Here is a 56,683-nt window from a genome sequence, read left to right as displayed (position 1 = left end):
GCCGAGGAACTTGCGTCGGCCGGTCTGTCGGCTCCGGACTTGGTCATCGGGTGGTGGGCCGTGCCGACGATCCTCGAGCACGGAACCGCCGAGCAGATCGACCGATTCGCGCGGCCGACGTTGCGCGGCGACATCACGTGGTGCCAGCTGTTCAGCGAACCTGAGGCGGGATCGGACCTCGCGTCGCTGCGCACGACCGCCACGCAGGTCGACGGCGGCTGGCGGTTGCGCGGGCACAAGATCTGGACCTCGCTCGCGCGCGACGCGGACTGGGCGATCTGCCTGGCCCGCACCGATCGCGATGCACCCAAGCACAAGGGGATCGGCTATTTCCTCGTCGACATGCGCACGCCCGGTATTCGCATCGAACCGTTGCGGGAGATCACCGGCGACGCCGTCTTCAACGAGGTGTTCCTCGACGACGTCGTCGTTCCCGACGACTGCCTCGTCGGGCGGCCGGGTGACGGGTGGCGGTTCGCTCGGACGACGCTCGCCAACGAGCGGGTCGCGATGAGCAGCGGATCTGCCCTCGGTTCGGCGCTGGAGGACGCGATCACCGCGACGAACGACGCCGACGACGCGGTGCTGGGCGACCGGCTGGGCGGCCTCATCGCGGAGGGCCAGGTCGGCTCGGTCCTCGAACTTCGCACCGCGTTACGACGCCTCGGCGGTCAGGATCCGGGTCCGGAATCGAGCGTCGCCAAACTCGTCGGCGTCGTGCACCGGCAGGACCTGGCCGAGTTCGCCCTGGAGGCCGCCGGACGTGCGGGCGCGGTCGAAGGACCGCTCGCGAAGGAGATGTTGCTGACGCGCTGCCTGTCGATCGCGGGTGGTACGACCCAGATTCTGAAGACCGTCGCGGCCGAGCGGATTCTCGGTCTGCCGCGGTAGTGCGGCTTCGCGGCCCGTGCGCGGATAGTCGGTCCAGAGATCAACTATCCGCGCCCGGGTGGCGCAGCCACACCGATCGGTGTTAAAAATAGAACACGTTCTACTCGTTTCCTTCGACGGTAGGCAGGTACTCGAACGTGGATTTCGCGAGAGAAGAGACCCAGACGACCGTGGCCGAGATGGTCACTGCGCTGCTCGCGCGCGGCGAGCCGAATCTTCACGACGCGATGGCGGACGCGGGTCTGTTCTCGATGCTGCTCCCGGAATCGCTGGGCGGTGACGGTCTCGGGGTGCTCGACGCGGCGGCCGTGCTCACCGAACTCGCCGCGGCGGCGGCAGTCGGCCCGGAGCTCGCGACGATCGGATTCGGCATCGTTCCGCTTGTCACGCTGGCCGATCCGAGTCTCGTCGAACGCATCGTGACGCCGGGCTGCATCCTGACAGCCGCACTGATGGAACCGGGCAGTGCTTTCCCGACGCGGCCCTCGACGAAAGCCGAACAGGACGGCGACGGCCTCCGCATCACCGGCAAGAAGATCGCCGTTCCGTACGCTGAGCACGCGAGCCGCATTCTGGTGCCGACGTCGTCGGGTGTCGTATTGGTCGACCCGGCCGCGGACGGTGTCCACGTGACGCGCACTCCCGCGTCCGGCGACGATCCCGAGTACGCTGTCGAATTCGACAGGACTGCAGGTGAATTCGTCACGAACGATCTTGCGGGGCTGCACCGGTGCGCACTCGCGGCGATCGGCGCCGTGGCCGACGGTCTCGCGGCAGGCGCAGTGGACCTCACCGCGCGCCACCTCGCGCATCGTCGTCAGTTCGGCAAACCGTTGGCGACGTTCCAAGCGGTCGCAGGCGAGATCGCCGATGTCTACGTCACCGCCCGAACGCTGCACGTCGCGGCCGCGTCGGTCGCATGGCAGGCGTCGACGAACAGCCCCGGCGACGACAGCGACGTGCTCGCGTACTGGATCGCGAACGAACTACCGACGGCCATGCAGATGTGCCATCACCTGCACGGCGGGGTAGGCGTCGACGCCACGTACCCGATGCACCGATACTTCTCGGCTGCACAGGATCTCGCTCGCTTCGTCGGCGGAGCTTCGTATCGACTCGACCTCGTGGGGGCGGCATGTTCGTCGAACTGACCGAAGAGCAGACCGAACTGCAGGCCGAGTTGCGGCACTACTTCGCCGATCTCGTCAGCGAAGCCGACGCCGAGACCATGATGACCGAACGGCATGGTCCGACCTACCGCCGCATCGTCAAGCAACTTGGTTCCGACGGCTGGCTCGGAGTCGGATGGCCGAAGGAGTTCGGTGGCCGCGGTTTCGGTGAGGTCGAACAGTCGATCTTCGTGAACGAGGCTGCGCGAGCAGACGTTCCGTTACCCGCGGTCACGCTGCAGACCGTCGGGCCCACTCTGCAGAAGTACGGAACCGACGCCCAGAAGGACAAGTTCCTGACGGCGATTCTCGCGGGCGACGTGCACTTCGCGATCGGGTACACCGAACCGGACGCGGGCACCGACCTCGCATCGCTGCGCACGACGGCGGTGCGCAACGGTGACGAGTACATCGTGAACGGCCAGAAGATCTTCACCACGGGTGGCCACGACGCCGACTACATCTGGCTCGCGGTGCGCACCGGGCCTGCGGATTCGCGCCACCGCGGAATCTCGATGCTGATCGTCGACACGACCGACCCCGGCTATTCGTGGACACCCATCATCACGTGTGACGGCGCCCATCACGTCAACGCCACGTACTACTCGAATGTTCGTGTGCCGGTGAACATGAGGGTGGGCGAGGAGAACGAGGGCTGGCGACTGATCACGACGCAGCTGAACCACGAACGGGTCATGCTCGGACCGGCCGGTCGCATCGCAGGTCTGTACGAACGGGTGCGCGAGTGGGCGCACGCGCACGATCTGCTGGGCGAACCCGACGTGCGACGAGCGCTGGGCGACATCCACGCCACGTCTCGCATCAACGAACTGCTGAACTGGCAGGTCGCGTCCAGCGGCGGCGACGCCGTCGACATCGCCGACGCGTCGGCCACGAAGGTGTTCGCCACGGAACGTGTCCAGCGAGTGGGCAGGCTCGCGACGGAGATGGTCGGACGGTACGGCGATCCGACGGACGCCGACACCGCGCACCTCATGACGTGGTTGGACAAACAGGTCAAGCGCAACCTCGTCATCACGTTCGGCGGCGGCGTCAACGAAGTGATGCGCGAGCTGATCGCGACCGCGGGCCTCGGATTGCCCCGGGTGATCCGATGAGCGAGGAGATTCTGGAGGCCGCGAAAAAGATTGCTGCCGAGGGTGAGTCGTCACCACGTCACGGACGCGACCCGATCAATCAGCCGATGATCAACAACTGGGTCGAGGCGATCGGCGACACCAACCCCATCTACGTCGACGCCGGCGCTGCACGTGCCGCCGGTCACGACGGCGTCGTCGCTCCGCCCGCGATGGCGCAGGTGTGGACGATGGGCGGGCTGCACCGACCGCGATCGGGCGACGACCCGCTCGGCCGGATCATGGACATTCTCGACGACGCGGGCTTCACGTCGATCGTCGCGACGAACTGCGAGCAGACCTACCATCGCTATCTCCGCTTGGGAGAAGAGGTTTCACTGCGGTCTCGACTCGACACCGTCGTCGGACCGAAGAAGACCGGCCTCGGGCTCGGGTGGTTCGTGACGGTACTGAACACGTGGTACGTCGGGGAAGAACCTGTCGCGGACATGGTGTTTCGGGTCCTCAAGTTCGCGCCGGCGGCCTCCGACGCCTCGGCGGTCCCCTCCGATCGGATTCGACCGGTCGCCTCGCAGGAGACCGAATTCTTCTGGGAGGGAACGAAGATCGGCGAATTGAGAATGCAACGGGTGCAGGACGGCTCGCTCCGGCACCCGCCGATTCCGGCGATCTGGCAGGACAAGAGCAAGCCCGTCGACTACGTCGTTGCGAGCGGTAAGGGGACGGTGTTCAGCTACGTCGTTCATCATGCGCCCGCGGTGCCGGGCCGGACACTGCCGTTCGTCGTCGCGCTCGTCGAACTCGAGGAAGGGGTGCGAATGCTCGGAGAGTTGCGGGGAGTCGAACCGTCCGATGTCGCAATCGGTTCTGCGGTACAGGTCGAATTCGTTCGGATCGACGACGATCTCACGCTACCGGTCTGGCGGGCAGTCGGATGATCGCGTCGGTCGGTGACGTGCTGCCGGAACTGCAGATCACGGCGGATCCCACGTTCGTCGTGTCGACTGCGTTGGCCACGAGGGACTTTCAGGACGTTCACCACGACCGCGACAAAGCCGTCGCGCGCGGATCGAAGGACATCTTCGTCAACATCCTCACCGATACGGGACTCGTTCAGCGGTTCGTCACCGAGTGGGCCGGTCCGTCGGTCGTGCTGCGTTCGATCGCTCTGAAACTCGGTGTGCCCTGGTATGCGTACGACACGCTGACGTTGTCGGGGAGTGTCACGAAGGTCGAGGACGGCGAGGTCACCGTCGACGTCGTCGGGAAGGACTCCCTCGGGGACCACATCGTCGCGACGGTGAGGCTGGCATGAACGCGTTGTCCGGCAGAGCCGCGATCGTCGGGGTCGGTGCGACCGACTTCTCCAAGAACTCCGGGCGCAGCGAACTTCGACTGGCTGCAGAGGCCGTGACCGCGGCGTTGGACGACGCGGGATTGAGTCCCGACGACGTCGACGGCCTGACGACGTTCACGATGGACACCAACACGGAGACGGCCGTCGCGAGGGCCGTCGGCATCCCGAATCTGACGTTCTTCAGCCGCATTCACTACGGCGGCGGTGCCGCGTGCGCAACGATCCAGCAGGCCGCGATGGCTGTTGCGACGGGTGTCGCGGACGTCGTCGTCGCGTATCGCGCGTTCAACGAACGGTCGGGCGCTCGCTTCGGCCAGGTTGCAGCGCATCTCGCGCAGGTCCCGACATCGTCGGGCGTCGATGCCGGGTGGTCGTATCCGCACGGGCTCGGCACGCCCGCGTCGATGGTGGCGATGATCGCGCGTCGCTACATGCACGTCTACGGCGCGACGAGCGGGGATTTCGGACGCGTTGCGGTTGCCGACCGCGCACACGCAGCGAACAACCCTGCTGCTTTCTTCCACGGAAAGCCGATCACGTTGGACGACCATCAGAACTCGCGATGGATCGCCGAACCGTTGCACCTGCTGGACTGCTGCCAGGAATCCGACGGCGGTGTCGCCCTCGTCGTGACGTCGGTCGAACGCGCGCGGGACCTGCCACATCCGGCAGCGGTCGTCACCGCCGCGGCGCAGGGGAGCGGCGCGGATCAGTACATCATGACCAGTTACTACCGGGATGCGATGACAGGTCTACCCGAGATGGGGCTCGTCGGAGATCAATTGTGGGCGCAGTCCGGGCTCGGGCCGTCGGACATGCAGACCGCGGTTCTCTACGACCACTTCACGCCCTACGTGCTGATGCAGTTGGAGGAGTTGGGGTTCTGCGGACGCGGCGAAGCGAAGGACTTCGTCGCCGACGGGGCCATCGAACTCGGCGGGCGACTGCCGCTCAACACGCACGGCGGGCAGCTGGGCGAGGCCTACATCCACGGAATGAACGGAATCGCGGAGGCAGTACGCCAGATTCGCGGCACGTCGGTCAATCAGGTATCGGACGTCGACCACGTGCTCGTGACCGCGGGAACCGGCGTACCTACGTCGGGTCTTGTTCTGTCCCAGCATCGTTAGCCAGCATCGCGGTCGACGATTCGGTCACGATCTCGAACATCGCTGCCTCGGCCGCCGCGGCGTCGCCCGCCTGAATCGACGACGCGACGAGGCCGTGCAAGCGAACGGCCTCCGGATCGGCTCGATGCGGCATCAGATCGTGACGGGTCCGGCCGGCGAGCACTTCGACGATGATGTCGGACATCGACCGCAGCATCGGATTTCCCGACGCGGCCAGCAACGTGCGGTGGAAGTCGGAATCGTGCGCCAGGTACGCGTCGGAATCCGCGGCTCGCGATGTGGCCGACATTCCGATGACCGCGGCCGTCAGCTGTCCGCACTGTTCGGGGGTCGCTCGCTCGGCGGCCAGTCGCGCCGCCAGCGGCTCGATGCCCGATCGCACCTCGCTGAGAATCGACAACTGCTCGGCTCGATTGGGCCCGGCGAGCTGCCAGCGGATCACGAGCGGATCGAGCGAGTTCCACTGGTCGGAGCTCTGGACCGTGATTCCGACGCGTCGGCGCACGGTCAACAGGCCGAGGGATTGCAGTACCCGGACCACCTCACGCACGACGGTGCGTGACACCTCGAAACGTGCGGCGACGTCGTCGGCCGAAATTCTCGTGCCCGCGGGCACGGTGCCGCCCACGATGTCCAGTCCTAGCTTCTCCAGGACGGAATCGTGCAACTGCAGAAACTCCGACCCCGTTTCGGTTGCCACCGGACGATCGTGCCACGGACCACGCATCCGCCGCATTCATAGTATGAATCAAGCTAGCTCTTGCCAATCGACATATGATTAGGCATAGTGAGCCGCATCACCGTGCAGGCACGGGCTACACCACCTCTCGATACGGAAGCGAACATGTTCACAGCACCTGCCCAGGCTGCGGGCGATCCCGCCGCGTCAGCCGTTCGTCTCGGGGGCGTCGCGCTCGCCGCCCTGCCGACACTTCACCTGCCCGTCTCTACGACCGCGAACATCGTCGCCGCCGGCCTCGGCGCACTCGTGGCACACGAACGACGGCGAGTTCTGGTTGGCCCGAAAATTTCTGGGTACAACCGTCGAGCAGAACCCGAAGACATGGAGCGTGGTGGAATGCGTGAACTCGGTGGCAGGCCTGGCGGCGTGCCGGCGTCGAGCGTGGTGATCTGACGTGAGCTCCGCATACCCCGTTCTGGTTCTGATGGGCGTCTCCGGCTCGGGAAAGTCCACTGTCGCAGGCATTCTCGCGGGCGCTCTGAAGTGGGATCTCGAAGAAGGCGACGATCTGCATCCGGCGTCGAACGTCGAGAAGATGGCGTCGGGCGTTCCACTGACAGACGAGGATCGATGGCCGTGGCTCGAGAAGATCGCCGACTGGATCAGGGCGCACACCGCCGCGGGTGAACCGGGAATCGTCACGTGTTCGGCTCTGAAACGCAGTTACCGAGATGTGTTGAGAAATGGCTCGAACGGGAATGTGGTGTTCGTGCACCTTGCCGGATCGCGGGACCGAATCAGCGGGCGACTCAATGCGCGCATGGACCATTTCATGCCGAGTTCGCTTCTCGACACGCAATTGTCGACGTTGGAGCCGATCGAACCCGACGAGCAGGCAATCGTCATCGACGTGGGTCCGCCTCCGGCCGATGTCGCGGCCGCGATCATCGCCGAAGTGGAAAGTCGGTTCGGCGACAAGGCCGGTGCTGAATGAAGCAGCGGCGCTGGTTTTTACGTATTACAAATGAATGATTGTCTTGCGAAAAGTATGTCGAATCGGAGATAGTGAACTGGTTCACGGCACTGGCCGTGTAGCAGGCTGATCACGAATTCGAGTCGGCGCTCGAGTGATGAGGAGACATCCATGGTGAGAGGTGCACCCTCTCGGCCGGTCGAACTTCCGGTTCCGTGTGCCGACGTGTGGGATTGGCAACTTCACGGGTTGTGCCGCGGCTACGATTCCTCGGTCTTCTTCCATCCGGAAGGCGAACGCGGCCGAGCGCGCGCGCTGCGTGAGAAAAAGGCCAAGGCTGTCTGCGGACGCTGTCCCGTTCTCGCACAATGCAGGTCGCACGCGTTGTCGGCCAACGAACCCTACGGCGTGTGGGGCGGCATGTCTGCTCACGATCGCGCCGACTACTACCGCACGGAATCGACGCCGGCCTGAGTCTCGACCCGTATGTCGGGTCATTCCGCGGGCTCCACTCCTGACCTTGTCGGTGGGGTCCTGCAAGATGTCGACCCATGAACAAGGTCCTACGCGCAACGCTCGTCAGTGCGGTCGTCATCACCACGGTCATCGGCATCGCGTCGTTCGTCCTGAGTTTCGCTGCGCTGTGGGATCTGGCCACCATGGCGGGTGTGCCGCGTAGTCTGTCCTGGCTGTGGCCCGTCATCGTCGACGGCACCATCCTGCAGGCGACCATCTCGGTCATCACGCTGGCGCAGTTCGAGGAGCAACGCAGTGGTCGACGCTTCTTCTGGTGGGTCCTGGTCATCGCGGCGCTGGTGAGTATCGGCGCAAATGCGCTGCATGCGTTCATCTCTCACGCGGGCGTCCTGCATCCCGCGCTGTCCGCAGCCATCGCGACCGTTGCGCCCGTGAGTCTGCTGGCGGCGACGCACGGGCTCGGAATACTGGTGCGAATTCCGTCGCGAACACCGGAAACAGACGTCGAACAGTCGGCGGAACCGTTGTCGTGGAACGAATTCGAGCAGTTTCCCGTGAAACCTGCTGTCTCGCAACACCCGGACGCCGATCGAGTCACGGCACCGATCGCGCGTCCCGAACCCGTCACACGTACCGAACCCCCCGCGCGTACCGAACCCGCCGCGCGCACCGAACCCATCACGGGCACCCATGCGGCTCCTGCCGAGCTCACCGCCGAGCCGCTGGAAGACGTCGACCGCTGGATTCTCGACGAGCAGCGGGTCGACGACCTGTACCCGGTCGAGGCCCCGTGACGGCGGTGACTGCCCGGTGCGACGCTGCGCCGATCCGACTCAGTGCGACTCGCCGCGGTACTTCTCGTGATGTATGGCGTCGTCGAGCGGGCGACCGCGTCGCCACCCGAACCGCTCGAGATCGGGGACGCGCTGAAGCTCGGTGACCGGTCCGACGCACAACCACGCGATCGGCCTCACGGGATCGGGGATGTCGAGCAGCTCGGTCAGGAACGCCTCGTCGTAGAACGACACCCAGCCGACGCCGATGGACTCGGCAACGGCTGCGAGCCACAGATTCTCGATGGCGAGCACCGCCGAGAACAATCCGGTGTCGTCGACGGTAGCGCGCCCGAGTACGTGTCGACCACCGCGCGACGGATCGTAAGTGACGACGATGCCGGTGCCACTCGTCTCGATGCCTTCGATTCGGATCGGGTCGAACGTCGCGCGTCGATCCGGAGGGAGCGAGTCGGCGAATGCGCACCTCTGTTCCTGCACGTGTGTCGCGAACGTCGACAACGTGTCGGATGAGCGGACGACGACGAAGTCCCATGGTTGCGTGTTGCCGACACTGGGAGCCTGGTGCGCCGCCGACAGAATGCGCCGGAGGACGCCGTCGTCGATGCGGTCTCCGCTGAATTCGGCTCTCACGTCGCGGCGCGAGGCGATGGCCGAGTACAGAGACATCGGGGACGGGGAAGACAAGTCGGTCATGGTCGTGTCGCCAGTTCCTTCAGTTCACCGTGCAATGCGGCCACGCGTGCCGGGATCTCGTTGCCGGGAACCGGATGTCCGAGGTGATATCCCTGTGCGGTGGTGCACTGCATCGAGCGTAGTTCGAGCAGCGTCTCACGGTTCTCGACGCCCTCCGCCGTCACGGTGAGCCCGAGGGTGCGGGCGAGGTCGATCGTCGACTGCACGATGACGCGATGCGCGAGAGTCGAATCGATGTCTCGGACGAAGGTCTTGTCGATCTTCAACTGCTGTACCGGCAGGCGCTGAAGATAGGCGAGCGAGCTGTATCCGGTGCCGTAGTCGTCGATCGCGAGGGTGACGCCCAGTTCCCGAAGACCGTGCATCGCCTCGATCGCGACGGGCGGATCTGCCATTGCAACGGTCTCGGTGATCTCGATCGTCAGGTTTTCGCCGCGACTGTCGGTGACGGACAAAGCCCGACGGACCTGGTCGATCAGCTCGGTGTCGAGCAGATTGCGGGTGGACAGGTTGATCGACACGGTGACGTCGAGACCGCTCCGACTCCACTGCTGCCGCTGCGAAAGCGCCTCGGTGAGAACGAATTCGGCGAGCGGCCGAATCAGACCGGTGCGTTCGGCCATCGGGAGGAACCGGTGAGGTTCCATGACGCCGCGGTCGGGGTCGTTCCACCGGAGGAGCGCCTCGACGCCCGTCGTGGCCATGGTCTGCAGGTCGACCTGCGGTTGGTAGTACAGCTCGAGGTGTCCTGCGTCGAGCGCAGCGGTCAGGTCGCTGAGCAAGAGCAGCTGCGTGCTGTTGTCTCGATCCATCGAGGTGTCGTACCGGGCGATGCGCGGTTGGACCGTCTTGGCCGAATGCACTGCGAGACGTGCGCGCTGAATCAACCCGTCGGAGCCTGCGTCGCCGCTGCTGGGGTCGTCGTGTGCGAACGCGACGCCGACGCTCGCTTCGACGAGCAGCGTGGTGTGGCGGACGGCGACGGACTCCCTCAGCGATCGGATCATCGACTCCGCGATCGCCATGGCTTCACGTTCGTCGGCGCGCAGGGCCAGGGCGAATTCGTCGGCGCCGACGCGTCCGATCGCTCCACGGCTCCCGACGGCGCTCACGAGGCGGTCGGCGACGACGCACAGGACCTCGTCGCTGATCTCGGGTCCGAACGTGTCGTTGATTTCCTGGAACCGATCGATGTCGAGAAGCAGCAGCGCGAGACGCTTCGTCGTGTGCCGTGGAGTGTCCATCCACACCTGCAGGCCACGGCGGTTGAGCAGCCCGGTCAGTGTGTCGGTCTCCGCGACGGACCGAAGCGACTGTGTCTGTTGGTGCAGCAACCGCAGCAGGTCGATCACTCGAACGAACACGAGGCACACCAGCAGGGAGGCGCACAGCACGATGCCCCAACCCCATTCGACGATGGGTGTGCCGCGGTACAGCAGAAGCGCCATGGCGACCGGCGGCACGAGTGCGGCCAACGTCAATACGGCGACGGCGGGCGCGTTGAAGGACGCGGCGAGACGCGTCGACGAACCCGCGGTTCGCGCATACGGTACGAGCGTGCGCATCGACGGATGTAGCGCGGCGGCGCCGGCGAGAACGTAGAAGGCCAGATATCCGGCTTCGGCCCACGCGCTTGCGTTGCGCGAACTCGCCACCGACGCGACACTCGACGCGATGTCGGCGAGCATGGTCGCGAGGAGCGCCGCGGTCAGCAACCGGAACGACGCGCTGCGCCACTGGATGCCGCCGATGAAATGCACGAGCAGGCCGAGTAGGAACACGCTCATCGCCGGGTAGACGACCCCGACGATTCCGGCGGCTGTGGATACGTCGACGGCGTCGTAATCGACGACGAACACCCACATCAGGAGCCCGAAAGCGATCATGACGATGCTGCTGTTCGCGACGTGGCTCAGTTCGCCGCGTCTCCATCCCGTGTGAACCAGGCAGAACAGTCCGGCCGCGAGAAACGCGTACCCGACGAGATACACGGGATCCGCCGCCGACGGCACAGGTACCGTTCCCGTCGTCTCGGAGGTCCAGTAGTAGGTGGCGTCACCGAGTGCCCACAGTCCGATCCCAGCTGCGATCGACGACCATGCTCGAACCGATGTCGGCCGATTGACCCTGATGCCGATGATCGTCGCGATCACCGAGGACACTGCGACCACGAGGTAGATCGACGCGGACACGCTGCCTGCAGGGAGAACGAAGTATCCGACGCACGCACTCGTTCCCAGCGCCGGGTACCACCACCATCTCACCCGGTGCATCCTTCCCTATCGGGAGTCACGACGGGGAGATACCGGCATCGATGGCGCGCGGTAGTCGTCTACCGGCTGTGGCGGTCCATCGATGTGGGTGGGTGGCAGTTCTAGGGGACGACGAGCATCAGCGTGCAGTCCTGTGCCTGCGCGGAGTCGGCGATCTGCCGAGCGCCCGCGCTGTCACCGGACGACAGGGCACGGTTGGCGTCGTCGGCGAACGACTGGCAGCGGTCGGACGGACCGGTGGTGATGTAGACGGCGTTGCCGTCCTGCGTCGACGTCGAATGGACTTCTGTCGCGCCTGCGATGCCCGACCCGACAGCGAGCGAACTCGCGACGATCGCGACCGCGGCGATGGTGGAGCGCATGGGAAACAGTCCTTCGTGAGGTGGTTCGGTGGTGCACGTCCGACGTTTCACCTTCTGCGGCCGAGTCGGAAGAGACCTAAGGGTGGGGAAGTGCCCACCCTGCCACACGCACTACGGCAGCAACTGGTCGATGAAGGTGTTGCTGTAGATCCGGTGCGGATCGAGCGAGTCGAAGGTGGCGCGGGCGGTGTCCCAGTTCTCCGACGCCGGGACGCCCTCGCGGTAGGTGTTCGGCAGGGTGGTGCCGATGACGGTTCGATCCTGGTACGGCAGTTCCGCACCGAATGCCCATCCCTTGGACCACTCGGGGCGGAAGGTGGCCCACCCGGTGTAGTACGAGCGCATCCACTGTTCCATCTCCCGGTAGAACGCGAACATACCCGGCGTGCCAGGAACGCCCAGGACGTTGAGCCACACCGCGGTGTCCCACTCGGGATGATCCGGACGCGGACGCATCGCGGAGATGGTCGGCGGGCCCGCGGAGTCGACGACGACGTCGGCCGGGTCGTCCATACCGCAGCACCGGATCTCGACGGGTCCGTTGATCGGGTACTGCCCGATGGACTGGTAGTACGTGACGCGTTCGTGGAACCACTCGGCGAAGTCGTGTACCACCTGTGCGACGCGTCCGCGACTCGTGATGACGGCGCCGCCACCCTCGGTGAGCAGCAGTGTGCTCGGTTTGATGTAGAACTGGAGGTCTTTCGCCCAGCCCCACAGGTCCGACGACCCCGTTGCGGCCAAGCCCGCCACCGTCGTTCCGTAGTAGACCTGACCGAAAGCCGGCGCTATGAAGGTGTTTCCGGCAGTCAACTGCCCGATGAGATCGGATGCAGCCTCCGGCAGGTTGTCGGAGAACGGATAGTTGTACGGGCCGTTCACTTCTCGCGACTCCGGCGGCTTCGTCGGGCTGACGGACCACACCTTGAGCCACGGGTTCTCGGTGAACGGGTACCAGATCGCTTCGACGCGTCCGGTTCGATTCAGATAGCTTTCGAAGGTACGTCCCGAAGCCGCTGGCGCAGAGAACATCCCACGCCACGGAATGTCGGTGTAGCTCTGGCATCGCAGACGGGTGTTGGCTCCGGCCTGCATCGTCACCGAGGTCAGGAAAGCGCGCCCGAGATGGGTGAGCAGGGGTGTGATCTCGGGATCCGACCGGTCGAACGTCCGCAGCGCGTACGCGGTTCCGTCCCACACGACCGCCGTCAGCGAGGTGACGAGATTGCTCAGCGACCCGTACGTCGTTCCGGGAGTGGGTGTTTCACCGTCGGCCGGGACGGCGGCACCGTGCGCGTCGACGGCCAGCGCTCCCGCGACGGTCAACACGCCAGGCGCAGGGACGCTGACCCACCCCAGTCCGTTGTCCTCGAGCTGCTGAAGCATCGCCTCGATCGTGGCGCCCGCCCCTGCGGTGACCGTCGAGGCCGACGGGTCGACGGCGACGCCGTTCAGATGAACCGTCGTGTCCACGAGGACGATGCGGTCGAGGTTCTCTCCGTTCACGATCGTCAACGGGGTCCAGCCGTGCATCGCGCCTCGCGGCCGAATCCGATACCCATGGGCATGCGCCCAGTTGGCAAGTGTGACAACGTCGTCCGGCGTCGTCGGTGAGCACGTCCACACGGCATCGCGCACGATTTCCTTGGACCAGTTCTGGTACCGCTGTTGGTACAGAGGAATGCCGGGAGGAAAGTTCGGTGGCGCAGGGAGAGTCGCGTCGGAGCTACCGAACGGGGCGGCGTCGACGGGTACCGCGCGCATCACGGACGTGAGGGCGACGGCGCCTGCGCCTGCGGCGATGAATTGGCGACGGGTGAGCTCGGGCATGGTGTGGCGTCCGATCGGTAGGTGTCAGCGGGTGGTCGTCACGACATCGGTCAGGGCGGGTGCGTCGCCGCGGTCACGGACGGTCACATGGGCCAGGTAGCGACCGTCGTCGTCCCAGATTCGGCACGTCAGCGTCTCGCCGGGGTAGACGACGCCGGCGAACTTGGCCCCGAAATGCTCGACGGCTCCGGCGTCGCCACCGAGTACGCCGTCGGTGACGGCCTTGCAGACCATGCCGTAGGTGCACAGGCCGTGCAGTATCGGCGCGGGAAACCCTGCGGCCAGCGCGAACTCGGGGTCGGAGTGCAGCGGATTGCGGTCTCCGCACATGCGGTACATCAATGCCTGCTGGGGAAGGGTCGGCACGTCGAGCACGACATCCGCTTCGCGATTCGGCACGGCGACCGACGGCGACGGTCCTCGCTCGCCGCCGAAGCCGCCTTCTCCTCGGGCGAAGATCGACGACCGTGCACGCCACAGGGCGATTCCGTCGAGAGTGGTCGTGGTCGTTTCCTGCACGATCACCGCGGCCTTGCCCTTGTCCCATACCTCGGTGATCCGGGTGATCGAACACGCCTCTCCTGCAGGCGGTATCGCGCCGAGCGCGGTGATCTCCTGTGTTCCGTGCACCACCTTCGCCAAGTCGATGTCGATGCCAGGAAACTGCACGCGCGGCGCATCCGTCGCATGGAAGGTCGCCGCGACGGTCGCGAACGTCGGAAGCACCTGTGGCCCGGCGTCGTCGAGGTAGTGCAGTTCGTCGCCGTCGGTCGGTCGACTGCCCGCACCGAGTGCGAGGTGATAGGTCTGCACATCGCGCGCGGTCCACGAGAAGTGCTGCGCCGGCAGCTCGGCGCCGATCGCGACCGACGGATCGATCACCGGTGATCCCTTCCTGCCATGTCCCGTCCCGCCATGTCGAGGACCGCGAGGTACGCGAACGTCATCGCAGGCCCGATCGTCGCGCCGGGCCCGGCGTAGGTGTGACCCATGACCGGCGCGCTGGCATTGCCGACGGCATACAGCCCGTCGATGACGCTGCCGTCGTCCCGAAGAACGCGAGCGTCCGCGTCGGTGACGAGTCCGCCCTTGGTGCCGAGATCGCCGGGCACCATCTTCACCGCGTAGAACGGTGGTTTGTCGAGCGCTCCGAGGCTGGGGTTCGGTGTGTTGGTCGGGTCCCCGTAGTACTTGTCGTAGCCACTGTCGCCGCGTCCGAAGTCCTCGTCGACGCCGGTGCGCGCGAAACCGTTGAAGCGCTGGATCGTTGCGGTCAGGTTCTCGGCTGGAAGACCCGTTTTCTCCGCGAGTTCGGTGATGGTGGACCCCTCGACCACCACCCCGGCTTTCAGCCAGCGGGACGGGAAACGCTTCTTTGGTTGCAGTCCGGCGAATATGTAGCGGTCGCGGTAGCGCTGGTCGATGATCATCCACGTCGGAATGTTCTCGCCCGGCCCGTCGCCGACGCCGTACTCGCCGCCGTACATCCGATGCACCGCCTCGACGTACGGGGCGGCCTCGTTGAGGAACCGGCGTCCCGATGCGTTCACCATGATGCCGCCCGGTAGCGTGCGTTCGGCGATGCAGAACCACGGGCCGCCGGTGAGGGGTATCGACGGTCCCCACCACGCGTCGTCCATCAGATCGGTTGCTGCTCCGAGTTTCTGCCCTGCGCGGATACCGTCGCCGGTGTTGGCTTTCGCGCCCACGGTCCACTCGGTTCCGATGGGTTGACGCTGGTACTTCGTGCGCATCTCCTCGTTGTGTTCGAATCCTCCCGACGCGAGGACGACGCCTTTCCGAGCCATGAAAGTTCGCTCGCCGCAGACGGTTCCGCGCACCTGTCCGTCCTCGACGACGAGATCGGTCATCGCGGTGCCGAGCAGAACCGGCACGCCGGCGTCGAGCAGACCTGCTCGCAGAGCTGCGGCCAACGCCTGGCCGCGCCCGAGGAGATGCTGTCCCGTGAGTTTGGCTCGAAGCCAACGCATTCCGACGCGGCCCACCCGCGCGATGCCGCTGGGATGGCGTCGCAGAAGGTTGATCGTTCGGTAATCGGCCTGGGTGAGCACGACATTCAGAGGGGCCTTGCCGTAGTCGGGCTCGAGCTGCTCGATCATCGGGCCCAGGCACGACGCGTCGAACGGGGTGGGTTCGACCGAACGCCCGCCGACGCGGCCGCCCGGCGCCTCCGGGTAGTAGTCCGAATAACCGGGCACCCACTGCATTCTCAGTGGGGAATGCCTCAGGACGAAGCTCAGCATCTCCGGCCCGCGTTCCAGATAGGTGTCGATTCGTTCCTTGGACACGACGTCGCCGATGATGGAGTGCAGGTACTCCCGCGCGGCTTCCGGAGTGTCGTCGACGCCGTCCGCCTCCAGCGCCTCGTTGCCCGGGATCCACACGCCTCCGCCGGAACGAGCTGTCGAGCCGCCGAAGTGCGACGCCTTCTCCACGACGACGACGCTCAGTCCGCGGTGTGCCGCGGTCAGTGCGGCCGTCATACCTCCGGCGCCGCTGCCGACGACGACGATGTCGTAATCCTCCGTGATCATGTAGAACACGTTATAGAATTGAACACGCGCCAGTCCATGCTTTCTGCCAGGAAGAATCCGTCCTTCTCGGCGTCGGAACAAAAACACGTTACAGTTTCGAGGCCAGGAGTGGAGCCTGCAGGAACGACCCAGATGCCGGGAGTGGAGCCTGCAAGAACGACCCAGATATCGGGAGGTGAGTCGGTGACCTGGAATCTGCACGCCGACGTCGTGATCGTCGGGTACGGCGCCGCCGGTGTTGCGGCCGCCCTCGAGGCCGCCGAAGCCGGTGCCGACGTCGTCGCCGTCGATCGGTATGCGGGCGGCGGTGCGAGCGCCATCTCGGGCGGGGTCGTCTACGCGGGTGGCGGCACCGCCGTGCAACGAGAGGCGGGCGTCGAGGATTCCGTCGACGACATGTACGCATACCTCGCCGAGGAGATCGGTGACGCGGTGACGCCGGAGACCCTTCGACGGTTCTGCGACGGAAGCGCCGCGACGATCGACTGGCTGTCGGCGCGCGGGGTGCCGTTCTCACCGACGCTGTGTCCGTACAAGACGTCCTATCCGAGCAATCGCCACTATCTGTACTACTCGGGCAGCGAAGCGGCGGGCCGATTTCGTGCCGTCGCGACGCCCGCGCCGCGTGGTCATCGCGCGAGGGGCAAGGGGACGTCGGGCAAGATGTTGTTCGGCCCGCTTGCGCGCACTGCGAAAGATGCGGGCGTGCAGTTACTTCCACAGACTCGCGTGTGTGATCTCCTCGTCGAGGACGGTCGAGTTCGCGGTGTCGAGTGCCGCACGCTGATCGACGCGCCGGAGCGCATCCGGCGGGTGCATCGAGTCCTCGGGGCACTGTCCGCGAAGCCTGGAATCTACGTGCCCCAGTTTCGTTACCTGCTCGAGAGGCGTCTGGCGCACATCGAGAAGAAGTACAGCGAGACCGTCCGCATCGAGGCGCGCCGCGGCGTCGTACTCAGTGCGGGCGGGTTCGTCGCCGATCGCGTGATGATGAAAGAGCACGCGCCGGATTACACCGGCGGTCTCGCTCTCGGGACCGCGGGCGACGACGGCAGCGGTATCGCACTGGGGGCCGAGATCGGTGCTGCCACTGCGAAATTGGGCAATGTCTCGGCGTGGCGGTTCATCGTGCCACCCGATCCGTTCCTCGGTTCGTTGCTGATCGACGGCGCAGGTCGACGCATGGTCGACGAGTCACGGTACGGCGCGGCGCTCGGGCATGCGATCGTCACGACGGGGCGCGGGCGCGGGTGGGTGCTCGTCGACGCGGACCTGGCGAAGGACGCCGCGAAGCGGCTGCCACGGCAGGCGATGTGGTTCCAGCGAGTCCAGAACGCGGGATTGCGCAGCACTGCAGTGCGCGGTCGCACCGTCGAGCAGGTCGCACGAGCAGCGGGCATCGACCCACGGGGCCTGCGTGAGACGGTCGACCGACACAATGCGGCGATCGCGTCGGGAAGCCCTGACCCGTTCGGTAAGCACGACGATTTTCGACGGCCCATCGCGTCACCGCCGTTCACGGTGTACGACGCGGGCATCCCGGCGGGTAGAGCTCTGAGCAGAATGATGAATCCGTGTCCGATGATCACGCTCGGCGGTCTCGTCGTCGACGAGGACACAGGCGAAGTGAAAGACGACGCGGGTGAGGCGATCAGAGGCCTCTACGCCGCGGGCCGCACGGCCGTCGGGCTGTGTTCGAACTCGTACGTGAGCGGACTGTCGCTCGCGGACTGCATCTTCTCCGGTCGGCGGGCCGGAATCAACGTGGCGATGGGGGAGCGGCATGCTGTCGACGCAGACGCGCACTGAACTCGCGGCCAGATTGGCTGCCGCCGAGACGAATCGGACACCGATCGGTCCGATCGCGCGCGACGAGCCGGACATCGACGTCGTCGACGCATACGAGATCCAACTGATCAACATTCGACGACGCGTCGACGACGGGGCTGCGGTGGTGGGGCACAAGGTCGGACTGTCGTCGCGTGCGATGCAGCAGATGATGGGCGTCGACGAGCCCGACTACGGCCACCTGCTCGCGGACATGGAAGTGTTCGAACACAGTCCGGTCGATTCCGCGCGGTACTGCTACCCCCGCGTCGAAGTGGAAGTGGCGTTCGTGCTGGGCGCCGACCTGCCGGGTGCGTCGTGCACCACGGACGACGTGCTGGAGGCGACCGAGTTCGTGGCTCCGTCGATGGAGCTGATCGACAGTCGGATCAAGGACTGGAAGATCGGGCTCTCCGACACGATTGCCGACAACGCGTCGTCCGCCGGGTTCGTGCTCGGCGAGCAGCGGGTGGCGCCGTCGGACATCGATCTGACCGCGATCGATGCGGTGCTGCTGCGCAACGACCTTCGCGTCGCGGAGGGGCGGAGCGACGCGGTGCTGGGCAATCCGGTGACCGCGGTGTCGTGGTTGGCCCGCAAGGTCGACGGGTTCGGTGTGCGGCTGAAGAAGGGCGACATCGTGCTGCCCGGATCGTGCACGCGGGCCGTCGATGTGCGGGCGGGCGATCGATTCCGCGCGAACTTCGCCGGGCTCGGCGCCGTCGTACTCGAATTCGATTGATCGGTAGGAGGTTTCGTCGTGCCCACAGCAACAGCGGCCATCGTCGGTTCGGGCAACATCGGTACGGACTTGCTGTACAAGCTGCAGCGTTCGGAATTCGTCGAACCGCGGTGGATGATCGGGATCGATCCGTCCAGTGAAGGAGTGAAACGCGCCGCCGACCTGGGTCTCGAGACCAGCTCCGACGGCATCGACTGGTTGTTGGCCCAGGACGAGAAGCCCGATCTGGTGTTCGAGGCGACGTCGGCGTACGTCCATCGCGATGCTGCGCCGCGCTACGCCGAGGCGGGCATCCGTGCGATCGATCTGACGCCGGCAGCCGTCGGGCCCGCGGTGGTGCCGCTGGTCAACCTGCACGAACATCTCGATGCACCCAACGTCAACATGATCACGTGCGGTGGGCAGGCGACAATCCCGATGGTGCATGCGGTGTCGCGGGTGGTGGACGTGCCGTATGCCGAGATCGTCGCGTCGGTGGCGTCGCTGTCCGCGGGGCCCGGGACACGGGCGAACATCGACGAGTTCACCAAGACCACGAGTCGAGGCATCGAACTGATCGGCGGGGCCGGGCGTGGGAAGGCGATCATCATCCTGAACCCAGCTGATCCGCCGATGATCATGCGGGACACGATCTTCTGCGCCATTCCGGGTGACGCGGACACCGACGCGATCGTCGCATCAATCCACCGGATGGCCGACGACATCGCCGAGTACGTGCCCGGGTACCGATTGCTCAACGAGCCGCAGTTCGACGACGCGTCGGACATCTCGGGTGGGTACGCGAAAGTGACGATCTTCGTCGAGGTCGAGGGTGCGGGCGACTTCCTGCCCCCGTACGCGGGCAACCTCGACATCATGACGGCGGCGGCGACGCGCGTCGGCGAGGAAGTGGCCAAGAACGTCGTGAAGGAGAAGATTTCGTGATCCGAGTGACCGACACGTCCCTGCGCGACGGGTCCCACCACAAGCGGCACATGTTCACGGCCGACGATGCGCGCGCCATCGTCTCGGCACTCGACGGCGCGGGCGTTCCCGTCATCGAGGTGACGCACGGCGACGGGCTCGGCGGGTCGTCGTTCAACTACGGTTTTTCGAAAACACCCGAGCAGGAACTTATTTCGGTCGCCGCGGCCACGGCCGAGAACGCCAAGATCGCGTTCCTCATGCTGCCGGGCCTGGGCGTCAAGGACGACATCGTCGCCGCCCAGGGTAACGGTGCGTCGATCTGCCGCGTCGCAACGCATTGCACGGAGGCCGACGTCGCCGTCCAGCACTTCGGTCTCGCGCGTGACCGCGGACTCGAGACCGTCGGATTTCTGATGATGGCGCACTCGCAGCCACCCGAAGTGCTGGCGAAGCAGGCGCGCATCATGGCCGACGCGGGCTGCCAATGCGTCTACGTCGTCGATTCGGCGGGGGCTCTCGTGCTCGAGCAGGTGACCGATCGTGTCGCCGCGCTGGTCGCGGAGTTGGGTGACGACGCTCAGGTCGGCTTCCACGGGCACGAGAATCTCGATCTGGCAGTGGCCAATTCGATCTGTGCGGTGCGGGCGGGGGCGCAGCAGATCGACGGCAGCGCCAGGAGGTTCGGTGCGGGAGCGGGTAATACGCCCGTCGAGGCGTTCGTCGGTGTGTGCGACAAACTCGGAATCGAGACGGGTATCGACTTCTTCGCGATCTGCGATGCGGCCGAGGACGTCGTGCGCCCGGTGATGCCCGCGGAGTGCTTGCTCGACCGGCAGGCGCTGATGATGGGCTACGCCGGGGTCTACTCGAGCTTCCTACGCCACGCCGAACGTCAAGCCGAGAGGTACGGGGTGTCGACGGCCGAGCTGCTCGTGCGCGCCGGAGAGCGAAAGTTGGTCGGCGGGCAGGAAGATCAGCTGATCGACATCGCCCTGGAGTTGCGGGCGGCTGCGCCCCCCGTGAGTAGAAATGTATAGCGGGCTATACATTTCTACGCACAGGGGATGCGCCCCACCAGCACTGCAGCGTCGATCGACTCCTGCATTCGCGGGCACGAGTCCTGCGTCGCGGAGTCACCGGCTTCGCGAAACACCGGGCACGTCTCCGACGGCCTGGACGTCCACTGCACCGAGGTCTGCTTGGCACTGTTCTTGCGCACCAGAACACACGTCCCGCACGTCCGACATTCGACCGGTGCGAGCCTCGAGTCCAGGTAGTTCTCCTTGTCCCGAATTGTCTGCGCGTGAATTTCCTCGACGCGGCTGGGATCGTCGGCGAAATCAGGCGCTTTCGCCCAGAACATCTTCCCGGGTCGTTCCGCTCCTGCCCGCCGATCAGGCATTTGCCTTCTCCGCCGCCTGCCGCGCCAGGTTCTCCTCCACTTCGTGCTGCCAGGCCTCGTTGGCCTTGGTGGTGTCGACCTCGAATTCGAAACGCGCGGTCATCTTCTCGGTGATGTCCGCGACGTCGACGTAGAACTGGTCGTACCAACGCCGCAGCTGGTACACCGGCCCGTCCTCCTCGCAGAGCAGTGGGTTGTCGATCTTGGTCTTGTTCTTCCAGATCTCGACGTCCTGCAGAAAACCGACGCTGATTCCTTCGGTGAACTTCTCTGCCAGCTTGGTCGCGGTCGCGTCGTCGATCCCCTCCGGTTTCTTCACCGTGATTCCCCACTGCAGCACGAACGAGTTCTGGTCGATCGGGTAGTGGCAGTTGATCAGAACGCTGCTGACCTCGTATCCCCCGTAGATGTTGATCAGTGGATTGATCATGTACGACGGCCCGAAGTACGACGCCTCGGACTTCAGCAGCGTGTCACCCCCGTACTGCGACGCCATGCCGATGTCGGGACGCCCCTTGGTGTTCAGATACTGCGACGCGACGTGGCCCTCGAAGACGTTCTTGAAGTACGTCGGAAATGCGTAATGGATGTAGAAGAAGTGAGCCATGTCCACGACGTTGTCGATGATCTCGCGGCAGTTCGCGCCCTCGATGACCATCGAGTTCCACGTCCAGTCGGTCCAGTCGTCACTGTACGCGCCGTCGATACGCGGAATGGTCACGTCGTCGGGCGGCGGATTGCCCTCGGCGTCGTTCCAGACGAACAGTTGCCCGTTGCGCTCGAGCGTCGTCCAGGTTCGGGTTCTTGCGAGTGGCGGAACGCGTCGGGCGTAGGGAATCTCGGTGCACTTGCCGCTCGCTCCCCAGCGCCAATCGTGGAACGGGCAGGCGATTGCGTCGCCCTTGACCGTGCCCTGGGTGAGGTCGCCGCCCATGTGGCGGCAGTAGCCGTCGAGCACCACGATCTTTCCCGACGAGTCCGCGAACACCACGAGTTTGGTCCCGAAGGCATGAATCGCGTGTGGTGTGCCGTCGGCGAAGGTCTTCGTCAGGCCGAGGCAGTGCCAGCCGCGGGCATACCGGGTGGGGGTCTCGCCGACGTCGATCTCACGGATTCGGGCCATGTGCGTGCCTTCCTTCTGCTCGTCCCACTCAGTAGAACACGTTATAGAATAGGGCAACAACTCGCTAGTGAGAGCGGTGGAACCAGTTCTCGACAGTCGGCAGTAACGTGTTCTAGTCTGACTTCGGAATCCACGGAAGGCGGCTCAGGTGACTCACGAGGTTTTCGACAGGCTCGACGCGCTACTGCCCACGCTGCGCGAGCGTGCGCAGGACACCGAGGATCTACGACGGCTCCCCGACGACACGGTCAAGTCGCTCCAGGAAGTGGGATTCTTCCGGTTGCTGCAGCCGTCGCAGTGGGGTGGATACGAGGAGGATCCGGTTCTCTTCTATTCGGCGGTGAAGAAGATCGCGAGTGCGTGCGGCTCGACCGGCTGGGTCAGCTCGATCATCGGTGTGCACAACTGGCACCTCGCGCTGTTCCCCCAGCAGGCGCAGGAGGACGTCTGGGGTCAGGACACCGACGTCCGAATCTCGTCGTCGTACGCGCCGATGGGTGCGGGCACCGTCATCGACGGCGGATACCGGTTGTCGGGGGCATGGCAGTGGTCGTCCGGATGTGACCATGCGACGTGGGCGATGCTCGGCGGTCCCGTCATCAAGGACGGCCGCCCGGTCGACTTCGTGACGTTCCTCGTCCCGCGCGAGGACTACCGCATCGACGACGTCTGGAACGTCGTCGGCCTTCGCGGCACTGGCAGCAACACCGTCGTCGTCGAGGACAGGTTCGTGCCGTCTTATCGCGTATTGAGCTTCAAGAAGATGAACGAGGGTACTGCCGAGGGGCTCGAACGAAACACCGCGCCGGTCTACCGAATGCCCTGGGGCACCATTCATCCCACGACCATCTCGGCGCCGATCGTCGGCATGGCCGAGGGCGCGTACGCGGCGCACGTCGAGCATCAGGGCAAGCGGGTGCGTAAAGCGTTCGTCGGCGAGACCGGCAAGGACGACCCGTTCGCGAAAGTCCGCATCGCCGAGGCGAGTAGCGACATCGACGCCGCCTGGCGGCAGCTCTCGGGCAATGTGGCCGACGAGTACGCGCTACTGAAAGCAGGGAAGGAAGTTCCGATCGAACTGCGACTGCGTGCTCGACGCGATCAGGTCCGTGCGACGGGCAGGTCCGTTGCGTCGATCGACCTACTCTTCGAAAGCGCCGGCGCGACGGCATTGCAGAACTCCGCTCCGCTGCAACGCTTCTGGCGCGACGCGCATGCCGGACGCGTCCACGCGGCGAACGACCCGGAGCGGGCGTATCAGATGTTCGGTGGGGGAGAATTCGGACTTCCTTTGAAGGACACGATGGTATGACCGCGACCGTGCAGGAGATGACGTACGAGTCGACGTCGAAGTTCGCCCGGGTGCGGGACGATCTGACGTTGCACTACCACGAGGCAGGCGCCCACAACGATACGACGATCGTGCTGCTGCACGGCGGCGGACCGGGCGCGTCCGGGTGGTCGAACTTCGCGACGAACATTCCGGTTCTTGCCCAGCGGTTTCACGTGTTGTGCGTCGATCAGCCCGGGTTCGGCGAGTCCGACAAGCCGACCGAGCATCCGCAGTACTTCGTACACAGCAGCTCCGCGCTGAAGGATCTGCTCGACCATCTGGGCATCGACCGCGTGCATCTGCTCGGCAACTCTCTCGGGGGCGGCACCGCGGTGCGGTTCGCCCTCGACTTTCCGAGTCGCGCAGGCAGATTGGTGCTCATGGGTCCGGGAGGGTTGAGCATCAACCTGTTCGCGCCCGATCCGACCGAAGGGGTCAAGAATCTCGGGAACTTCGCCGCGCCACCGGGCCCGTCCAAGGAGAAGCTCGCGGCGTTCCTGAAGGTGATGGTGTACGACCAGTCGCTGATCACCGACGAGCTGCTCGACCGGCGCTACGCACAGGCGTCCACCCCGGAGTCGATCGCGGCGATGAAAGCAATGGGAAAGTCCTTCGCCGGAGCCGATTACGAGAAGGGAATGCTGTGGCGTGAGGCGTACAAGCTGCGCCAGCGCGTGCTGCTGATCTGGGGACGCGAAGACAGGGTCAACCCGATCGACGGTGCGTTGGTCGCACTCAAGACCATTCCGCGTGCTCAACTGCACGTGTTCGGCCGATGTGGTCACTGGGCGCAGGTCGAGGTGGCCGACGAGTTCAACCGTCTGACAACGGCGTTCCTGACGGAAGGGAGCTGAGTCATGGGAATCCGTTCGCTCGCGTACATGCGCGTCGAAGCCACCGACATGGCTGCCTGGCGTGAATACGGGCTGAAGGTGCTGGGGATGGTCGAGGGAAAAGGTGCGACACCCGGTGCGCTGTACCTACGGATGGACGACTTTCCGGCGCGACTGGTGATCGTGCCCGGCGAGAAGGATCGGCTGCTCGTGTCCGGGTGGGAGACTGCGAACGCCGCAGAGTTGCAAGAGATCCGAGATGCGCTCGACAACGCAGGGGTTCCGTACAAGGAGGGGACTGCCGAGCAACTGCAGGACCGGCGCGTCGACGAGCTGATCGTGTTCGAGGACCCGTCGGGCAACACGCTCGAGGCGTTTCACGGTGCGGCGCTCGAACACCGGCGAGTCGTCAGTCCGTACGGACATCGCTTCGTCACCGGAGAGCAGGGGCTAGGCCACGTCGTGCTGTCGACGGACGACGACGAGGCGTCCCTGCGCTTCTACCGCGACGTGCTGGGCTTCAAGCTGCGTGACTCGATGCGCCTTCCGCCGCAGATGATGGGTCGACCCGCCGACGGACCGCCTGCGTGGCTGCGCTTCTTCGGGTGCAACCCGCGTCACCACAGCCTGGCGTTCCTACCGATGCCCACGCCGAGCGGCATCGTGCATCTGATGATCGAGGTGGAGAACTCCGACGACGTCGGCCTCGCGCTCGACCGCGCGTTGCGGCGTAAGGTACCGATGTCGGCGACGCTCGGTCGGCACGTCAACGATCTGATGTTGTCGTTCTACATGAAGACGCCAGGCGGGTTCGACGTCGAATTCGGCTGCGAAGGAAGACAAGTCGAGGACGACAAATGGGTGGCACGTGAAAGCACGGCCGTCAGCCTGTGGGGACACGACTTCACGGTGGGGTCGAGACCATGACGATCGATCCTCGTGTCTTCAGAACCGTCCTCGGCCAGTTCTGCACGGGGATCACAGTCGTGACCACCATCGTCGACGACACGCCCGCTGGGTTCGCGTGCCAGTCGTTCGCCGCATTGTCGCTCGACCCTCCGCTCGTCCTGTTCTGCCCGGCGAAAGGGTCGAGGTCCTGGGCGGCGATCGAGCGCACAGGCACGTTCGCCGTCAACGTACTCGGTGAAGAGCAGCAGAAGACGTGCGCCCGGTTCGGATCACGAGAGGCGGACAAGTTCGCCGGAATCGACTGGCGCAGATCCGAGTTGGGTTCGCCGATTCTCGCGGGCTCGCTCGCGCACATCGACTGCACGGTCGACACCGTCCACGACGGAGGCGATCACGTCATCGTCGTCGGACGCGTGCACTCGCTCGGCGAGATCACCGGTGAGCGGCCTCTGCTGTTCTATCGGGGTCAGTACACCGGAATCGAACCGGACAAGACCGTCCCGGCCCCGTGGCGCGACGACCTGGAGGCATTCCTGACCTCGACGTCTGCGGATACGTGGTTGTAGTGCGCCTTCGGGTGGTGTAGCCGCCATAGCTTTGCCTAAGCTATCTTTACGAGGTGCTCATGAAGACCTCCCTGCGCGCCAGCGCTGCCATCGCCGTTCTCGCCCTCGCCGCGGCGGGATGCTCATCCGACGCCGACGCCGAAGCCGAGTCGGCCAGCTCCGAATCATGGTCGTACACGACCGGGTTCGGAAACACCGTCACGACCGACGGCCGGCCGGACAGCATCATCGTCGACGCGTACAGCGCAGCCGCGCTGTGGGACTACGGCGTCCGGCCCGCAGGGGTCTTCGGATTCGGTATCACCGACGGGTCCGGCCTCGGGAACGCACAGGCCGACGAGATGACGCTCATCGGGACCGACTCTGTCTTCGACACCGAAGCGGCTGCCACCCTCGATCCCGACGTGATCATCGGGTACTCGAAGGCTGCCGCGCCCGAGTCCTGGACGTGGTGGGAAGCGTCGCAGGCCGAGCAGATCACCGCGGTCGCACCGTTCGTCGGTGTGAACACCAGCGTGTCCGTCGACGAGACGCTGAACCAGTACCGGTCCATCGCGCAGTCGTTGGGCGCCGACGTCGACTCCGACGAGATCGCCTCGGACCGCGAGGCTTTCGAAGCCGCCAAGCAGCGGGTACGGGACGCGGCCGCGTCGAAACCCGGTTTGACCGTGATGCCGCTGAACGTCTCGGACGCGGGTGTGTACATCGGAACGCAGAACCTCGTAGTCTTGAAGCTGCTGAACGAGCTCGGTGTGTCTCTCGCCGGCCCGGGCGGCGAGACGCCGTGGGCAACGGTCAGCTGGGAGAACGTGCCGCAGTACGCGGCGGACATCATGCTCGAGTATCCGGCGGGCAAGGAAGTCCTCGCGCAGTCGGCCATCTACGGTTCGCTCCCGGCCGTTGCCGCCGGGCAGGTCCTGGACTGGGACGACAAGCGCCCCAATACCTACGCCGAATACGCCGACTGGCTCGGTCAGCTCGCCGACGCCATCGGCAGCGCCCAGAAGGTCACGTAGTGCGCCTTCGGTGCGTCAGCGCAGCTCGGTCTTGAGAACCTTGCCGCTTGCATTGCGCGGCAGGGAATCTCGGAACGTGACGACGCGCGGCGCCTTGAAGTTCGCCATCTTCTCGCGGCAGTACGCGATGACGTCGTCGGCGGTGAGCGTCGCCCCCTGCGTCCGGACGACGAACGCGTGGCCGACCTCGCCGAGACGGTCGTCGGGAATTCCGACGACCGCGGACTCCGCGACACCCGGCAGCCGGGCGAGCGACTGTTCGACCTCGGCCGGATAGACGTTGAAGCCGCCGGCGATGTACATGTCCTTCAGGCGGTCGGTGATCGTGAGATAGCCACGCTCGTCGAGGGTTCCGATGTCCCCGGTGTGCAGCCACCCGTCTTCGTCGATCGCCTGTGCCGTCGCGGAGGCGTCGTCGAGATATCCGAGCATGACGTTGGGGCCGCGCAGCAGGATCTCCCCGGACGGCGCGATCGCGACGTCCATGTCCGCGACGCGACGGCCGGATGTTCTCGCGACGGTCTCCGCGTCGTCGCCCGGGCGGCACATCGTGGCGACGACGGCCTCGGTGAGTCCGTACGCGGTCAGAACGACGTCCAGTTTCAGGTCGTTCTGCATGCGTTCGACGAGCGCGACCGGCACGACGGCGGCACCGGTGACGGCGACTCGCAGCGTCGACAGATCGTGTTGCGCGCGAGACGGATGGTCGAGGATCGTCGAGAAGATGGTGGGCGCGCCGGGCAGGACGGTGATGCGCTCACGTTCCACGGTGTGCATCGCGGCCTCGGCGTCGTACACCGACTGCGGCACGACGCACGCTCCGGTCAGCAGCGCGGCGATGATTCCTGCTTTGTACCCGAAGCTGTGGAAGAACGGATTGACGACCAGGTAACGGTCGTCGGAGTCGAGCGTCGCGCACTCGGCCCACGCGCGCGCGACGCCGACGAGCTGTCGATGCGCGCTGAGGACGCCTTTGCTTCTGCCCGTCGTGCCCGAGGTGAACAGGATGTCGGACACGGTGTCGGGGGTGACGCCGTCGGCCCGCTGTTCGACGGCCTCCTCGGTGGCGGCAGCGCCGAGGAACGGCAGGTCGCCCCACGGAATGGCCGTGTCGTTCTGTGGCACCTCGCCGCCGAGTCGAACGACGGTCAGCAGCGACACGGGAAGTCCGACGGCCTTCAGTTCGGCGAACCGGTCGACACCGAGGAATTCACCGGCCACGAACAGTGCGACGGCTCGGCTGCGGGTCAGGATGTCGTGGGCTTCCGCGGCCTTGTAGCGGGTGTTGATCGGTACGAGAACAGCTCCCGCGTAGTGCACCGCGAGCGCCGACGCGACCCAGTGGTGGGTGTTGGGCGCCCAGATGGCGACGCGGTCACCTGCGCCGACGTTGCGTGCGACGAGCGCGCGCGCGACGATCGCGACCTGTTGATGCAGGTCGCCGAAGCTCCACCGAACGCCGTCGCCCGCGACCGCGTCGAGATCGGCGAATTTCTCGGCAGCGCGACGTAGTGCGGCCGGGCTCGTGGTCGGTTCGGTGTCGTCCATGACGTCTGTCTCCACTAGATTCCCCCGGTGCTTGCGACAAGCAAGTGCTTGGTGAATGTTACCGGCGTGGTACGGGTCGTAGGGCGCGATCGCGGCGAACTTGTCGGTGGCCTGTGCGAACATATGTTCGTGTCCGACGCCGACGAACCGCAGCAGGCCAGCATCATGCATGCCGACCTCGATTCGTTCTACGCGTCCGTCGAGCAGCGCGATGATCCTCGGTTGCGCGGGAAGCCAGTGCTCGTCGGTGGTGGAGTCGTGCTCGCGGCCAGCTACGAGGCCAAGGCCTTCGGTGTGCGGACGCCGATGAGCGGGGGACAGGCTCGTGCCCTCTGCCCGCATGCCATCGTCGTTCCCCCTCGGATGGACGCGTATCTCGAAGCCAGTCGGGCGGTCTTCGACATCTTCCGCAACACCACGCCGCTGGTCGAAGGCATTTCGGTCGACGAGGCATTCCTCGAGGTCGGCGGCCTGGGCAAGATCGCGGGTGCTCCGGTCCAGATCGCCGAACGCCTGCGCAGGGACGTGCGCGAGCAGGTCGGTCTCCCTATCACCGTCGGTATCGCGTGCACCAAGTTCCTGGCCAAGGTCGCCAGCGCGGTCGGTAAGCCGGACGGCCTACTGCTCGTCGAGCCCGGTCGGGAGCTCGAGTTCCTGCATCCGCTGAAGATCGAGCGGCTGTGGGGCGTCGGCAAGGTCACCGCCGAGAAACTGCACGCGTTCGACATCAGGACGGTCGGCGACATGGCCGCGCACAGTGAGGCGTCGATCGTGTCGATTCTGGGCAAGGGCACAGGCCGTCACCTGTACGCGCTCGCCAATAATCGTGATGCGCGGCAGGTGACGACGTATCGCGGGCGCAGTTCCATCGGCGCGCAGCACGCGTTGGGGCGCGGCCCGACGTCACCGCAGGACGTCGAGGCGGCGCTGATCGCCTTGATCGACCGGGTCACCGGGCGCATGAGGGCGGCCGACCGCACCGGGCGCACCGTCGTGCTACGCCTCCGGTTCGCCGATTTCACGCGTGTCACCCGATCGCACACGCTGCGGCGCGCCACCGCCGACACCCGCGACATCGAGGATGCCGCGTTGACGCTGCTGCGTGACGCGCGGTCACTCATCGCCGACCGGGGCATCACGCTCGTCGGCGTCACCGTCTCCAACATCGAACGCAGCGGCGCCGAGCAACTCGAGCTTCAGTTCGACGCACCGCAGGACGGGCCGAGCGCGTCGGCACTCGATGTCGCGCTCGACGGTGTGCACGACAAATTCGGGAAGACGGCGCTGACGAGAGGAGTGCTGCTGGGGCGAAACACCGGGATGTCCGTTCCGCTACTTCCGGATTGAGATGCCCAGTTCGAAGTTCTTCGGCATGAGGGTCAGTCGTTCCTCGATGACGAGGCGGTAGTTCGGATCGGCATGTATATCGAAGTTCCGCAGGATGGTTCCGAGCACGAGCACTGCTTCGTGGATCGCGAATTGCCTTCCGATGCATGCTCGTTCACCGGTGCCGAACGGTTTGTAGACGTGGCCGGGCCGCGAACGCACACGGTCGGACCGGAAGCGATCGGGGTCGAACGCGTCGGGATTCGGTCCCCACACCGGATCGCGATGCAGTCCGGGAATCAGAACGAGAACCCAGTCGCCCTTCTTCATCGGATACATTCCGCCGACGACGGTGTCCTGACGCGCTTCTCGCGCGAACGCGGGAGCCGTCGGCCACAGGCGCAATGTCTCGTCGAGTATCCGCCGCACGAGGCGCAGCTTCGGTACCTGCGCGAACGTGGGGGCGTCGCTACCTGACGCGCTGCGGCCCCAGACCTCATCGACCTCGGCGCGGGCGGCCGCGAAGATCTCGGGGTGACGGGACAGGTAGTAGAGCGCGAAAGACAGTGCACCGGAGGTGGTTTCGTGGCCGGCGATCAGGAACGTGAGAATCTGCTGGCGGATGTTCACTTCGCTCAGCGCGTTGGGGTTGTCCGCGTCGCGGGCGGCGTCGAGCATGATGTCGAGCAAATCGTGAGCAGGAGTGGAGCCTGCGGAACGACCGGGGTGCTGCCCGCGTGAACCGCTGCCGTCCCGCCGCGTCCTGATGATGTCGTCGAGCAGGTCGGCCATGTACTGCTTGTCGGCCTCGTTCTGCCGGTCGCGTCGTCGGAACCACAGATCGCTGACGACCGGCAGTTTCAATATTTCGCGGCGCTGATTGTGGGTGAGGGTACGCACCATCGCGTCGACGAACGGGTGTCGCTCGTCGCGCGTGAACGAGTCGAACGTGTAGCTGAATCCGGTACGGCCGATGGTGTCGAGCGTCAGCTTCGTCATGTCGGACGACACGTCGACGGTGCTGTGCTCGCGCCAGCGCTGCGTCAGATCGGACGCGACGTCGACCATGATGTCGTGGTAACTCCGCATCGCACTCTGCGCGAAGGCCGGACGCAGCAGGTCGTGTGCCTTCCGCCAGTTGGGCTCGTGTGAGTACGCCGTGAACAGCGCGTCGCCGCCGATCGAACGCAGGCCCTCGACTGCGGGTGCGACGTGTTTGACGAACCGACTCTCGTCGCACAGGTCCTCTACGAGGTCGGAGCCGGTCACGATGACGAACCGTTGCCCGAGGACGACGCGTTCGAAGATCGGTCCGAGCGAACGTGAGAGGGCAATCGAATCCTGGACGGGTGTGGACGCGTGCACACCGAGAACGTCGCCGAGGACCGGCACTCGCTTCGGAGGATGGGGCAGCGACGGTGCACGAACAGCGACGTCGGTGGTCATGGGCAGTACCTTTCGCTCCTATTGAACTCGGATACAACAACGAACGTACTCGTTGTCGAACCGGTGTCAAGTAGCATCGGCACTCGTCATGACCACCTCTCGTAAGCGGCTGTCCCCGACGGAACGACGTACTCAGCTCCTCGACATCGGATCCCGGCTTTTCGCCGATCGGCCGTACGACGACGTGTGGATCGAGGAGGTCGCCGATCTGGCCGGCGTCTCGCGGGGCTTGATGTATCACTACTTCCCGTCGAAACGTGACTTCTTCGCCGAGATCATTCGCGTCGAATCCGTGCGCATTCTCGAGATCACGGCGCCGGACACGTCGCTCCCGGTCGTCGAACAGGTCGCTGCCGGTCTCGATGCCTACATTCGATACGCCTCCGAGCACGAACACGGCGTCCGGGCGATCAACCGCGGATCCATACTGGGCGACACCGAGATTCAGGCCATCGTGACGGCCGAGTTCGACACGCAACAGCAGCGAATACTCGCCGCGCTGCCGCCGGAGCTGCAGACCGAGCTGATGAAGTCCGCGTTGCGCGGATGGGTGTCGTTCGTTCGCGCTGTATGCCTCGACTGGCTGGACCGCAGGGCAATCACGGAAGAGGACGTGAAGACGCTGTGCATGCGTGCTCTCGAAGGGCTGCTGGCGAGCTAGAGCAGGGCTATCGTGGCGGGCATGTGCCGAAACATCACCACGCTGCGTGGGCTCGAACCGCATGCGACCGACGAGGAGATCGAGGCCGCGGCAAGGCAGTACGTCCGCAAGATCAGCGGCGTCCAGAAGACATCCGATGCGACGCGTGACGCGTTCGAACAGGCGGTCGCCGAGGTCACCGCGACGACGCACCGGCTGCTCGACGCACTGCCCGACCGTCGTCAGCCGCCACCCACCCTGCCGCCGCTGCGTCGACCCGAAGTGCAGGCGCGCATCGCCGCGAAAGCCGCGAGCAGCTAGGTACTGTCCGGCGGTACCTCGGGCAGCCCCTCGCTGACGCGAAGCTTCTCCGCCACCGCGCTGAGCAGATTCTGCGAGTCCTCGGACAGGTCGAACGCGCGCGCCGACAGCCTGCGCAACCCGTACCCCTCGATCTGTGTGATGAGCTCGAGGTCGCGATCGACCTTCGTCGCGTAGATGTCGTTGAAGAAGTAGTCGGACTTGACCTTGAAGAAGCGGGCGAGCGCGGCCACGGTGTCGTCGGACGGATTGGTCCGTTGCCCGGAGCGTAGCTGCGAAATGTACGGCTTGGAGATCTGGTGGCCACCTTCGGCCAATGCGTCGGCGACCTCGGCGTTGGTATGTGGTTTGCGGCCCGGCGGGTGCACCGTGTTGAACAGCGTATTCAGTCTGGCCGCGAAGTCTGCGGACATCGGATATCTTCTTTCGACCGGCCGCACGCGTAGTGCATGCGACACCTCGATGATAACCGGTGGATAACCGCTGTGCAGTGCTGAAACATGCTCGTAGAACGTACTTTTCGGTCGCTTTCACACTCGTTCGATGATCGTCCCCGTCGACAGCGCGCCACCCGCGCACATGGTGATCAGTGCCGTCGACGCGTCACGACGCTCGAGTTCGTGCAACGCGGTGGTCAGCAGTCGTGCACCGGTGCTTCCGACGGGGTGGCCCAACGCCAGCGCCCCGCCGTTGACGTTCACCTTGTCCATGTCCGGGCGATGAACCGACGCCCAGGACAGCGGAACCGATGCGAACGCCTCGTTCACCTCGAACAGATCCAGATCGCCGATCTTCATGCCACTCTGTTCCAGAACCCGTGTCGTGGCCTGGACCGGACCGTCCAGGTGAAACTCGGTTTCCGCCCCGACCAAGCATTGCGCGACGATCCGCGCCCGCGGGGTGAGACCCAGTTCGACGGCGCGTGCCGAGTCCATCAAGATCACCGCCGCGGCCCCGTCGGAAATCTGCGACGACGTCCCGGCCGTGTGAAGGCCGTCCTGCATTACCGGTGTCAACCTCGCCAGCGATTCCGTCGTCGTGTCGCGCAGGCCCTGGTCGCGGGTGACGACCTCGTCGCCGACGGCCACCGGCAGGACCTCACGATCGAACCGACCCTCGTCCCAGGCGCGTCTCGCGAACGCTTGAGAGCGCACGCCGAGAGCCTCGAGATCGGCGCGACCGAGGCCGCGGCGTCGGGCGATCCGTTCGGCGGCCTCGAACTGATTGGGCAGGTCGATGTTCCACGACTCGGGTCGACGCGGCCCTGCGTTCTCGCCGACATTGACGCCCAACGGAACTCGGCTCATCGACTCGACTCCGCATGCCATGCCGCTGTCGATCGCGCCTGCTGCGATCAGGCCCGCGACGAGGTGAGTGGCCTGCTGCGCGGAACCGCATTGCGCGTCGACGGTCATGCATCCGGTCTGCCACGGAAGTCCCGCGTGGAGCCAGGCGGTGCGGGTGACGTTGTTCGACTGCTCGCCGGCCTGGGTGACGCACCCGCCGATGACCTGTTCGACAGTGTCGCTGTGCGTGGGGTCGAGTCCGAGCCGGTCGAGTGCGCCGCGTTGCGCGAGCCCGAGTAGTTCGGCGGCGTGCAGGCTCGACAACCAGCCTCCTCTCTTGCCGATCGGTGTGCGGACGGCCTCGACGACGACGGGATCACCCACGGTGAACTCCTTTCCCTCCTGCCTCTCGAAATTAGAACACGTTCTCTTCGACGTGCAAGTGCCGTCGACCATTATTCTTCCGTGCCACATGCCTCTGTGTTTGAATAAACCTAGAACGTGTTGCAGATGTCAGGAGAGCCAGTGACAGTACGACCGGACCTCACGCGTCCCGATCTGCCGGAGAACTTCGACCCCACCGATCCCGGCATCTACGAAAGCCACATCCCGGTGAAGGAATTCGCCGAATTGCGGAGGACAGCGCCGATCTGGTGGTGTCCGCAGTCTCCGGAGATCGGCGGATTTCATGACGACGGCTACTGGGTCGTCACCAAGCACGCGGACGTCAAGGAGATCTCGAAGCGCAGCGATGTCTTCTCGAGTCGCGAGAACACGGCGCTGCCGCGCTTCAACGACGACATCACGCGCGAGCAGATCGAGCTGCAGCGCTTCGTCATGCTGAATCAGGATGCGCCCCAACACACCAAGACCCGCAAGCTCGTGTCGAAGGGGTTCACGCCGAAGGCCGTCAACGGTCTCCGGGCCGAGCTCGAACGGCGCGCCGACGTCATCGTCAAGAAGGCTGCACAGAATCCGACAGGTGACTTCGTCACCGAGGTCGCGTCGGAGCTTCCTCTGCAGGCCATCGCCGATCTCATCGGTATTCCACAGGAGGACCGCAAGAAAATCTTCGACTGGTCGAACGAGATGACGTCGTACGACGATCCGGAATTCGACATAGACCCGGTGGAGGCGTCGACGCAGATCCTCGGCTACGCGTATCAGATGGCCGACGAGCGGCGCCGGTGTCCGAAAGACGACATCATCACCACTCTGATCAACGCCGACATCGACGGTGACCACATGAAGCCAGAGGAATTCGGCTTCTTCGTCATCATCCTGGCGGTGGCGGGGAACGAGACCACCCGCAATGCGATCACGCACGGGATGGCGGCGTTCATGGACAACCCCGATCAGTGGGAACTGTTCAAGAAGGAGCGTCCGGACACGACGGCCGACGAGGTCGTCCGCTACGCGAGCCCGATCACGGCGTTCCAGCGCACCGCCCTCGAGGACTTCGATCTGAACGGCACGACGATAAAGGCAGGCCAACGCGTTGCGATGTTCTACGGCTCGGCGAACTTCGACGAAGACGTGTTCGAGGATCCTCACCGATTCGACATCACGCGAAACCCCAATCCGCACGTCGGATTCGGCGGCCATGGTGCGCACTACTGCATCGGAGCGAATCTTGCGCGCATGGAGATCGGACTGATGTTCAACGCGATCGCCGACAACATCCCGGACATCACCAAGTTGGCCGATCCCCGGCGGCTCAGGTCCGGATGGCTCAACGGGGTCAAGGAGTTTCGGGTCGATTACACGGGTGGATGTCCGGTCAGGCACTAGCGCACCCGTGAGTGGCAATGTACAGCCCGCTGTACATTGCCACTCACATGAAGTTTTCCGCGAACTTCCGCATCGACTCCTGCTTCGCCTCGAGCGGCCCGTCGAACCCGATGCCGTCGAAGACCCAGGGCACGGTGATGATGTCGGTGACGCCTGCTTCCTCCAGCTCGGCGTATCCGTCCTTTCCGAAGCGATCGATGCACACGGTCTGGATCTCGAACGGCTCGTCGGCTTTTCCGTACTCGGCGCGCAACTCGCGCAGCCGTGCGATGACGCCCACCAGGTCGTCGAACGTGATCATCGCGGACGTCCAGCCGTCGCCGACTCGCGCCGCTCGCCGCAACGCGACGTCGGTGTGGCCGCCGACGTAGAAGGGCACGGGCTTCGCCGGCGCGGGACTCATCTGCAGTTTGTCGAAATCGTAGAACTCGCCGTGATGCTCGACCATTCCGCCGCCGAGAATCAGCTTGATGACGTCGATCATCTCGTCGACTCGTTTGCCGCGTTTCGCGTACGGCACCCCGCACCATTCGAATTCCTCGGGTGCCCAGCCGATTCCGACGCCGAATCCGAATCGATCACCGGTCATCGCGGCCACCGAGCCGACCTGGCGAGCCAGCAGTACGGGGTTGCGGGAGCCGAGCTTGAGCACCTGCGTGTAGAACTCGATGCGCGTCGTCACCGCACCCATCGCGGCTGCTGCGATGAGTGGGTCGACCCACGGGGTGTCGGCCGTCCACATGCGTGACCCGTCCGGGGTGTACGGATAGTCCGCCGACTGAGTTTCCATGTAGAACAACGAATCCGGTAGCGCGATCGACGTGAACCCGCACTCCTCCGCCGTTCGCGCCAGCGTCGTCAACTCGTTCAACGGCGTCATGGCGATTCCGACGGTGTACTTCACGGTTGCTCACTCCCTACGACCCACATCGAAAAGTATTGTGAACCACCGCCGTACGCGTGGCCGAGTGCTGTCCGGGCGCCGTCGACCTGATGATCGCCTGCCCGGTGCATCACCTGCATCGCGGCCTCGGCGAACCGAATCAGGCCCGACGCACCGATCGGATTCGACGACAGCACACCACCGGAGCAATTGACCGGCAAGGTTCCGCCGAGTGCCGTGTCTCCCGCTTCGGTGAGCTTCCAGCCTTCGCCCTCCGGCATGAACCCGAGGTTCTCGAGCCACATCGGCTCGAACCACGAGAACGGCACATAGATCTCGGCGACGTCGATCTCGGTCAGCGGATCGGTGATACCCGCAGCCTTCCACAGTGCAGCGGCGGCATCCTTGCCTGCCTGCGGACTGACCTGGTCACGGCCCGAGAACGTCGTCGGCTCGGTGCGCATCGCCGTCGCGTGAATCCACGCGACCCGCTTCCCGTCGGCGACGCGAGCACGTGCCGATTCCTCGTCGCCGATGACGATGGCGCACGCCCCGTCGGACGACGGGCAGGTCTCGTCGTAGCGAATCGGATCCCAGAGCATCTGCGACGCCTGTACCGACTCGAGCGTGATGTTCGGTTGCCGCAGATGCGCGTACGGATTCTTCGCACCGTTCAGTCGGTCCTTCACCGCGACCATTGCGCCGATGTGGTCCGGCGCATGCGAGCGCCTGATGTACGACCGCACGTGCGGCGCGAAGTACCCACCCGCGCCCGCACCGACCGGCATGTTGAACGGAATCGGAATCGACAACGCCCACATGGCATTGCTCTCCGACTGCTTCTCCCACGCCACGGCCAGGACGCGTCGGTGCACACCCGACTGCACGAGCGACGACGCCACCACCCCGGTCGAGCCGCCGACGGAACCGGCGGTGTGCACGCGGAGCAGCGGCTTTCCGGTGGCGCCGATGGCGTCGGCCATGAACAACTCGGGCATCATGACGCCCTCGAACAGATCGGGTGCCTTCCCGACGACGACGGCATCGATGTCGTCCCAGGTCACCTCGGCGTCGGTCATCGCGCGGTCGATCGCTTCGCGCAGCAGTCCGGACATGGACACGTCGTATCTCTTGGCGACGTAGTGCGTCTGGCCGGTCCCGAGGACGGCCGCGGGGTGCTTGCTCATCTATCTCCCCTCCATCACGGCGACCAGATTCTGTTGCAGCAGAGGACCACTCGTTGCATGCGCGAGGACGCGGTCGTCGTGCCCGTCGAAGATGCGTGTCGCGGCGTGTCCGATGCGTTCGAGCCCGGCCGAGAACATCGCGTTCCCGACGAGGGTTCCACCGGACGGATTCACGGCGGTTCGGTCCGAGAGCCAGTCGCTGAGAATGATTTCCTGATGTGTGAAGGGCGCGTGGAGTTCGGCGGACACGATGCTCGCCAGATCGCCTCCCGACGCCTTCAGCGCCGCGTTGTGTGCCGACGGGGCCGTCGTCAGATCTCGGGCACCGATCTCGGGGGAGTCGACGAGATGCTCGATTCCCGTTATCCAAGCCGGGTTCTCGCGGAGCGAGCGCGCACGGTCGCCCGCCGCAAGAACGATCGCCGACGCGCCGTCGGTCACCGGTGCACAGTCGTGCGCGCGGAGGGGGTCCGCGATGTAGTCCGCGGCGAGCAGCGTTTCCACATATAGCGGCGCAGTCAGCTGCGCCAGCGGATGCGCGTTCGCTCGGTTGCGCACCGCGACTTCGGCCATCGCGCGTTCGTCCCACTTGCCGGCGTCGATACCCATTCGGGCTTGAATTCCGGCCAACGACACCGCATCCGGCCAGAGCGGGCCCACCAGGTAGGGGTCGAGTTGCATCGCGAGGATCTTCGGCAGTGTTCCTGCCGACGACTTGCCGAAGCCGTACACCAGTGCTGTTTCGACCTCGCCCGTCATCAACTTGACCCACGCCTCGTAGAACGCCCATGCCGCATCCATCTCGACGTGTGACTCGTTGATCGGCGGCACCGCGCCGATGGCGTCGATCGCCGAGATGAACGAGAAGGCGCGTCCGGCGAGGTAGTCGGACGAGCCGGAACACCAGAAACCGATGTCGGACTTGTCGATTCCCAGTTCGTCGTACAGCTGCCGGAAGCACGGCACCAGCATCTCGACGCCGTTGGTGGTGCCCGCCGTTTCGGCGACGTTCGGCGCCTGCGCGAACCCCACCACTGCGATATCGGTCATGGCCGCCCCTTACAGGTGGTGTCGGTAGGTGTCGTAGTCCGCGTCGGGTTCACCCGTCGGGCGGAAGTATTCGATGTTCTCGAGTGTGTAATCCCAGTCCTGCTGCGGCTTCCATTTCGCTTCGACGCGCATCCCCATCCGGACATCTGCCGGGTCGCATTCGAGGATCAGATGCAGAAACGCGATGTCGGCGCCGTCGAGCAGCACGTAGGCCGCGATGTACGGGGGCTTGATCCGCTGGCCGAGGAACGGCACGTTGACGATGCAGAAGGTCGTCACGATGCCACGATCGGGCAGTTCCACCTGCTCCGCCGTCGGCCGCCCGTCGGTGGGATCGGCCCCGCGAGGAGGTACGTACACCTTGCCGGCAGAGTCCGTCCGTCCGCCGAGAATGCGTCCCTCTTTCAAACCGCGGAGGTAGTAACTCTCCTCGGCCGACGCGGAATGCGTGTACTCCAGGCGGACTGGGGTGGTGATCATCTCGACGGGGTCACCGGCGGACTGCGGGTCCTCGGCACCCTCACCCGGCCCAACGGGTCGTTCCGCAGGCTCCACTCCCGGCCCAATGGGTCGTTCCGCAGGCTCCACTCCCGGCTGGAAGCAGATGACGTCGTGAATATCGCCGACTCGCTCCTCGGCCCACCGCGCATGTACGCGCATGCCGGTCGACATACGGTCCGGGCTTCCCGCGTCGACGGCGTGCAGCAGCGCCGTGTCGGCGCCGTCGAGTCGAACGAGCGCGAACGCGAAGGGACGGTCGAGAGGTTGCCCGTCATAGGGCGTCGGCACCCAGGACCACGACACGACGGTGCCCGTCGATGCGACGTCCACGAAATCGGTGACGGGTTCCATTGTCGCCGAGTCGAATTCGGGTGGCGGTACGTGAACGAGGCCGTCGCTCGTGCGTCCGCCACGAATCTGTTTGCGACGCAACCCCGTCAGGAACGCTCCGATGGTCGGCCCGACCGAGCGTGTGTAATCGAAAGCATTGTTCAGCGGCGCGCTGAGTGGTGCATTCACCGAAGTCACATTTTTCAGTAGAACAGGTTCTTATTATGGAGGCAAGACCGGTCGACGGAGGGCACTGGAAATGAAGCTCGGATTGCAGCTCGGCTACTGGGGTGCACAGCCCCCGACGGGAACGGCGGACCTCGTCGACGCGGCGGAGGAGGCGGGTTTCGACGCCGTATTCGCCGCCGAATCGTGGGGGTCCGACGCTTTCACGCCGCTGGCCTGGTGGGGTTCGCGCACGTCGCGCGTCGCTCTCGGCACGTCGGTGGCGCAGCTGTCCGCACGTACGCCGACCAGCTGCGCGATGCACGCGCTGACCCTCGACCACCTCAGCGGTGGGAGGGCCGTCCTCGGCCTCGGTGTGTCCGGACCGCAGGTCGTCGAGGGGTGGTACGGACAGCCGTTTCCGAAACCGTTGGCACGCACGCGCGAGTACGTCGACATCGTGCGGCAGGTCCTGGCTCGGGAGCGTCCCGTCACCAGCGACGGACCGCACTACCCGCTGCCGGCCGACGGCACCGGCCTGGGCAAACCGCTGAAATCCATCACGCACCCGCTCCGCGCCGACCTGCCGATCTGGCTCGGCGCCGAGGGTCCGAAGAACGTGGCGTTGGCCGCCGAGATCGCCGACGGTTGGCTGGCCATCTACTACTCGCCGAGGCTCGCGCCGATGTACGACGAGTGGCTCGACGACGGATTCGCACGTCCCGGCGCGCGTCGGACACGGGAGAATTTCGAGGTCGCCGCGACCTGTCAGGTGGTGCTCACCGACGATCGGCCCGCGGCGATCGCGCAGCTCAAGCCGACCGTCGCGCTGTACGTCGGCGGAATGGGCGCACCGGAACTGAACTTCCACGCGCAGGTGTACCGGCGCATGGGCTACGACGAGGAGGTCGCCGAGATCGGCAGGCTGTTCCAGTCCGGACGCAAGGACGAGGCGGCCGCCGTCGTGCCGGACGAGATGGTTGCCGAAACGATGATCATCGGCAACGCCGACCACGTGCGCGGCGAGGTGAAGCGCTGGGAGGACGCCGGCGTGACGATGCTGCTCGTGACTGCGCCCACCGCGTCGCGAGTGCGGGAGCTCGGGGCCTTGCTGAAGAGGTAGAACACGTTCTAGATTGTGTGGCATGACGGTCGAAGAGAAGGCTGGAATGCGCACGGGTGGGTTGTGGAACATCGCCGCCGAGGAACCGGAACGCATCGCGCTCGTCGATCCCGAGGGGCGACCGCACACCTACGGCGAGTTGGTGTCCGACGCGAACCGCTACGGTCGCGGCTTGCAGGACATGGGGCTCCGGCCGGGCGACAGCGTCGTGATGATGCTCCACAACAGCGCAGATCTCGTCGCGTTCTACTTCGCCGCGTTCCAGACCGGTCTCTACATCGTGGCCGTCAACTGGCACCTGACCGGCTCCGAAGTGGCGTACATACTGCAGGACAGTGACGCGAAAGCCTTTGTCGCGTCGGCACGATTCGCCGACGCGGCACGCCGGGCCGCCGACGAATCCGGTGTGCCTGCGCGATTCTCGGTCGGCGACATCGACGGGTTCATGCCGCTGCGCGATCTCGGTGCTTCCGACGCGCGACCCGACATCCGCACTGCGGGTGGGCCGATGCTGTACACGTCGGGAACGACGGGAAAACCGAAAGGCGTGCGACGCCCGCTCACCGGTGCCGACCCGGATCAGGTGCCGCTCGCGTCGAGTGGGTTCTTCGCGATCTTCGGGATACGACCGTTCGACGACCACGTGCACATCTGCGGCTCGCCGCTCTATCACACGGCCGTGCTGAACTTCGTCGCGATCTCGATTCAACTGGGCCACACGGTGATTCTGATGGACCGATGGGATCCCGAGGAGATGCTCGCGCTCATCGAACGGCATCGCGTGACGCACGGCCACATGGTCCCGACGCAGTTCCACCGGTTGCTCGCCCTGCCCGACGCGACCCGCGAGAAGTACGACGTGTCGTCGCTGCGCGTCATGATCCACGGTGCCGCGCCGTGTCCGCTGGACGTGAAACGAAAGATGCTGCAGTGGTGGGGTCCTGTCGTCACCGAGTACTACGCTGCGACCGAAGGTGGGGGAACGGTCATCTCGGGTGGCGAGTGGCTGCGCAAGCCCGGATCGGTCGGACTGCCGTGGCCCAATTCGGTCGTCAAGGTGCTGGGCGACGACGGAAACGAGCTCGCCGCAGGCGAACCCGGCCAGGTGTACATGCGTATGGGCGGTTCGAGCTTCGAATACCACCACGACAAGAAGAAGACCGAGGCGTCACGCGTCGGAGATCTGTTCACACTCGGCGACATCGGTTATCTCGACGAGGACGGCTACCTGTTTCTGTGCGACCGCAAGTCCGACATGATCATCTCCGGCGGGGTCAACATCTATCCCGCCGAGATCGAAGGGGAGCTGATCACGCACCCCAGTGTGGCCGATATCGCGGTGTTCGGTGTGCCGCACGAAGATTGGGGTGAGGAGGTCAAGGCGGTCGTACAACCGGAAGTAGGCGTCGAACCGGACGATCGCCTGACCGCGGACATTCTCGACTTCGCTCGCGAGCGGCTGGCGAAGTACAAGCTCCCGAAGTCCATCGACTACACCGACGAATTGCCGCGCGACCCGAACGGAAAGCTGTACAAGCGCAGACTCCGCGACCCGTATTGGTAGGCGCCTGCGGCGCACGTGCGCGAAAATGCATAGCCCGCTATGTATTTTCGTACACGTGCAGCGGAGCTGCCTACAGGGGATCGTGCTGCACGTGCTCCATCGGCGTACCGACCTTGCGCAGTGCGTACAGCGTCGTGCGCACCATCGACGGTGAACCGCAGACCTGGATTCGACGGTCCGCCCACGATCCGAACTGCGTGACGACCTTGCCGATCGGTCCGTGCAGCCGGTGGTGCATGCCTACAGGCAATTCCGGGGTCGGCGACGCGTGCCACCACGGGTCCTCGTTCTCCTCGGTGACGGGTACGACCGTGAGCCATGGGTTCGACAGCGACAGTTGCCACATGGTCTGCGCGTCGTACAGGTCGCGCGGGTAGATCCCGCTCATGAAGAGGTGCACGCGGGGATTGCGACTCATGCGAGCCATGTCCATGATCTGCGCGCGCAGCGGCGCCAGGCCCGTTCCGCCCGCGATCATCAACACGTCCTCGGGGATCGACCGGTCGACGTGCAGTCCACCGAGCGGCGGGCTCACCGCCCACCGATCTCCGACGACGGTCTCGCCCACGATCGCGGGACTGACCCAGCCGCCGGACACGCGTCGGACATGGAATTCGATCTCGCCCTGCGGGTTGCTCGGAATGGCGGGGGACAGGTAGCGCCACAGCTTGGGTCGCTGCGGAATCTGCACGCTGACGTACTGGCCCGGGAAGTAGGGGATGCTCTCGTCCAGCTGCAGCCGCACGACGGCCAGGTCGTCGAGCAGCCGCTGGTGGTCGACGACCGTCGCTCCCCAGTACGGCGGCATCTCGTCCGAATCCGCTGCGACGGCCATGCTGTCGCTGACCAGGTCGAGTGTGGCCGTCCATGCGGCTTCGATCTCGTCGGTCCATACCTCGTTGCCGACGAAGGTCCGGAACGCCGAGATCAGCGCCGAACTACCGGCACGCAAGTGCGACCCGTCGACACCGTGTTTGCGGTGGTCGCGCCCCAGTTGTTCGAGGAACGGGACGACGCGCTCGTCGCGGTCGAGGTTGTCGAACACCCACGCGAGCGCTTTGACGAACCGTTCGCGCTGCTGATCCATGGCAGCCGGGAAGAAGGCTCTGAACTCCGGATGTTCCGCGAAGAGGTGCGCGTAGAAGGATCGGGCGAGTCGCTCGGGGCCGTCGTCCGCTGCAAGAACCGCCTTGAAACCGGCACGAACCAGGGAGAGTGTTCGCGCATCGAGCACCGAATCGACCTCCGTCCCAGGTAGACGGTTCCGAAGTAGACCGGTCGAGGGTATCCCGTTTGGCGAACGGTGGCCACATGTCTGCGCCGGCCGGGTTCACACAAATCTTCAGAGTTGAGCGGAACAGACTCAACTTAGCTATCGTTGTACACACCGACATCAGTTGTTCTCAGAAGAAAGCAGGTGACCGGTGGACAGTTTCACCCCCACCACGAAGACCCAGGCTGCGCTCAGCGCGGCTCTGCAGGCCGCATCCGCGGCAGGTAACCCGGACATCCGTCCGGCACATTTGTTGGTGGCGTTGCTGGATCAGACAGACGGCATCGCCTCGCCATTGCTGAAGGCTGTCGGCGTCGACCCGGTGACGGTACGGGGAGAAGCTCAGACGATGGTCGATCGTCTGCCGTCGGCAACCGGTTCGACGACCACACCGCAACTCGGACGCGAAGCACTTGCCGCCATCACGACGGCACAGAACCTCGCGACGGAACTCGACGACGAGTTCGTCTCCACCGAGCACCTCATGGTCGGCCTCGCCACCGGCGATTCGGACGTCGCGAAGATGCTCACCGGACACGGGGCAGGCCCGAGCGAGCTGCGCGACGCGTTCCAGACGGTCCGCGGCAGCGCCCGCGTCACCAGCGCGGACCCGGAGAGCACGTACCAGGCGCTGGAGAAATACAGCACCGATCTCACCGCCCGCGCGCGGGAAGGCAAGCTCGATCCCGTCATCGGGCGTGACACCGAGATTCGACGCGTCGTGCAGGTTCTGTCGCGCCGGACCAAGAACAACCCGGTTCTCATCGGTGAGCCCGGCGTCGGCAAGACGGCCATCGTCGAAGGGCTCGCGCAGCGCATCATCGACGGCGACGTGCCGGAGAGCCTGCGTGGCAAGTCCGTCATCTCCCTCGACCTCGGATCGATGGTCGCCGGCGCGAAGTACCGCGGTGAATTCGAGGAACGGCTCAAGGCCGTTCTCGACGACATCAAGAACTCGGCCGGCCAGGTCATCACGTTCATCGACGAGCTGCACACCATCGTCGGTGCAGGCGCCACCGGTGAGTCCGCGATGGACGCGGGCAACATGATCAAGCCGATGCTCGCCCGCGGTGAGCTGCGGCTCGTCGGCGCGACCACGCTGGAGGAGTACCGCAAGTACATCGAGAAGGATGCTGCGCTGGAACGTCGCTTCCAACAGGTCTACGTCGGAGAGCCGACGGTCGAGGACACCGTCGGCATCCTGCGTGGCCTCAAGGAGCGCTACGAGGTGCACCACGGTGTCCGCATCACCGACTCGGCGCTGGTGGCCGCCGCCACGTTGAGCGATCGGTACATCACCGCGCGCTTCCTGCCGGACAAGGCAATCGACCTGGTCGACGAGGCCGCGTCGCGGTTGCGCATGGAGATCGACTCCCGTCCTGTCGAGATCGACGAGGTCGAGCGCGCCGTGCGTCGCCTCGAGATCGAGGAGATGGCACTCGAGAAGGAGACCGACGACGCGTCGAAAGCCCGTCTCGAGAAGTTGCGCGCCGAACTGGCCGACGACCGGGAGAAGCTCAGCGAGCTGAGTGCACGGTGGCAGAACGAGAAGAACGCCATCGACTCGGTCCGGGTGCTGAAGGAGGAGCTCGAGAACCTGCGCGGCGAGTCCGAACGAGCGGAACGCGACGGCGATCTGGGCAAGGCCGCCGAGCTGCGCTACGGCCGTATCCCTGCTCTCGAGAAGCAGCTCGAACAGCAGACCGAGGCCAGTCCCGCGCAGGACGACGTCATGTTGAAGGAAGAGGTCGGGCCGGACGATGTCGCCGACGTCGTCGCAGCATGGACCGGCATTCCTGCAGGCCGCATGCTGGAAGGCGAGACAGCGAAGCTTCTGCGCATGGAAGACGAGCTGGGCAAGCGTGTCGTCGGGCAGAAGGACGCCGTTCAAGCAGTGTCCGACGCCGTCCGCCGTGCTCGCGCAGGCGTCGCCGATCCGAATCGTCCGACGGGGTCGTTCCTGTTCCTCGGCCCGACCGGTGTCGGTAAGACCGAGCTCGCGAAGGCCCTCGCGGACTTCCTGTTCGACGACGAACGGGCGATGGTCCGTATCGACATGAGCGAGTACAGCGAGAAGCACGCGGTCGCGCGGCTCGTCGGGGCACCTCCCGGCTACGTCGGGTACGAGGCGGGTGGCCAGCTCACCGAGGCCGTCCGACGACGTCCGTACAGTGTGATCCTGTTCGACGAGGTCGAGAAGGCGCACCCGGACGTGTTCGACATCCTGCTCGCCGTCCTCGACGAGGGCAGGTTGACCGACGGTCAGGGCCGCACGGTCGACTTCCGCAACACCATCTTGATCCTGACGTCGAACCTCGGTGCGGGCGGCACGAAGGACCAGGTCATGGATGCGGTACGGCGCGCCTTCAAGCCCGAGTTCGTCAACCGGCTCGACGACGTCGTCGTGTTCGACGCCTTGTCCGAGGACCAGTTGGAGTCGATCGTCGACATCCAGCTCGGCCAGTTGGCCACGCGGCTCGCTGCGCGCAGGTTGACGTTGGACGTCTCGTCGGCGGCGAAGATGTGGCTCGCGGTGCGCGGGTACGACCCGCTGTACGGCGCTCGCCCCCTGCGCAGGCTGATCCAGCAGGCGATCGGCGACCAGCTCGCCAAGTTGCTGCTGGCAGGCACGGTGCGCGACGGTGACGTCGTTCCTGTCGCCGTGTCGCCCGACGGAGACGAGCTGGTACTGGGCTGATTCAAGGGTCCGCCGAGATCGACATGCGTGCGTGACGTCGATCTCGGCGGATCGAGGATGCGCGCAACGTACCCTCGGGTAATGACGAATTCGGACGATCCGCGGGAGCGGTCGTGGGAGGACGGGACGGCGAATCCGCCACCGGACCCCTACGACCGCGATCAGCCCACCCAGTCGTGGCAGCAGTACCCGGATCAGCCGACCCAGCAGTACCAGAACTACCCACCGCAGCAGTACCAGGGCTACCAGCAGTACCCGGATTCGCAGCCGTACCCGGATCAGCCGACGCAGCAGTACGGCTATCCGCAGTATGCCGAGCAGCAGCCGAATCCGACGCAGGCGCTGCCGCCCTACGATCCGAACCAGCAGTACGGGCCCGGCCATCAGTACACCCAGTCGTACGGACCGCCCCAGAACTTCCAGCAGCCGCAGCCGCAACTCCAGCAGCCGCAGTACCAGCCGCAGCAGACCGGTGAACCGCCGACGGGTGGAAATTCGTCGCGGAAGGTGCTGTTCGCGCTGTTGGGACTGGCCGCGTTGGTCGTCGTCGTGCTGGCGGGTGTCTTCTTCGTGACCAATCAGCCGTCGAGTTCGAACACCGCATCCGCACCGACGACCGTGCGCCCGCTGCCGACGACGCTCGCGCCTCTCCCGACTCCCAGCCTGCAGCCCTCGGCGCCGCCGTCCACCCCCGGTGGTCTGGTGCCCGGTGGTATCCCCGAGATCCTCGGTAGCTCGGGCGCTGCGATCGGTACCGTCACGGCGATCGACGGGTCGAACTTGACCTTGCAGGGGATCGACGGTGCCCCGGTGACGGTGTTGACGACGCCCGCGACCCAGGTGTTGTCGCTGTCCGGATTCGACCTGTCGGCTCTGAAGGTCGGGTCGCGTGTCGTCGTCAACGGCAGTCCGGCCGCCGACGGTGCCATCACGGCCGACATCATCGTCGAAACGCCGTAAGTCGGCAGATGGGCGACATCGTGGAAGCGTTAGGCTGACGGGCGATGACGGCTATGTGGTTCGGACTTGCAGCGATCGCACTCGTGGGTGCTGTCGCACTTCTCTACATCGACAGGTCGCGCCGCGACCAGCTCGGACGCGTTCGCCAGATGTGGGCGAAGGCGCAGGGTTACACCTACGAGGCCGACAGCGACGACCTCGTGCGGCGCTTCCGTCGAGCCGCACTCGCCAAGCCGGAACACGACGTTGCGCTCGACGTCGTTCGGGGTGTGCGCCGCGGTGAGAACTTCGTTCTGTTCGACGTCGAGGAAGAGACGACCATCGTCGCGGTTCAGCGGCCCGTGGGGTCCGACGTCGACATCGATCTACGACTGAAGTCGACGCCGCCGCCGAAGGACCAGGACCTCGAACTGCTCGGCTCGATCGGGCCGCGCGTCGTGTTCGCCACCGACGTGGAGATCGCGCGACGCGTCTGCGATCAGCGGATGGCGGCCTTCACGGAATCGGTGCCGCCGCACCTGAACCTGCTGTGGAGCGAGAACGACTGGACCCTCGGATCGATGCCGCTCGGCAGCAGCGGCCGTGAGTGGGATGCCGCGATCGACTCCGTCGCACGCCTGTCCGGCATGCTGCACGTTCTACCACCGGTGTCCCGCCGAGCAAGCCCCACGCCACGTGCGGCGCAGCAGCGTCCGGCGCCGACACCTCAGCAGCGTCCGACGCCGACACCTCAGCAGCGACCGGCACCGGCACCGCAGCAGCGTCCGGCACCTGCTCCCCGCGTGCAGGAGCCCAGGCGCCCGGAACCGTCGGGGGCGCGGCCGACGCCGATCAATCGTGCGGCCGGCCGTCGTGCGGCGGACTCGTCCGAAGGTCGTCCCACGGACTCCTGAGAACGCTATAACCTTCTCGCATGACCGCTGATCCGATCGAACCGGAGATCTCTCGGAAGCTTCGCCCTGTTGCGCTCGTCACCGGCCCGACGTCGGGTCTCGGGGCCGGGTACGCCCGGCACCTCGCCGCCCGCGGCTACGACCTGGTGCTCGTGGCGCGGAACGAACTGAAGTTGCGTTCGCTCGCCGACGAGCTGCGCCTCGGATTCGGCACCGACTCGGAAATCCTCGCGGCGGATCTCGCGTCTCAGCAGGGTCGGGATCAGGTGATCGAACGGCTCGAACGCGGCGTCGAATTCCTCGTCAACAACGCAGGTTTCGGTACGTCGGGCGAGTTCTGGACCGCGTCGCCCGAGTTGTTGCAGGCGCAGCTCGACGTCAACGTCACCGCGGTCATGCAGCTGACGCGCGCCGCACTTCCGTCGATGGTCGCGGGGGCGAAGGGAACCGTCGTCAACGTCGCGAGTGTGGCAGGTCTGCTGTCCGGGCGTGGATCGACCTACTCGGCGTCGAAGGCGTACGTCATCTCGTTCTCCGAGGGGTTGTCCGGTGGTCTCGCGGGAACCGGTGTGCAGGTGCAGGCGCTGTGCCCGGGATTCATCAAGACCGAATTCCATCAGCGGGCAGGCATCGAGATGTCGACCATTCCGAAGTTCATGTGGCTGAACGTCGATCAGGTCGTGCAGACGTCGATGAACGACCTCGACAAGGGCAAGGTCATCAGCGTGCCGGGTGCCCAGTACAAGGTGCTGACCGCGATCGGCACGAAGGTGCCGAAGAGCGTCGTGCGCAAGCTGACCAACGTCGTCGGACGCGGTCGCGGGCGAACATAGCCAAACGGTTCTGGCGTGCCTGCGGGCGTGTCGCGGAGAACCCCGTTAAATTCGTACCTCGTGACTGTTTTCGTGATCGTGGCGATTGTCGTAGTCCTGGTTCTTGCCTACACGGTGAGCGTCGAGCGACGGATCCGGCGCTTCCGCTCGCACACCGCGGCAAGTCGACAACTGGTCACGGTCGAACTCGACCGCAGGTACACGCAGCTGGAACCGCTCATCGCGGCGATCGAGTCGTCGGGCATGGATCAGGACGCCGTCCGCCAACTCGTCGGGGCGCGGTCGTGGTCGAAGGCAGTGCGTGAGCGTGGGCTCGGACTGACGTCGCAGGCCGCCGCCGAGAACGCGTTGTCCGCGGCGGTGCACACCGTGCTCGCCGAGTCGGATCGGCATCCGAAACTCAAGTCCAACTGGGCGTTCCAGGGGCCGGCCGGTGATCTGGAGACCACCGAGAAGCGCATCGCGGGCGCGGTCCGTGTCTACAACGACAACGCGTACCGGCTCTCGCTGCTGCGGACGTCGTTCCCGTCGAAGTTCGTCGCGAAGGCGCTGAAGGTCGACGCGCCGGAGCCGTTCGTCGAGCACGTCGATCTCGCCGGCGACGACCAGCCTACGAGCGTCGCAGCCTAGGTCGGTAGATTCATCGGGCAGGAATTCGATCGAAGGGATCTCTCATGTCCGACAGTGCCGACCGCGCCGAACTGGCCGAGCTCGTTCGTGAACTCGCCGTCGTACACGGCAAGGTGACGTTGTCGTCGGGCAAGGAAGCCGATTACTACGTCGACCTTCGTCGTGCGACGCTGCACCACCGCGCGAGCGAGCTGATCGGATCGCTGATGCGTGAGTTGGTTGCCGACTGGGACTTCGACGCCGTCGGCGGGTTGACGATGGGAGCCGACCCGGTCGCGCTGTCGATCATGCATGCGCAGGGCCGTCCCATCGACGCGTTCGTCGTTCGCAAGGCCGCGAAGGCGCACGGGATGCAGCGACAGATCGAGGGGCCGGACGTCGTCGGAAAGCGTGTTCTGGTCGTCGAGGACACCACGACCACGGGTAACTCGCCGCTGACCGCCGTCAAGGCGCTGCGTGACGTCGGGGCAATCGTCGTCGGAGTCGCGACCGTCGTCGACCGTGCAACCGGGGCCGACGACGTCATCGCCGCCGAGGGGCTCGAATACCGCTCGCTTCTCGGGCTGGGGGACCTGGGCTTGTAGCGCCTCCGCTAGGGAACCAGCTGCGCAACGACGAAGAAGTTGTCGTTCGTCGGCTCCCCGTCGCGGACATCGCAATTGGCCAGAATCAAGCGGCCGGGTACCTGAGCGCGAAGTTCGTTCTCGCTCAACAGGGAACCTTTGGGCAGCGGCCCCGTCGTCTCGACCCGGTAGTTCAGAACACCGGCGGCTGTACTCATCACGACGAGGTCGCCGGGTGCGGTTACGCTCAGCGATCGGAACGGCGCATCCCGCGTCGAATAGTTGTGTCCGACAACGACGACCGTCTGCTGGGTGTCGGTTCCGGGTAGACCGCTCTCGGCCCACCACGCCGGACGTTCGTCCGGTGGGTTCAGCACCTGTGAGGCGTCACGATAGACGCCGTCGGGATTGACCGTGCTGCTCATGAAAGTCCGGCCGTCGGCTGACCGCAACTCGATCCAATTCGGTTGACCTGCACCGACCGCCGCCGATGGAGCCGCAGAGATCTGCGACTCCACCGCCGAACGATCGGGTGCTGCCGGACCCGGTTCCTGTGCCGTGCAACCGAACAGGGCGAGTGCGACGGATGCTGCAACTGCGGATCTACGCAGATGCATCGGTCGAATTGCGTCGCCGTAGGTAGACTGCGCCACCCACGGCCGCGACGGCGACGACACCTACGCCGGCCAGGATCACAGGCGTCGCGGACGAGCTGTCCGAGCCCTCCGAGGCCGTCGAACCGGAATCGCCCAGCGCGAGCGAGACGGCGGGCAGCTCGCCGGCGACCACGGTGACGCCGTTGTCGTCGGTGGTGAAGTAGTCCGCCACCGTGAACGAACCGTCGTCGTTCGACACGCCGATCAGCTCCACACCGGTCTCGTCCACGACGACCGTCGTGTCGTCGATCTGGGTGACCGGCACGTCTTCCTTCACGGTGTCACCGAGATTGATCGTCCAGCTGAACTTCGGTCCGCTCGCTGCGAGTTCGGCGGCCTTCGCTTTCAGATCCGCTTCGGCTTTCGTCGCGGCATCCGATGCTGCCTTGGCGTCGGCGGCAGCCGTCTGTGCAGCCTTCAGATCGGCGGTCTTCGCGTCGGCGTCGGCCTGAGCTGCCGTGAGCGCTGCGTCGGCGTCAGCGGCTGCGGATTCTGCCGTCGCCAACGCGGCGTCGGCGTCGTCGAGAGCTTTCTGCGCGTCGGCGGCTGCTGTTTCCAGGGCTGAGATATCGGCGTCCGACGGCCCGGCCGCCAGATCGGCCTCTGCCTTGGCGGCTGCAGCGGCTGCCGCGTCGGCCTTCGCCTGCGCTTCGGTCGCTGTCGCCCGTGCATCGGTTGCCGCTTGGTTCGCCGCGGCCACGGCCTCGTTCGACGCCGTCGCTGCGGCTTCGAGTTCCCCGGCTGTTGCCTCCGCAGCAGCCGACGCTTCCAGTGCTGTTCGAGCCGCCGTTGCTGCCGACAGCGATTCGGCGGCCCGTGCCGCAGCCGCACGCACTGCCGCGCTGACCTTGGTGATGTTCAGGGTCTTGAACGCGTCCTGCACGGCGACGAGTGAATCCTGCAGTGCCTGAGCCGACGCCTCGGCGTCCGCTGAGGCAGTCGCTGCCAGTGCTGCTTTGGCGTCGGCATCAGCGCGGGCCGTGGCAGCGGCTTCGACCGCTCCCGGATCGCCCGCGCCGGCGGCTGCTGCCTCGAGGCGTTCTGCCTCGGCGACAGCAGCTGCCGCCTCGGCCTCGGCGTCGGTCTTGGCCTGCGCAGCAGTATCGGCCGCGGTCTGCAAAGCCGCGGCGTCGGCCTTCGCCTGGTTCACCGCTGCCGTGGCGGCCATCATGTCCACTTCTGCAGCTGCTGCCGCGGCTTCTGCCTGCGTGGCCTTCGCCGCAGCGTCTGCGGCGGCGACTTCCGCCTTGGTCAGGGCGGTGCTCGCCGCGGCATCGGCCGCCACGGCCGCGTCCAGTCGGGCCTGCGCTGCCGTGGATGCCTCGGCGGCAGCTCTGCTCTTCGCTTCGGCGTCCGCCAGCGCCTTCCGCTCGGCGTCGGACAGTTGCGGAACGATGCTGACGTCCACCGTCGCCGTCCCGTCGGCGTTGAACACGACACCACCGGTGACCTGAGGAAGTGGACGGGTCGTGGACGGCGCATCGGGCGGTGCCGGTACCGCAGCGGCTGCCGCGTCGCCGGTTCCCGCCGCGGGAACCTGTGCAGGCGGTGGCTGGATCGAGCTCTCGACGTCGGAAGGAACCGTGTCGGTGTTCGGCGCCTGTTCCTGCTCGGGCGCCGGTGACTCCTCGGTGGGCTGCTCGACGGTGCTTTCCGGTGTGGCGGGATCTTCCTGAGCTGCGGCGACACCCGGTCCTACGGCTGCGAACGACAACACCATGGCTGCACCTGCGGCGGCAAGGCGTGCTCGTCGGAATCGAGCAATCGACTTCTGCGACATAAATCTTGGCCCTCCGGTCGGCGGCGGCGCGAGGCCGCCTCTTCCCCGCCCCCGACGCAGAGAAATCGTTACTGAGTCACACGATTTAGTGCTCTCAAGGACCGTAACCGACCAGAAAGTCTTGTTGAACCAGGGCTGTTGGTTTGGTTACCGAAGCGTTATAAGCACTTTCGCCCCGTGCGCGCGAATGTACAGCGGGCTGTACATTCGCGCGCACGAGGCAGTTGCTCAACAGATTTCGTGCATGTCCATCACGAACCCCGCACCGGCGAAATTGGGCATGTCGTCGGCGCCGGCTTTGCCCTCCGGCGATGCCAGAGCAGCGACGGCGGCGTCCTTCGACGGGAAGTTCAGATTTCCGACGACGAAGTGTGCGGGCTTCGAGCCGTCGAGGGTTTCGGACACGCCCCATTCGAACGACAGGATGCCGGGCATCGCGGCCGTCAGCGGCGCGTGCACGCTGCGGTAGTGGGCGAGGAACGCGTCGGGGTCCTCGGGATGGTTGTAGGCAATACTGATGCGGAACAACTGAACTCCTCCTAGTGAGTGATCGTGAAGCCTTCGTAGTTCTTGGCTGCCACGGAATCGCAGATCTCGCGGTACACGTTCAACCCGCCGACGTAGGACATGATGACGCGGGGTTTGCCTGGAATGTTGGCGCCGGTGTACCAGGAGTTTCCCTCGGGATACAGGGTTTGATCCGCGAGTTCGATCGCCCCGGTGGTCCATTCCTTGGCGGCGGTCTCGTCGGCCTCGACGGTCCGCGCACCGATCGACTCCAGATGCGCGATGGTGTCGGCGGTCCACTCCACGTGCTGCTCGATGGCGCAGACGACATTGGTCAACACGTTGGGGCTGCCGGGCCCGGTCAGCGTGAACAGGTTGGGGAACTCGTCGACCGCGATCCCCAGATAGGTGGTGGGACCGTCCGACCATTTGTCCTGCAGCGTTTTTCCGTTTCGCCCACGGATGTCGATCTTCAGTAGAGGCCCGGTGATCGCGTCGAATCCGGTGGCGAACACGATCACGTCCAACGGGTATTCGGCGTCCGCTGTTTTCAGCCCCGCGGGTGTCAGACCCTCGATCGGTGCATTCCGCACACTGACCAGAGAGACGTTGTCTCGGTTGTAGCTCTGAAAGTAGTTCGTATCCAGTGTGATTCGCTTGGCACCGAGCGGGTGTTCGCGTGGGGACAGCTGTTCGGCGAGGTCAGGGTCCTCGACGACGGATCGAATTTTGCTGCGGAAGAACTCGGAGATGGTCTCGTTGGCTTCGCGATCGCTGAGCAGGTCGGGATACGCTGCGATGAGATCGATTGCGCGGTGGCGGTTCCACCGCTCCTCGAAAACCGCGAGTCGCTCTTCGTCGGAGTGATCGAACGTGTTCACCTCCAACGTGTCGACCGGTTGGCCGCCACCCGACGCCTTCGATTCGACCTTGTAGTTCTCGATCTGCGCTTTGAAGGATTCCTTCTCGTCCTCGGTCAGCAGGCGATTACCGCAGTCGAGACTGAACGCCGGGGTTCGCTGGAACACCGTCAGGTGCTCGGCCTGCTCGGCGATCTTCGGGATCACCTGCACGCCGGACGAACCCGTGCCGATCACGCCCACTCGTTTCCCGGTGAAGTCGACGCCGTCGCGAGGCCACGCGCTGGTGTGGATCGTTTCGCCCTCGAACGCGTCGAGTCCGGCGAAATCGGGTGTCGACGACGTCGACAAGCACCCGGCCGCGGTGATCAGGTACTTCGCGGTGACGAATTCTCCCTTGTCGGTTCCTACTGTCCAGTGCGCGAAATCGTCGTCCCACACTGCCGATTCGACACGGACGCCGAACTCGAAGTACTTCTTCACGTCCAGTTTGTCGGCGACGAAATCGATGTAGCGGAGAATCTCCGGTTGCGCTGGGTAGCGTTCGGTCCACGCCCATTCGTCGATGATCTCCTGCGAGAAGGTGAACGCGTACTCCATGCTGATGACGTCGCATCTCGCGCCGGGGTAGACATTCCAGAACCATGTCCCACCAACGGTTTCCGCAGCTTCGAAGCCGTGTACCGTGAGGCCGAGCTCCCGGAGTTTGTGTGTCATGTAGACGCCGGAGAAGCCCGCGCCGATGACGATCGAATCGTAATCTGGTGTGCTCATTTGAAACTCCTGTTTACGCGACGAGTGAATCGAGGTGAGCGCGAACGCTGGTGCCGACGTGCGTGATTCCGAGATCCGCACCGGGGAGGATGTTCACGAACTGGAAGAAGCCGTGCATCTGGCCCTCGAACACCTTCACGTCGACGGACACCCCTGCGGCGGTCAGCTTGTCGGCGTAGCGCTGGCCTTCGTCGCGTAGTACGTCGTGTTCGGCGAGTAGAACCACCGCCGGCGCGACGTCGGTGAGGCGGTCGGCGCGCAACGGCGAGACATTCCAGTTGTCTCGGACACTCCGGTCAGGTGCATAGAGGTCCCAGAACCAGATCATCGAAGCTCGGTCGAGCATGAGTTGGTTGGCGGGGTCAACGTAGGAGTCGTTGTCGAAATCGTGGTCGGTCACCGGGTAGACCAGCACTTGAAGCGCAACGGCAGGTCCGTTGTCACGTACCGCACGTTGCGACACGACCGCAGCAAGGTTGCCACCCGAGCTGTCGCCGCCGACGACGAGGGGTAGCGCAGAGTCGAGTGAATCACGCCGAGATGCCGCCCACTGCAGAACATCCCAAGCGTCATCGGCTGCCGTGGGGTAGAGGTTCTCGGGGGCGAGACGGTAGTCGGGCAAGATCACGGTGCAGCCGGTCTCGGCGGCGATTCGCCTCGCGAGGGTGTCGAACTGATCGGGGTTGCCGACGACCCAGCCCCCACCATGAAAATAGACGAAGAACCCACGGGGTGACTCGTTCGGTGTCAGTACTCGGGTCGGGATCGCGTGACCGTCGGCCGCAGTGACCGTCAGGTTCTCGACGCTGTGCATGTCGGGTCCGGCGCCGTAGAGATCGACGAACGTGTCGTTCATCGCCCGCACCTCACTTGGAGTCATCTCGTGCAGCGCTTTCCCGCCTCCCTCGGCGGCTTGTGCGAGGAACGCGGCGGTGGCGTCGTCGAGTGCCAATGGAATCGACTCCTTCGGGGTGCTCTGATTACAGACGGATACCGTTCAGGTGATGGAGCTCACTCTAAACCGTTATAATCATTCGCCGCAACGTTTTCGTTCGCACTCCTCTGTGCAGGGATTTCATCTCAGGTGTGATCTGGACAACTCCCGCGAGACGCCTTAGTGTGACTCCGATCACGAGTTCATGCGCATCATTGCCATGAAATAGGAGGAGCGATGAAATACGCCACCGGTCCAGGCAGGCTCGCCCTGCTCGGGGTTGCCGCAGCGATGATGACGGTGACTGCCTGCGGCGGGTCGGGACCATCTGGTTCGACCGCATCGGGCGAGATGCCGAGCGAGATCACCCTGCTGTCGACGACGGACAAGACGGGCACGCTCGCCTACGTCGGTGGATCCCAACTCGAGGGAATCGAGCTGGCGGTCGAAGAGATCAACCAGCAGCGGTTTCTCGGTGACTCCACCCTGAAGCTCGACAGCCGCGATACGGCGGGTGATGCCCAAACCGCAGCGAGTCAGGTGACCGAGGGGATCGCGAACCCCGACGTCGCGGCCATTCTCGGTACGGTGTCCGGTGCACAGTCCGTTGCCGTGGCACCGATAGCCGAATCGTCGAGAACTCCCGTCGTGTTCACGCAATCCGGCAGCGCGGGCGTGGTCATCGGCGACTACACCTTCCGCTCGACCGCGCCGCAGGAGACGTACTTTCCCAAGGCGATCGATCACTTGAAGTCCCTCGGTGCCAAGCGAATCAGCGTGCTCTACAACGCCGGCCAGCCGACGCTTGCCGAAATCGCGGAGAATCAGCTACCTGCAATGCAGGAGAGCGAGGACCTCGAGATTCTGTCCAGTACCAGCGTTCAGTCGACGACGCAGGACTTCGCGGCCACGATCACCAAGATCGTCGGCGAGAAGCCGGACGCGGTGGTGTTCCTCCTCGTCGGCGCTCAGAATTCGACCGCGATGTCGCAATTGCGCCAAGCTGGGTTCGACGGCCCGGCCGTCGGCAATCCGGCAGCCGGCGCGGGCAATCTCGCCCCCGCAGGCCCGGCAGGCGCAGGTATGTTCTGGGCAACGGACTTCAACTATCTCCAGACCGCGCCGTCGTCCGTGGCATTCGTCGAGGCGTACACCACGAGGTACGGAAAGAACCCACTCAACTACGCGGCCGAGGGCTACGACGCAACCTGGATGATC

At 65.3% G+C, this 56,683-nt stretch carries 55 protein-coding genes (2 of these 55 only partly in view); 32 read left to right on the top strand and 23 right to left on the bottom strand.

From position 1 onward, the window contains the following. The 6 genes from RhoFasB10_RS11185 to RhoFasB10_RS11160 form a co-directional block, all read left to right on the top strand. On the top strand, nt 1–891 hold the end of the coding sequence (locus RhoFasB10_RS11185) for an acyl-CoA dehydrogenase family protein (RefSeq protein ID WP_068423109.1). Its footprint begins 1,194 nt before the window's first position; the window shows 891 of its 2,085 coding nt (coding positions 1,195–2,085); the start codon falls outside the window, past its left edge; the stop codon is at nt 889–891. A 137-nt stretch (nt 892–1,028) separates the two neighbouring features. Continuing rightward, nucleotides 1,029–2,042: an acyl-CoA dehydrogenase family protein gene (locus tag RhoFasB10_RS11180; RefSeq protein WP_167676421.1), complete on the top strand. Its 1,014-nt coding sequence runs from the start codon at nt 1,029–1,031 to the stop codon at nt 2,040–2,042. Then, nucleotides 2,027–3,178 carry an acyl-CoA dehydrogenase family protein gene (locus RhoFasB10_RS11175; RefSeq protein ID WP_068423099.1) on the top strand — a complete coding sequence of 384 codons (1,152 nt, stop codon included), beginning with the start codon at nt 2,027–2,029 and terminating at the stop codon, nt 3,176–3,178. The genes RhoFasB10_RS11180 and RhoFasB10_RS11175 overlap by 16 nt, the downstream gene beginning before the upstream one ends. Next, nucleotides 3,175–4,095 (top strand): MaoC family dehydratase N-terminal domain-containing protein, encoded by a 921-nt coding sequence (locus tag RhoFasB10_RS11170; RefSeq protein WP_068423098.1) that lies wholly within the window; start codon nt 3,175–3,177, stop codon nt 4,093–4,095. The genes RhoFasB10_RS11175 and RhoFasB10_RS11170 overlap by 4 nt, the downstream gene beginning before the upstream one ends. Further along, nucleotides 4,092–4,472: a MaoC family dehydratase gene (locus RhoFasB10_RS11165; protein ID WP_068423095.1), complete on the top strand. Its 381-nt coding sequence runs from the start codon at nt 4,092–4,094 to the stop codon at nt 4,470–4,472. The genes RhoFasB10_RS11170 and RhoFasB10_RS11165 overlap by 4 nt, the downstream gene beginning before the upstream one ends. Beyond that, nucleotides 4,469–5,644 carry a lipid-transfer protein gene (locus RhoFasB10_RS11160; protein ID WP_167676419.1) on the top strand — a complete coding sequence of 392 codons (1,176 nt, stop codon included), beginning with the start codon at nt 4,469–4,471 and terminating at the stop codon, nt 5,642–5,644. Before RhoFasB10_RS11165 ends, RhoFasB10_RS11160 begins: the two co-directional genes overlap by 4 nt. On the opposite strand, the gene RhoFasB10_RS11155 is transcribed toward RhoFasB10_RS11160, so the two are convergent. After that, the gene (locus RhoFasB10_RS11155) at nt 5,610–6,344 is read right to left on the bottom strand and encodes an FCD domain-containing protein (RefSeq protein ID WP_254303444.1); all 735 of its coding nucleotides are present in this window, start codon (nt 6,342–6,344) and stop codon (nt 5,610–5,612) included. The two genes, RhoFasB10_RS11160 and RhoFasB10_RS11155, sit on opposite strands and share 35 nt — an antisense overlap. Nucleotides 6,345–6,488: 144 nt before the next feature. Between RhoFasB10_RS11155 and RhoFasB10_RS11150 the strand changes: the two genes are divergently transcribed. The 4 genes from RhoFasB10_RS11150 (at nt 6,489) to RhoFasB10_RS11135 (ending at nt 8,570) form a co-directional block, all read left to right on the top strand. After that, nucleotides 6,489–6,779 carry a hypothetical protein gene (locus RhoFasB10_RS11150; RefSeq protein ID WP_240931031.1) on the top strand — a complete coding sequence of 97 codons (291 nt, stop codon included), beginning with the start codon at nt 6,489–6,491 and terminating at the stop codon, nt 6,777–6,779. A 31-nt stretch (nt 6,780–6,810) separates the two neighbouring features. Then, complete coding sequence (locus RhoFasB10_RS11145) at nt 6,811–7,320, top strand: gluconokinase (protein WP_167676443.1); 510 nt, start codon at nt 6,811–6,813, stop codon at nt 7,318–7,320. A 150-nt stretch (nt 7,321–7,470) separates the two neighbouring features. After that, entirely contained in the window at nt 7,471–7,773 is a 303-nt protein-coding gene (locus RhoFasB10_RS11140; protein WP_068423077.1) for a WhiB family transcriptional regulator, read from the top strand. Between the two features lie 77 nt (nt 7,774–7,850). Further along, a complete protein-coding gene (locus tag RhoFasB10_RS11135; RefSeq protein WP_167676415.1) occupies nt 7,851–8,570 on the top strand; it encodes a DUF2637 domain-containing protein in 720 nt (239 codons plus the stop codon). Nucleotides 8,571–8,609: 39 nt separating this feature from the next. On the opposite strand, the gene bluB is transcribed toward RhoFasB10_RS11135, so the two are convergent. From bluB to kstD, 6 genes are all read right to left on the bottom strand, one after another. Further along, nucleotides 8,610–9,266 (bottom strand): 5,6-dimethylbenzimidazole synthase, encoded by a 657-nt coding sequence (gene bluB, locus RhoFasB10_RS11130; protein WP_068423075.1) that lies wholly within the window; start codon nt 9,264–9,266, stop codon nt 8,610–8,612. Continuing rightward, a complete protein-coding gene (locus tag RhoFasB10_RS11125; RefSeq protein ID WP_068423069.1) occupies nt 9,263–11,530 on the bottom strand; it encodes a bifunctional diguanylate cyclase/phosphodiesterase in 2,268 nt (755 codons plus the stop codon). Before RhoFasB10_RS11125 ends, bluB begins: the two co-directional genes overlap by 4 nt. 110 nt (nt 11,531–11,640) lie before the next feature. Then, nucleotides 11,641–11,901 carry a hypothetical protein gene (locus tag RhoFasB10_RS11120; RefSeq protein ID WP_068423066.1) on the bottom strand — a complete coding sequence of 87 codons (261 nt, stop codon included), beginning with the start codon at nt 11,899–11,901 and terminating at the stop codon, nt 11,641–11,643. Nucleotides 11,902–12,012: 111 nt separating this feature from the next. After that, nucleotides 12,013–13,731 (bottom strand): cholesterol oxidase substrate-binding domain-containing protein, encoded by a 1,719-nt coding sequence (locus tag RhoFasB10_RS11115; RefSeq protein ID WP_068423064.1) that lies wholly within the window; start codon nt 13,729–13,731, stop codon nt 12,013–12,015. Between the two features lie 24 nt (nt 13,732–13,755). Continuing rightward, entirely contained in the window at nt 13,756–14,613 is an 858-nt protein-coding gene (locus tag RhoFasB10_RS11110) for a MaoC/PaaZ C-terminal domain-containing protein (RefSeq protein WP_068423061.1), read from the bottom strand. Then, nucleotides 14,610–16,286, bottom strand: a complete 1,677-nt coding sequence (kstD, locus tag RhoFasB10_RS11105) for a 3-oxosteroid 1-dehydrogenase (protein ID WP_084423612.1) — start codon at nt 16,284–16,286, stop codon at nt 14,610–14,612. The genes RhoFasB10_RS11110 and kstD overlap by 4 nt, the downstream gene beginning before the upstream one ends. A 183-nt stretch (nt 16,287–16,469) precedes the next feature. Here kstD and RhoFasB10_RS11100 point away from each other — a divergent pair, with 183 nt between their 5' ends. From RhoFasB10_RS11100 to dmpG, 4 genes are read left to right on the top strand one after another with little or no spacing between them, the layout of a single operon-like run. Continuing rightward, nucleotides 16,470–18,095 carry an FAD-binding protein gene (locus RhoFasB10_RS11100; protein WP_254303442.1) on the top strand — a complete coding sequence of 542 codons (1,626 nt, stop codon included), beginning with the start codon at nt 16,470–16,472 and terminating at the stop codon, nt 18,093–18,095. Next, complete coding sequence (locus RhoFasB10_RS11095) at nt 18,070–18,855, top strand: 2-keto-4-pentenoate hydratase (RefSeq protein WP_068423054.1); 786 nt, start codon at nt 18,070–18,072, stop codon at nt 18,853–18,855. The genes RhoFasB10_RS11100 and RhoFasB10_RS11095 overlap by 26 nt, the downstream gene beginning before the upstream one ends. A gap of 18 nt (nt 18,856–18,873) precedes the next feature. Next, nucleotides 18,874–19,779, top strand: coding sequence for an acetaldehyde dehydrogenase (acetylating) (locus tag RhoFasB10_RS11090; RefSeq protein ID WP_068423051.1), 906 nt, complete (start codon nt 18,874–18,876; stop codon nt 19,777–19,779). Then, nucleotides 19,776–20,798 (top strand): 4-hydroxy-2-oxovalerate aldolase, encoded by a 1,023-nt coding sequence (dmpG, locus tag RhoFasB10_RS11085; protein ID WP_167676411.1) that lies wholly within the window; start codon nt 19,776–19,778, stop codon nt 20,796–20,798. The genes RhoFasB10_RS11090 and dmpG overlap by 4 nt, the downstream gene beginning before the upstream one ends. A gap of 14 nt (nt 20,799–20,812) precedes the next feature. Here the strand turns inward: dmpG and RhoFasB10_RS11080 are convergent, their stop codons facing one another. Both RhoFasB10_RS11080 and RhoFasB10_RS11075 read right to left on the bottom strand, forming a co-directional pair. After that, on the bottom strand, nt 20,813–21,163 hold the full coding sequence (locus tag RhoFasB10_RS11080) for a hypothetical protein (protein WP_240931030.1): 351 nt from the start codon (nt 21,161–21,163) through the stop codon (nt 20,813–20,815). Beyond that, on the bottom strand, nt 21,156–22,286 hold the full coding sequence (locus tag RhoFasB10_RS11075) for a Rieske 2Fe-2S domain-containing protein (protein ID WP_068423043.1): 1,131 nt from the start codon (nt 22,284–22,286) through the stop codon (nt 21,156–21,158). Before RhoFasB10_RS11075 ends, RhoFasB10_RS11080 begins: the two co-directional genes overlap by 8 nt. 148 nt (nt 22,287–22,434) lie before the next feature. Here RhoFasB10_RS11075 and hsaA point away from each other — a divergent pair, with 148 nt between their 5' ends. The 5 genes from hsaA to RhoFasB10_RS11050 are packed head-to-tail and all read left to right on the top strand — an operon-like array spanning nt 22,435 to nt 26,943. Beyond that, nucleotides 22,435–23,598 carry a 3-hydroxy-9,10-secoandrosta-1,3,5(10)-triene-9,17-dione monooxygenase oxygenase subunit gene (gene hsaA, locus RhoFasB10_RS11070; RefSeq protein WP_167676409.1) on the top strand — a complete coding sequence of 388 codons (1,164 nt, stop codon included), beginning with the start codon at nt 22,435–22,437 and terminating at the stop codon, nt 23,596–23,598. After that, on the top strand, nt 23,595–24,473 hold the full coding sequence (hsaD, locus tag RhoFasB10_RS11065; protein ID WP_068423036.1) for a 4,5:9,10-diseco-3-hydroxy-5,9,17-trioxoandrosta-1(10),2-diene-4-oate hydrolase: 879 nt from the start codon (nt 23,595–23,597) through the stop codon (nt 24,471–24,473). Before hsaA ends, hsaD begins: the two co-directional genes overlap by 4 nt. A gap of 3 nt (nt 24,474–24,476) precedes the next feature. Then, nucleotides 24,477–25,379 (top strand): iron-dependent extradiol dioxygenase HsaC, encoded by a 903-nt coding sequence (hsaC, locus tag RhoFasB10_RS11060; RefSeq protein ID WP_068423030.1) that lies wholly within the window; start codon nt 24,477–24,479, stop codon nt 25,377–25,379. Beyond that, nucleotides 25,376–25,927 carry a 3-hydroxy-9,10-secoandrosta-1,3,5(10)-triene-9,17-dione monooxygenase reductase subunit gene (hsaB, locus tag RhoFasB10_RS11055; protein WP_068423028.1) on the top strand — a complete coding sequence of 184 codons (552 nt, stop codon included), beginning with the start codon at nt 25,376–25,378 and terminating at the stop codon, nt 25,925–25,927. Before hsaC ends, hsaB begins: the two co-directional genes overlap by 4 nt. 59 nt (nt 25,928–25,986) lie before the next feature. Beyond that, nucleotides 25,987–26,943: an ABC transporter substrate-binding protein gene (locus RhoFasB10_RS11050; RefSeq protein ID WP_206030780.1), complete on the top strand. Its 957-nt coding sequence runs from the start codon at nt 25,987–25,989 to the stop codon at nt 26,941–26,943. Nucleotides 26,944–26,958: 15 nt separating this feature from the next. On the opposite strand, the gene RhoFasB10_RS11045 is transcribed toward RhoFasB10_RS11050, so the two are convergent. Continuing rightward, nucleotides 26,959–28,491, bottom strand: coding sequence for a FadD3 family acyl-CoA ligase (locus RhoFasB10_RS11045; RefSeq protein ID WP_167676407.1), 1,533 nt, complete (start codon nt 28,489–28,491; stop codon nt 26,959–26,961). 123 nt (nt 28,492–28,614) lie between these two features. Here RhoFasB10_RS11045 and dinB point away from each other — a divergent pair, with 123 nt between their 5' ends. After that, nucleotides 28,615–29,838 carry a DNA polymerase IV gene (dinB, locus tag RhoFasB10_RS11040; protein WP_167676439.1) on the top strand — a complete coding sequence of 408 codons (1,224 nt, stop codon included), beginning with the start codon at nt 28,615–28,617 and terminating at the stop codon, nt 29,836–29,838. On the opposite strand, the gene RhoFasB10_RS11035 is transcribed toward dinB, so the two are convergent. Beyond that, nucleotides 29,824–31,263, bottom strand: coding sequence for a cytochrome P450 (locus RhoFasB10_RS11035; RefSeq protein ID WP_167676405.1), 1,440 nt, complete (start codon nt 31,261–31,263; stop codon nt 29,824–29,826). The genes dinB and RhoFasB10_RS11035 overlap by 15 nt on opposite strands. Nucleotides 31,264–31,351: 88 nt before the next feature. On the opposite strand from RhoFasB10_RS11035, the gene RhoFasB10_RS11030 reads away from it, so the two are divergent. After that, a complete protein-coding gene (locus RhoFasB10_RS11030; protein WP_068423020.1) occupies nt 31,352–31,924 on the top strand; it encodes a TetR/AcrR family transcriptional regulator in 573 nt (190 codons plus the stop codon). A gap of 21 nt (nt 31,925–31,945) precedes the next feature. After that, nucleotides 31,946–32,224, top strand: coding sequence for a DUF2277 domain-containing protein (locus RhoFasB10_RS11025; RefSeq protein WP_068423295.1), 279 nt, complete (start codon nt 31,946–31,948; stop codon nt 32,222–32,224). On the opposite strand, the gene RhoFasB10_RS11020 is transcribed toward RhoFasB10_RS11025, so the two are convergent. Both RhoFasB10_RS11020 and RhoFasB10_RS11015 read right to left on the bottom strand, forming a co-directional pair. Beyond that, nucleotides 32,221–32,637, bottom strand: coding sequence for a helix-turn-helix domain-containing protein (locus RhoFasB10_RS11020; protein WP_068423019.1), 417 nt, complete (start codon nt 32,635–32,637; stop codon nt 32,221–32,223). The genes RhoFasB10_RS11025 and RhoFasB10_RS11020 overlap by 4 nt on opposite strands. Nucleotides 32,638–32,754: 117 nt before the next feature. Continuing rightward, nucleotides 32,755–33,894, bottom strand: coding sequence for a steroid 3-ketoacyl-CoA thiolase (locus tag RhoFasB10_RS11015; RefSeq protein ID WP_068423017.1), 1,140 nt, complete (start codon nt 33,892–33,894; stop codon nt 32,755–32,757). 141 nt (nt 33,895–34,035) lie between these two features. On the opposite strand from RhoFasB10_RS11015, the gene RhoFasB10_RS11010 reads away from it, so the two are divergent. Then, complete coding sequence (locus RhoFasB10_RS11010) at nt 34,036–35,301, top strand: cytochrome P450 (RefSeq protein WP_254303440.1); 1,266 nt, start codon at nt 34,036–34,038, stop codon at nt 35,299–35,301. Between the two features lie 43 nt (nt 35,302–35,344). On the opposite strand, the gene RhoFasB10_RS11005 is transcribed toward RhoFasB10_RS11010, so the two are convergent. The 4 genes from RhoFasB10_RS11005 to RhoFasB10_RS10990 are packed head-to-tail and all read right to left on the bottom strand — an operon-like array spanning nt 35,345 to nt 39,441. Next, nucleotides 35,345–36,205, bottom strand: a complete 861-nt coding sequence (locus tag RhoFasB10_RS11005; RefSeq protein ID WP_068421657.1) for a TIGR03619 family F420-dependent LLM class oxidoreductase — start codon at nt 36,203–36,205, stop codon at nt 35,345–35,347. Next, nucleotides 36,202–37,371, bottom strand: coding sequence for a thiolase domain-containing protein (locus tag RhoFasB10_RS11000; protein WP_167676403.1), 1,170 nt, complete (start codon nt 37,369–37,371; stop codon nt 36,202–36,204). Before RhoFasB10_RS11000 ends, RhoFasB10_RS11005 begins: the two co-directional genes overlap by 4 nt. Further along, nucleotides 37,372–38,421 (bottom strand): thiolase domain-containing protein, encoded by a 1,050-nt coding sequence (locus RhoFasB10_RS10995; RefSeq protein ID WP_167676401.1) that lies wholly within the window; start codon nt 38,419–38,421, stop codon nt 37,372–37,374. Nucleotides 38,422–38,430: 9 nt separating this feature from the next. Continuing rightward, a complete protein-coding gene (locus RhoFasB10_RS10990) occupies nt 38,431–39,441 on the bottom strand; it encodes an OB-fold domain-containing protein (RefSeq protein WP_346764379.1) in 1,011 nt (336 codons plus the stop codon). A gap of 70 nt (nt 39,442–39,511) precedes the next feature. Here RhoFasB10_RS10990 and RhoFasB10_RS10985 point away from each other — a divergent pair, with 70 nt between their 5' ends. Next, a complete protein-coding gene (locus RhoFasB10_RS10985) occupies nt 39,512–40,540 on the top strand; it encodes an LLM class F420-dependent oxidoreductase (protein ID WP_068421665.1) in 1,029 nt (342 codons plus the stop codon). Between the two features lie 22 nt (nt 40,541–40,562). Then, on the top strand, nt 40,563–42,104 hold the full coding sequence (locus RhoFasB10_RS10980) for an acyl-CoA synthetase (protein WP_240931029.1): 1,542 nt from the start codon (nt 40,563–40,565) through the stop codon (nt 42,102–42,104). Between the two features lie 70 nt (nt 42,105–42,174). On the opposite strand, the gene RhoFasB10_RS10975 is transcribed toward RhoFasB10_RS10980, so the two are convergent. Further along, a complete protein-coding gene (locus RhoFasB10_RS10975; protein WP_167676399.1) occupies nt 42,175–43,338 on the bottom strand; it encodes a globin domain-containing protein in 1,164 nt (387 codons plus the stop codon). A gap of 190 nt (nt 43,339–43,528) precedes the next feature. Here RhoFasB10_RS10975 and clpB point away from each other — a divergent pair, with 190 nt between their 5' ends. The 6 genes from clpB (at nt 43,529) to pyrE (ending at nt 49,975) form a co-directional block, all read left to right on the top strand. Then, nucleotides 43,529–46,075 (top strand): ATP-dependent chaperone ClpB, encoded by a 2,547-nt coding sequence (gene clpB / locus RhoFasB10_RS10970; RefSeq protein ID WP_167676397.1) that lies wholly within the window; start codon nt 43,529–43,531, stop codon nt 46,073–46,075. An 81-nt stretch (nt 46,076–46,156) separates the two neighbouring features. Further along, nucleotides 46,157–47,035, top strand: coding sequence for a DUF5666 domain-containing protein (locus RhoFasB10_RS10965; protein ID WP_167676395.1), 879 nt, complete (start codon nt 46,157–46,159; stop codon nt 47,033–47,035). A gap of 53 nt (nt 47,036–47,088) precedes the next feature. Further along, complete coding sequence (locus tag RhoFasB10_RS10960) at nt 47,089–47,928, top strand: hypothetical protein (RefSeq protein WP_068421679.1); 840 nt, start codon at nt 47,089–47,091, stop codon at nt 47,926–47,928. Between the two features lie 20 nt (nt 47,929–47,948). After that, nucleotides 47,949–48,761, top strand: coding sequence for an SDR family oxidoreductase (locus RhoFasB10_RS10955; protein ID WP_068421682.1), 813 nt, complete (start codon nt 47,949–47,951; stop codon nt 48,759–48,761). 60 nt (nt 48,762–48,821) lie between these two features. Next, the gene (locus RhoFasB10_RS10950; protein WP_068421698.1) at nt 48,822–49,391 is read left to right on the top strand and encodes a LemA family protein; all 570 of its coding nucleotides are present in this window, start codon (nt 48,822–48,824) and stop codon (nt 49,389–49,391) included. A gap of 44 nt (nt 49,392–49,435) precedes the next feature. After that, nucleotides 49,436–49,975, top strand: a complete 540-nt coding sequence (gene pyrE / locus RhoFasB10_RS10945) for an orotate phosphoribosyltransferase (RefSeq protein ID WP_068421701.1) — start codon at nt 49,436–49,438, stop codon at nt 49,973–49,975. Between the two features lie 8 nt (nt 49,976–49,983). Here the strand turns inward: pyrE and RhoFasB10_RS10940 are convergent, their stop codons facing one another. The 5 genes from RhoFasB10_RS10940 to RhoFasB10_RS10920 all read right to left on the bottom strand — a co-directional run bounded on the left by RhoFasB10_RS10940 (nt 49,984) and on the right by RhoFasB10_RS10920 (nt 55,483). After that, complete coding sequence (locus tag RhoFasB10_RS10940; RefSeq protein ID WP_068421704.1) at nt 49,984–50,571, bottom strand: class F sortase; 588 nt, start codon at nt 50,569–50,571, stop codon at nt 49,984–49,986. Continuing rightward, nucleotides 50,558–52,330: a hypothetical protein gene (locus tag RhoFasB10_RS10935; RefSeq protein ID WP_240931028.1), complete on the bottom strand. Its 1,773-nt coding sequence runs from the start codon at nt 52,328–52,330 to the stop codon at nt 50,558–50,560. The genes RhoFasB10_RS10940 and RhoFasB10_RS10935 overlap by 14 nt, the downstream gene beginning before the upstream one ends. A gap of 288 nt (nt 52,331–52,618) precedes the next feature. Beyond that, nucleotides 52,619–52,918, bottom strand: coding sequence for an EthD family reductase (locus RhoFasB10_RS10930; protein WP_068421710.1), 300 nt, complete (start codon nt 52,916–52,918; stop codon nt 52,619–52,621). 11 nt (nt 52,919–52,929) lie between these two features. Further along, nucleotides 52,930–54,531 carry an NAD(P)/FAD-dependent oxidoreductase gene (locus tag RhoFasB10_RS10925; protein ID WP_167676393.1) on the bottom strand — a complete coding sequence of 534 codons (1,602 nt, stop codon included), beginning with the start codon at nt 54,529–54,531 and terminating at the stop codon, nt 52,930–52,932. Nucleotides 54,532–54,544: 13 nt separating this feature from the next. Further along, complete coding sequence (locus RhoFasB10_RS10920; RefSeq protein WP_068421716.1) at nt 54,545–55,483, bottom strand: alpha/beta hydrolase; 939 nt, start codon at nt 55,481–55,483, stop codon at nt 54,545–54,547. Nucleotides 55,484–55,702: 219 nt separating this feature from the next. Between RhoFasB10_RS10920 and RhoFasB10_RS10915 the strand changes: the two genes are divergently transcribed. After that, a protein-coding gene (locus RhoFasB10_RS10915) for an ABC transporter substrate-binding protein (RefSeq protein ID WP_068421717.1) crosses the window boundary here: on the top strand, nt 55,703–56,683 show its 5' portion. 183 nt of this gene lie beyond the right edge of the window; the window shows 981 of its 1,164 coding nt (coding positions 1–981); its start codon is at nt 55,703–55,705; the stop codon falls past the right edge of the window.

The organism is Rhodococcus sp. B10, assembly GCF_011770055.1.
Taxonomy (GTDB): Bacteria; Actinomycetota; Actinomycetes; order Mycobacteriales; family Mycobacteriaceae; genus Rhodococcoides; species Rhodococcoides kyotonensis_B.
The sequence above is the reverse complement of the archived record's forward strand: the minus strand, read 5'-3'. Positions and strand labels throughout refer to the sequence as shown.

Excerpts from the sequence above, each read along its gene's own strand:
- bluB (WP_068423075.1), bottom strand. The coding sequence starts at position 9,266 with ATGACCGACTTGTCTTCCCCGTCCCCGATGTCTCTGTACTCGGCCATC.
- RhoFasB10_RS11170 (WP_068423098.1), top strand. The coding sequence starts at position 3,175 with ATGAGCGAGGAGATTCTGGAGGCCGCGAAAAAGATTGCTGCCGAGGGT.
- RhoFasB10_RS11175 (WP_068423099.1), top strand. The coding sequence starts at position 2,027 with ATGTTCGTCGAACTGACCGAAGAGCAGACCGAACTGCAGGCCGAGTTG.
- RhoFasB10_RS11000 (WP_167676403.1), bottom strand. The coding sequence starts at position 37,371 with ATGAGCAAGCACCCCGCGGCCGTCCTCGGGACCGGCCAGACGCACTAC.
- RhoFasB10_RS11150 (WP_240931031.1), top strand. The coding sequence starts at position 6,489 with ATGTTCACAGCACCTGCCCAGGCTGCGGGCGATCCCGCCGCGTCAGCC.
- RhoFasB10_RS11045 (WP_167676407.1), bottom strand. The coding sequence starts at position 28,491 with ATGGACGACACCGAACCGACCACGAGCCCGGCCGCACTACGTCGCGCT.
- RhoFasB10_RS11075 (WP_068423043.1), bottom strand. The coding sequence starts at position 22,286 with ATGGCCCGAATCCGTGAGATCGACGTCGGCGAGACCCCCACCCGGTAT.
- RhoFasB10_RS11025 (WP_068423295.1), top strand. The coding sequence starts at position 31,946 with ATGTGCCGAAACATCACCACGCTGCGTGGGCTCGAACCGCATGCGACC.
- RhoFasB10_RS10925 (WP_167676393.1), bottom strand. The coding sequence starts at position 54,531 with ATGAGCACACCAGATTACGATTCGATCGTCATCGGCGCGGGCTTCTCC.
- RhoFasB10_RS10995 (WP_167676401.1), bottom strand. The coding sequence starts at position 38,421 with ATGACCGATATCGCAGTGGTGGGGTTCGCGCAGGCGCCGAACGTCGCC.
- RhoFasB10_RS11165 (WP_068423095.1), top strand. The coding sequence starts at position 4,092 with ATGATCGCGTCGGTCGGTGACGTGCTGCCGGAACTGCAGATCACGGCG.
- pyrE (WP_068421701.1), top strand. The coding sequence starts at position 49,436 with ATGTCCGACAGTGCCGACCGCGCCGAACTGGCCGAGCTCGTTCGTGAA.
- dinB (WP_167676439.1), top strand. The coding sequence starts at position 28,615 with ATGTTCGTGTCCGACGCCGACGAACCGCAGCAGGCCAGCATCATGCAT.
- RhoFasB10_RS11140 (WP_068423077.1), top strand. The coding sequence starts at position 7,471 with ATGGTGAGAGGTGCACCCTCTCGGCCGGTCGAACTTCCGGTTCCGTGT.
- kstD (WP_084423612.1), bottom strand. The coding sequence starts at position 16,286 with ATGATCACGGAGGATTACGACATCGTCGTCGTCGGCAGCGGCGCCGGA.
- hsaB (WP_068423028.1), top strand. The coding sequence starts at position 25,376 with ATGACGATCGATCCTCGTGTCTTCAGAACCGTCCTCGGCCAGTTCTGC.
- RhoFasB10_RS11080 (WP_240931030.1), bottom strand. The coding sequence starts at position 21,163 with ATGCCTGATCGGCGGGCAGGAGCGGAACGACCCGGGAAGATGTTCTGG.
- hsaC (WP_068423030.1), top strand. The coding sequence starts at position 24,477 with ATGGGAATCCGTTCGCTCGCGTACATGCGCGTCGAAGCCACCGACATG.
- RhoFasB10_RS11050 (WP_206030780.1), top strand. The coding sequence starts at position 25,987 with ATGAAGACCTCCCTGCGCGCCAGCGCTGCCATCGCCGTTCTCGCCCTC.
- hsaD (WP_068423036.1), top strand. The coding sequence starts at position 23,595 with ATGACCGCGACCGTGCAGGAGATGACGTACGAGTCGACGTCGAAGTTC.
- RhoFasB10_RS11035 (WP_167676405.1), bottom strand. The coding sequence starts at position 31,263 with ATGACCACCGACGTCGCTGTTCGTGCACCGTCGCTGCCCCATCCTCCG.
- RhoFasB10_RS10985 (WP_068421665.1), top strand. The coding sequence starts at position 39,512 with ATGAAGCTCGGATTGCAGCTCGGCTACTGGGGTGCACAGCCCCCGACG.
- RhoFasB10_RS10965 (WP_167676395.1), top strand. The coding sequence starts at position 46,157 with ATGACGAATTCGGACGATCCGCGGGAGCGGTCGTGGGAGGACGGGACG.
- RhoFasB10_RS10935 (WP_240931028.1), bottom strand. The coding sequence starts at position 52,330 with ATGGTGTTGTCGTTCGCAGCCGTAGGACCGGGTGTCGCCGCAGCTCAG.
- RhoFasB10_RS11095 (WP_068423054.1), top strand. The coding sequence starts at position 18,070 with ATGCTGTCGACGCAGACGCGCACTGAACTCGCGGCCAGATTGGCTGCC.
- RhoFasB10_RS10955 (WP_068421682.1), top strand. The coding sequence starts at position 47,949 with ATGACCGCTGATCCGATCGAACCGGAGATCTCTCGGAAGCTTCGCCCT.
- RhoFasB10_RS10940 (WP_068421704.1), bottom strand. The coding sequence starts at position 50,571 with ATGCATCTGCGTAGATCCGCAGTTGCAGCATCCGTCGCACTCGCCCTG.
- RhoFasB10_RS11120 (WP_068423066.1), bottom strand. The coding sequence starts at position 11,901 with ATGCGCTCCACCATCGCCGCGGTCGCGATCGTCGCGAGTTCGCTCGCT.
- RhoFasB10_RS11115 (WP_068423064.1), bottom strand. The coding sequence starts at position 13,731 with ATGCCCGAGCTCACCCGTCGCCAATTCATCGCCGCAGGCGCAGGCGCC.
- RhoFasB10_RS11145 (WP_167676443.1), top strand. The coding sequence starts at position 6,811 with ATGGGCGTCTCCGGCTCGGGAAAGTCCACTGTCGCAGGCATTCTCGCG.
- RhoFasB10_RS11135 (WP_167676415.1), top strand. The coding sequence starts at position 7,851 with ATGAACAAGGTCCTACGCGCAACGCTCGTCAGTGCGGTCGTCATCACC.
- RhoFasB10_RS11020 (WP_068423019.1), bottom strand. The coding sequence starts at position 32,637 with ATGTCCGCAGACTTCGCGGCCAGACTGAATACGCTGTTCAACACGGTG.
- RhoFasB10_RS10960 (WP_068421679.1), top strand. The coding sequence starts at position 47,089 with ATGTGGTTCGGACTTGCAGCGATCGCACTCGTGGGTGCTGTCGCACTT.
- RhoFasB10_RS11160 (WP_167676419.1), top strand. The coding sequence starts at position 4,469 with ATGAACGCGTTGTCCGGCAGAGCCGCGATCGTCGGGGTCGGTGCGACC.
- RhoFasB10_RS11030 (WP_068423020.1), top strand. The coding sequence starts at position 31,352 with ATGACCACCTCTCGTAAGCGGCTGTCCCCGACGGAACGACGTACTCAG.
- RhoFasB10_RS10980 (WP_240931029.1), top strand. The coding sequence starts at position 40,563 with ATGACGGTCGAAGAGAAGGCTGGAATGCGCACGGGTGGGTTGTGGAAC.